Below are 56,043 nucleotides of genomic sequence, written 5' to 3' on the forward strand. Positions count from 1 at the left end.
AAGTCGCCGGATCCCCGCCTGCGCGGGGATGGCGATGCGGCAAGCCCGGGCGCGCAGGCGCGCCCGGGCCGGTTCGTCACTTGATGATCTTGGCCACTACACCGGCGCCGACCGTGCGGCCGCCCTCGCGAATCGCGAAGCGCAGGCCCTCGTCCATCGCCACCGGGTTGATCAGGTCCACCACCATCTTCACGTTGTCGCCCGGCATCACCATCTCCACACCCTCCGGCAGCGTCACCGCGCCGGTGATGTCCGTGGTGCGGAAGTAGAACTGCGGACGGTAGCCCTTGAAGAACGGCGTGTGACGGCCACCCTCGTCCTTCGACAGCACATACACCTCGGCCTCGAACTCGGTGTGCGGCTTGATCGAACCCGGCTTGCACAGCACCTGGCCGCGCTCGACGTCGTCACGCTTGGTGCCGCGCAGCAGCAGGCCCGCGTTGTCGCCCGCCTGGCCCTGGTCCAGCAGCTTGCGGAACATCTCCACGCCGGTGACCGTGGTCTTCTGCGTCGGACGGATGCCCACGATCTCGATTTCGTCGCCCACCTTGATCACGCCGCGCTCGATACGCCCGGTCACCACGGTGCCGCGGCCCGAGATCGAGAACACGTCTTCCACCGGCATCAGGAACGGCTTGTCGATGTCGCGCTCCGGCTCCGGGATGTAGGTGTCCAGCGCGTCCACCAGCTTGATGATCGCCGGCACGCCGATGTCGCTCTGGTCGCCTTCCAGCGCCTTCAGCGCCGAACCGTGGATGATCGGGGTGTCGTCGCCCGGGAAGTCGTACTTGCTCAGCAGCTCGCGCACTTCCATCTCCACCAGCTCCAGCAGCTCGGCGTCGTCCACCATGTCGGCCTTGTTCAGGAACACGACGATGTACGGCACGCCCACCTGGCGGGCCAGCAGGATGTGCTCGCGCGTCTGCGGCATCGGGCCGTCCGCCGCCGAACACACCAGGATCGCGCCGTCCATCTGCGCCGCACCCGTGATCATGTTCTTCACGTAGTCCGCGTGCCCCGGGCAATCCACGTGCGCGTAGTGGCGCGTCGGGGATTCATATTCCACGTGCGCCGTCGAAATCGTGATGCCGCGCGCCTTCTCTTCCGGCGCCGCGTCGATCGCGTCGTACGCCTTGAACTCGCCACCAAAGCGCTCCGCGCCCACCTTCGTCAGCGCGGCCGTCAGCGTCGTCTTGCCGTGGTCCACGTGACCAATCGTGCCTACGTTCACGTGCGGCTTGGTGCGTTCGAACTTACCCTTGGACATAGTCTTCTACCTTGATTCCTGAAATTTCGTTGGGAAGTCCCGAGCCGAGGCTCAGGACTTCTTCATGACCGACTCGGCGATGTTGGCCGGAGCTTCGGCGTAGTGGTCGAACTCCATCGTGAAGGTGGCGCGGCCCTGCGACATCGAGCGCAGCTGGGTGGCGTAGCCGAACATCTCGCCCAGCGGGATCATCGCGTCGATGACCTTGCCCGAGGGGCTGTCGTCCTGGCCCTGCAGGATGCCGCGGCGACGGCTGACGTCGCCCATCACGTCGCCCAGGTAGTCCTCCGGGGTGACGATCTCGACCTTCATGATCGGCTCCAGCAGGACCGGGCTGGCCTTGTTGAAGCCTTCCTTGAAGCCCATCGAACCGGCGATCTTGAACGCCATTTCCGAGGAGTCGACGTCATGGTACGAACCGTCGATCAGGCGGATCTTGACGTCCACGACCGGATAGCCGGCGAGCACGCCGTTGGCCATCGCTTCCTGGATGCCCTTGTCCACCGCCGGGATGTATTCCTTCGGAATGACGCCACCGACGATCGCGTTCTCGAACTCGTAGCCCTTGCCCTGCTCCTGCGGGATGATCTCCAGCACGACATGGCCGTACTGGCCCTTGCCGCCGGACTGGCGCACGAACTTGCCGTCCTGCTTGACCTGCTTGCGGATGGTCTCGCGGTAGGCCACCTGCGGCTTGCCGACGTTGGCCTCGACGTTGAACTCGCGCTTCATGCGGTCCACGAGGATGTCCAGGTGAAGCTCGCCCATGCCGGCGATGATGGTCTGGCCGGATTCCTCGTCGGTACGCACGCGGAACGACGGGTCTTCCTGAGCCAGGCGACCCAGGGCGATGCCCATCTTCTCCTGGTCGGACTTGGTCTTCGGCTCGACCGCCATCGAGATCACCGGCTCCGGGAACGTCATCCGCTCCAGGGTGATCACGTGGTCCTGCGCGCACAGCGTGTCGCCGGTGGTGACGTCCTTCAGGCCCACCGCGGCGGCGATGTCGCCGGCGCGCACTTCCTTGATCTCGTCGCGGTTGTTGGAATGCATCTGCAGGATGCGGCCCACGCGCTCCTTCTTCAGCTTGACCGGGTTGTAGACCTGGTCGCCGGAGTTGAGCACGCCCGAGTACACGCGGAAGAAGGTCAGCGAGCCGACGAACGGATCGGTCATGATCTTGAACGCCAGCGCCGAGAACGGCTCGGTATCCAGCGCCTTGCGGCTGTCTTCCTTCTCGTCCTCGTCGATGCCCTGCACCGGCGGCCGGTCGGCCGGCGACGGCAGCAGCTGCACCACGCCGTCGAGCATGGCCTGCACGCCCTTGTTCTTGAACGCGCTGCCGCAGTACACGGGAACGATCTCGACGCGCAGGGTGCGCTCGCGCAGGCCGGAGATGATCTCCGCTTCGCTCAGCTCGCCCTCGTTGAGGTACTTGTCCATCAGCTCTTCGCTGGCCTCGGCGGCGGCCTCGACCATGAACGCGCGCGCCTCGGCGGCCTTGTCGGCCAGTTCGGCGGGAATGTCGCGATACTCGAAGATGGTGCCCTGCGAGGCGGCATCCCAGTGGATGGCCTTCATCTTCAGCAGGTCGACCACGCCCTCGAAGCCGTCCTCGGCGCCGATCGGCACCTGCATCGGCACCGCGTAGGCGCCCAGGCGCGACTTAAGCTGCTCGACGACCTTGTCGAAGTTGGCGCCGGTGCGGTCCATCTTGTTGACGAACGCCATGCGCGGCACGTGGTACTTGTTGGCCTGGCGCCACACCGTCTCGGACTGCGGCTGCACGCCGCCGACCGCGCACAGCACGAACACCGCGCCGTCGAGCACGCGCAGCGAACGCTCGACCTCGATGGTGAAGTCGACGTGCCCGGGGGTGTCGATGATGTTGAAGCGGTGCTGCGGCAGGGACTTGTCCATGCCCGTCCAGAACGCGGTGGTCGCGGCGGAGGTGATGGTGATGCCGCGCTCCTGCTCCTGCTCCATCCAGTCCATGACGGCGGCGCCGTCGTGGACTTCGCCGATCTTGTGGCTGACGCCGGTGTAGAACAGGATGCGCTCGGACGTGGTGGTCTTGCCGGCATCGATGTGGGCCATGATGCCGAAGTTGCGGTAACGCTCGATGGGAGTGGTGCGGGCCACGGGGCGCCTCTCAGTTTTGCGGATTTCGGATGGCCGAACGCCGCCTTTCGGCGGCCTTCGGATTTGGTGCGGCGCACAGCGCCACTGACAGCACCTAGATGGCGCCGACGGACCCCGTTTCCAAGGCCCGCATCATCACCAGCGGTAGTGTGCGAACGCCTTGTTCGCTTCCGCCATGCGGTGGGTTTCTTCACGCTTCTTGATGGCGCCGCCGCGGTTCTCGGAGGCGTCCAGCAGTTCGGCGGCCAGCTTGCGCGGCATCGTGTTCTCGCCACGCTTGCGGGCGGACTCGATCAGCCAGCGCATCGCCAGCGCCATGCGACGGGAAGAACGCACCTCGACCGGCACCTGGTAGGTGGCGCCGCCGACGCGACGGGACTTGACCTCGACCGCCGGAGCGACGTTGTCCAGCGCCTTCTGCACCAGCTCGATGGAGTTGGGATTCTTTTCGCCGATGACGTCCATTGCGCCATACACGATTTTCTCAGCAACCGACTTCTTGCCACTCTGCATCACCATGTTGATGAAGCGGGCAATGGTTTCGCTGCCATGCTTGGGGTCAGGCAGGACGGTGCGCTGCGGAGTAGAACCTTTACGAGACATTGATGTTATTCCTTAGCTCTTCGGACGCTTGGCGCCGTACTTGGAACGGCCCTGGCGACGCTTGGTGACGCCGGCGGCGTCCAGCGAGCCACGGACGGTGTGGTAACGCACACCCGGCAGATCCTTGACGCGGCCGCCGCGGATCAGGACCACGGAGTGCTCCTGCAGGTTGTGGCCTTCGCCGCCGATGTAGCTGATGACCTCTTCCTGGTTGGTCAGGCGCACCTTGGCGACCTTGCGCAGGGCCGAGTTCGGCTTCTTCGGGGTGGTGGTGTAGACGCGCGTGCAGACGCCACGGCGCTGCGGGCACTTGTCGAGCGCCGGCGAGGCGCTCTTGTAGGTGGTCGCCTGCCGCGGCTTGCGGACCAGCTGATTGATCGTCGCCATCAGTAGATTCTTCTGGATGAGGCCCGGAGGCCAGACGTGAAAACGAAGGCAGGCCAAAGGAATGGCCTGCCGAGACAGGAGAGTATAGCGAGCAGGCCGAATCCCCGTCAACTGCGCGGGTTTGCCAGCCTGCTGGCCCATCCGGGGCCGGAAAACGGGGCGCGTCCATTGCGCCCCCTTTCACTTGGACGGCGGTCCCGCGAGCGGGACCGCGCCGGGGTCACTCTTCGCCGGTCGTCTCCGAGTCGGCGGAGACTTCGGCCTCGGCCACTGCGGTGGAGGCGCCGGACAGCGTGTCGATCTCCGACTCGGTCAGCCCGGAGGCGTCGCGGCGGCGCTGGCTGTGGTAGGCCAGGCCGGTGCCGGCCGGGATCAGGCGGCCGACGATCACGTTCTCCTTCAGCCCGCGCAGGTTGTCGCGGGTGCCGCGCACGGCCGCCTCGGTCAGCACGCGGGTGGTCTCCTGGAAGGAGGCCGCGGAGATGAACGACTCGGTCGCCAGCGAGGCCTTGGTGATGCCCAGCAGCACCGGGTCGTACTGCGCCGGCAGCTCGTTGCGGGTGACCAGCCGGGCGTTCTCCTCGATCACGCGCTGCTTCTCGACCTGCTCGCCGGCCAGGAACTTGCTGCTGCCGGCGTCGGCGATCTCCACCTTGCGCAGCATCTGCCGGGTGATGACCTCGATGTGCTTGTCGTTGATCTTCACGCCCTGCAGGCGGTACACGTCCTGGATTTCCTTGACCAGGTAGGCCGCCAGCGGCTCCACGCCCAGCAGGCGCAGGATGTCCTGCGGGCTCGGCTCGCCGTCCACCACGGTCTCGCCCTTGGTCACGTGCTCGCCCTCGAACACGATGATCTGGCGGTACTTCGGGATCAGCTCCTCGTGCTCGTTGCCTTCCTGGTCCTTGATGATCAGGCGCTGCTTGCCCTTGGTGTCCTTGCCGAAGCTGACCACGCCCGAGCGCTCGGCCAGGATCGCCGGATCCTTGGGCTTGCGCGCCTCGAACAGGTCGGCCACGCGCGGCAGACCACCGGTGATGTCGCGGGTCTTGGAGGCTTCCTGCGGGATCTTGGCGACCACGTCGCCGACGCCCACGGCCGCGCCGTCCTGCAGGTTGACGATCGAGCGCGGCGGCAGCAGGTACTGCGCCGGCAGGTCGGTGCCCGGGATCGACAGGTCGTTGCCGTCCTTGTCGACGATGCGCACCAGCGGACGCAGGTCCTTGCCCTGCGAGCCGCGGCGCTTGGGATCGGAGATCTCGCGCGAGGCCAGGCCGGTCAGCTCGTCGGTCTTCTCGATGACGGTGACGCCGTCGATGAAGTCGACGAAGCGGATGAAGCCGGCCACTTCCGAGACGATCGGGTGGTTGTGCGGATCCCAGTGCGCCACGGTCTGGCCGGCCTTGACCGCATCGCCGTCCTTGACGGTGATGGTGGCGCCGTAGGCCAGCTTGTAGCGCTCGCGCTCGCGGCCGAAGGCGTCGAGCACGGACATCTCGCCCGAGCGCGAGACCGCGATCAGGCTGCCGTCGCTGTGCTCGACCGACTTCAGGTTGGTGAACTTCACCGAGCCGGTGGTCTTGACGGTGATGTTGTCCACCGCCGCCGCACGCGAGGCCGCGCCGCCGATGTGGAACGTACGCATGGTCAGCTGGGTGCCGGGCTCGCCGATCGACTGCGCGGCGATGACGCCCACCGACTCGCCGATGTTGACCAGGTGGCCACGGGCCAGGTCGCGGCCGTAGCACTGCGCGCACACGCCGAAGGAGGACTCGCAGGTGATGGTCGAACGGACCTTCACCGACTGCACGCCCAGCTCTTCCAGCTTGGCCGCCCACTGCTCGTCGATCAGCGTGTTGCGGGTGATCACCGGGTCCTCGTCGTTGCCGGGCAGGTACACGTCCTCGGCCACCACGCGGCCCAGCACGCGGTCCTTCAGCGGCTCGACCACGTCGCCGCCTTCCACGATCGGGGTCATGGTCAGGCCTTCCTGGGTGCCGCAGTCGGGCTCGGTGATCACCACGTCCTGGGCCACGTCGACCAGGCGGCGGGTCAGGTAGCCGGAGTTCGCCGTCTTCAGCGCGGTATCGGCCAGGCCCTTGCGGGCGCCGTGGGTGGAGTTGAAGTACTCCTGCACGTTCAGGCCTTCGCGGAAGTTGGCCTTGATCGGGGTCTCGATGATCGAGCCGTCAGGACGCGCCATCAGGCCGCGCATGCCGGCCAGCTGGCGGATCTGCGCCTGCGAACCACGGGCGCCGGAGTCGGCCATGATGTACAGCGAGTTCATCGACTTCTGGTTGATGGTCTCGCCCTTGGCGTTGACCACCTTCTCGGTGCCGATGGTCTCCATCATCGCCTTGGCGATGCGCTCGTTGGTGCGCGACCAGATGTCCACGACCTTGTTGTAGCGCTCGCCGGCGGTGACCAGGCCGGACTGGTACTGCTCCTGGATCTCCAGCACTTCCTGCTCGGCCTCGCCGAGGATGCCCTTCTTCTCGACCGGGATCAGCATGTCGTCGATGCCGATCGACACGCCGGCGCGGGTGGAATAGGCATAGCCGGTGTACATCAGCTTGTCGGCGAAGACCACGGTGTCCTTCAGGCCCAGGCGACGGTAGCTGGAGTTGATCAGCCGCGAGATGTTCTTCTTGGTCATCTCGGTGTTGGCCAGCTCGAACGGCAGGCCCTCGGGCAGGATCTCGCTCAGCAGCGCACGCCCGACCGTGGTGTCCACGATCGAGGTCTTCTTCTCGCGATTGCCCTCGGCATCGATCACGGTCTCGGTGATGCGCACCTTGACCTTGGCGTGCAGCTCGACCACGCGGTTGTCGTAGGCGCGCTTCACCTCGTTGGTGTTTGCGAACACCATGCCCTCGCCCTTCTTGTTCTCCAGGGCGCGGCTCATGTAGTACAGGCCCAGCACCACGTCCTGCGACGGCACGATGATCGGCTCGCCGTTGGCCGGCGACAGGATGTTGTTGGTGGACATCATCAGCGCACGCGCTTCCAGCTGGGCTTCCAGCGAGAGCGGCACGTGCACGGCCATCTGGTCACCGTCGAAGTCGGCGTTGAACGCGGTGCAGACCAGCGGGTGCAGCTGGATGGCCTTGCCCTCGATCAGCAGCGGCTCGAACGCCTGGATGCCCAGGCGGTGCAGGGTCGGGGCACGGTTCAGCAGCACCGGGTGCTCGCGGATCACCTCTTCGAGGATGTCCCACACCTCGGCCTCTTCGCGCTCGACCAGCTTCTTGGCCGCCTTGATCGTGGTGGCCAGGCCGCGACGCTGCAGCTTGGCGAACACGAACGGCTTGAACAGCTCCAGCGCCATCTTCTTCGGCAGGCCGCACTGGTGCAGCTTGAGGTACGGACCGACGGTGATGACCGAACGGCCGGAGTAGTCCACGCGCTTGCCGAGCAGGTTCTGGCGGAACCGGCCCTGCTTGCCCTTGATCATGTCGGCCAGCGACTTCAAGGGCCTCTTGTTCGTGCCGGTGATGGCACGGCCGCGGCGGCCGTTGTCCAGCAGCGCATCCACCGACTCCTGCAGCATGCGCTTCTCGTTGCGCACGATGATGTCCGGCGCGTTGAGCTCGAGCAGGCGGCGCAGGCGGTTGTTGCGGTTGATGACGCGGCGGTACAGGTCGTTCAGGTCGGAGGTCGCGAAGCGGCCGCCGTCCAGCGGCACCAGCGGGCGCAGGTCCGGCGGCAGCACCGGCAGCACGGTCATGACCATCCACTCCGGACGGTTGCCCGACTCCAGGAAGGCCTCGACCAGCTTGATGCGCTTGGTCAGGCGCTTGAGCTTGGTCTCCGACCCGGTGGCGGCGATCTCCTCGCGCAGGCGGGTCATCTCCGACTGCAGGTCGATGGTGCGCAGCAGCTCGTAGACCGCCTCGGCGCCCATGGCGGCGTCGAAGTCGTCGCCGTACTCCTGGCGCGCCTGCAGGTACTGCTCCTCGGTCAGCAGCTGGCGGCGCTCGAGCGGGGTCAGGCCCGGCTCGGTGACCACGAAGGCTTCGAAGTACAGCACGCGCTCGATGTCGCGCAGGGTCATGTCCAGCATCAGGCCGATGCGCGAGGGCAGCGACTTGAGGAACCAGATGTGCGCCACCGGCGAGGCCAGGTCGATGTGGCCCATGCGCTCGCGGCGCACCTTGGCCAGGGTCACCTCGGTGCCGCACTTCTCGCAGACCACGCCGCGGTGCTTCATGCGCTTGTACTTGCCGCACAGGCACTCGTAGTCCTTGACCGGTCCGAAGATGGCGGCGCAGAACAGGCCGTCACGCTCGGGCTTGAAGGTGCGGTAGTTGATGGTTTCCGGCTTCTTCACTTCGCCGAACGACCAGGAGCGGATCAGGTCCGGCGAGGCCAGCGCGATCTTGATCGCGTCGAAATCCAGCGTCTGGCGCTGCTGGTTGAAGAGGTTGAGCAGGTCTTTCATTTTGATCTCCGGGATTCGGAATTCGAGATTCGGGATTGGTCAATGCGGGGGACCGGGAGTTGCGGGATGGCGGCCTGTGCCTTTCCAATCCCGAATCCCGAGTCCCCAATCACCGCCTCTCTCAGTTGTCTTCCAGTTCCATGTTGATGCCCAGCGAGCGGATTTCCTTCACCAGCACGTTGAAGGACTCCGGCATGCCGGCGACCAGCTCGTGTTCGCCATCGACGATGTTCTTGTACATCTGGTTGCGGCCCTGCACGTCGTCGGACTTCACCGTCAGCATTTCCTGCAGGGTGTAGGCCGCGCCGTAGGCTTCCAGCGCCCAGACTTCCATCTCGCCGAAGCGCTGGCCGCCGAACTGCGCCTTGCCGCCCAGCGGCTGCTGGGTGACCAGCGAGTACGGGCCGGTCGAGCGGGCGTGCATCTTGTCGTCGACCAGGTGGTTCAGCTTCAGGTAGTGCATGTAGCCGACCGTGGTCTTGCGGTCGAACGCCTCGCCGGTGCGGCCGTCGTACAGCTGGGTCTGGCCGCTGGTGGGCAGGTCGGCCAGCTCGAGCATGCGCTTGATCTCGGCCTCGGTGGCGCCGTCGAACACCGGCGTGGCCATCGGCACGCCGTCGGTCAGGTTGCGCGCCAGGTTCAGCAGCTCCTCGTCGCTGAAGGCCGACAGGTCCACGCGCTCGCCGACCGCGGTGCGGTCGTGGTTGTAGATGTCCTCCAGGAACTTGCGCAGCTCGGACACCGCCGCCTGCGCCTCGAGCATCTTCTGGATCTTGCGGCCCAGGCCCTTGGCGGCCCAGCCCAGGTGAACTTCCAGGATCTGCCCGATGTTCATGCGCGAAGGCACGCCCAGCGGGTTGAGCACGATGTCCACCGACTCGCCCGAGGCCATGTACGGCATGTCCTCGACCGGCACGACGTTGGACACCACGCCCTTGTTGCCGTGGCGGCCGGCCATCTTGTCGCCCGGCTGGATGCGGCGCTTCACCGCCAGGAACACCTTGACCATCTTCAGCACGCCCGGGGCGAGGTCGTCGCCCTGGGTGATCTTGCCGCGCTTGTCGGCGAAGCGGCGCTCGAATTCCTTCTCGTGCGTCTGGATCTGCTTCTGCGCGCGCTCGATGGCCTCTGCGGCCTCGTCGTCCTTCATGCGCAGGGCGAACCAGTCGGCCTTCTTCAGCCCGTCCAGGTAGGCGTCGCTGAGGACGTCGCCCTTCTTCAGGCCCGGGCCGCCGTTGGCGACCTTGCCGACGATCTGCGAGCGCAGGCGCGCGTAGATCGCCGCTTCCAGGATGCGGAACTGGTCGTCGAAGTCCTTCTTGACGCGCTTGATCTCGGACTCCTCGATCTGGCGCGCGCGCTTGTCCTTCTCGATGCCGTCGCGGGTGAACACCTGCACGTCGATGACGGTGCCGTCCATGCCCGGCGGCACGCGCAGCGAGCTGTCCTTAACGTCGGAGGCCTTCTCGCCGAAGATCGCCCGCAGCAGCTTCTCTTCCGGGGTCAGCTGGCTCTCGCCCTTGGGCGTGACCTTGCCGACCATGATGTCGCCGGCACGCACCTCGGCGCCGATGTACACCACGCCCGACTCGTCGAGGCGGTTCAGTGCCTGCTCGGAGACGTTGGGGATGTCGGCCGAGATCTCCTCCGGCCCCAGCTTGGTGTCGCGGGCGACGCAGGTCAGCTCCTCGATGTGGATCGTGGTGTAGCGGTCCTGCTCCACCACCCGCTCGGACAGCAGGATGGAGTCCTCGAAGTTGTAGCCGTTCCACGGCATGAACGCGATCAGCATGTTCTGGCCCAGGGCCAGCTCGCCGATGTCGGTGGACGGACCGTCGGCCAGCACGTCGCCGCGCGCCACCACGTCGCCCACGTTCACCAGCGGACGCTGGTTGATGCAGGTGTTCTGGTTGGAGCGGGTGTACTTGATCAGCGGGTAGATATCCACGCCGGCATCGGTATCGCCGACGATCTCCTCCTCGTTGACCTTGACCACGATGCGGGCCGCGTCGATCTGCTCGATCACGCCGCCGCGGCGCGCGTTCACGGTCACGCCCGAGTCGCGCGCCACCGCGCGCTCGATGCCGGTGCCGACCAGCGGCTTCTGCGCACGCAGCGTCGGCACGGCCTGGCGCTGCATGTTGGCGCCCATCAGTGCGCGGTTGGCGTCGTCGTGCTCCAGGAACGGGATCAGCGCCGCGGCGACCGACACGGTCTGCATCGGCGAGACGTCCATGTAGTGCACTTCGGCCGGCGGCTTGAGCAGCGACTCGCCCTGGAAGCGGCACGGCACGTACTGCTCGGTGAGCTTGCCGTGGCCATCGGTCAGCGCGTTGGCCTGGGCGATGACGTACTCGTTCTCCTCGATCGCCGACAGGTACTCGACGTCGTCGGTGACCTTGCCGTCCACGACCTTGCGGTACGGCGTCTCCAGGAAGCCGTACTGGTTGGTGCGGGCGAACACCGCCAGCGAGTTGATCAGGCCGATGTTCGGGCCTTCAGGGGTTTCGATGGTGCAGACGCGGCCGTAGTGGGTCGGGTGCACGTCGCGCACCTCGAAGCCGGCGCGCTCGCGGGTCAGGCCGCCCGGGCCCAGCGCCGAGATGCGACGCTTGTGGGTGACCTCCGACAGCGGGTTGTTCTGGTCCATGAACTGCGACAGCTGCGAGGAGCCGAAGAACTCCTTGATCGCGGCGGCCACCGGCTTGGCGTTGATCAGTTCCTGCGGGGTCAGGCCCTCGGACTCGGCCATCGACAGGCGCTCCTTGACCGCGCGCTCGACGCGGACCAGGCCCACGCGGAACACGTTCTCGGCCATCTCGCCGACCGAACGCACGCGGCGGTTGCCCAGGTGGTCGATGTCGTCCACCGTGCCGCGGCCGTTGCGGATCTCGGTCAGCACCTTGATCACGTCGAGGATGTCGGAGGTCTCGCCCAGCTCGGCGACCAGACGCTTGGACTCCTCGTCGTTGCGCTCGCCGAAGTACTTGTGGTCGTACAGCACGGACTCGCCGGTGACTTCCTTGCGGCCGACGCGGCGGTTGAACTTCATCCGGCCGACCGTGGACAGGTCGTAGCGCTCGAAGGTGAAGAACAGGTTGTGGAACAGGTTCTGCGCGGCGTCCTTGGTCGGCGGCTCGCCCGGGCGCATCATGCGGTAGATCTCGACCAGGGCCTCGAGCTGGGTCTTGGTCGGGTCGATGCGCAGGGTGTTGGACAGGTACGGGCCGCGGTCGAGGTCGTTCACCCACAGGGTGCCGACCGCGTCCACGCCGGCCTTGCGGAACGCGGCCAGCTGGTCCTCGGTGATCTCGTCGTTGGCCACCGCCAGCAGCTCGCCGGTGGAGGCGTCGACCACGTCGTGCGACAGGATGCGGCCGACCAGGTACTCGTCGGGCACGGCCAGCGCGGCGATGCCGGACTGCTCCAGCTGCTTGACGTGGCGCGCGGTGATGCGCTTGCCGGCTTCCACGATCACGTGGTCGCCATCGGCCAGGTCGAAGTTCAGCGTCTCGCCGCGCAGGCGCTCGGACACCAGCTCCAGCTGCACGCCCTCGTCCGGGTTGATGTGGAAGGTGTTGATCTCGAAGAACTCGTTCAGCATCTCCTCGTTGGAGTAGCCGAGCGCGCGCAGCAGGATCGACACCGGCAGCTTGCGGCGACGGTCGATACGGGTGTACAGCGCGTCCTTCGGGTCGAACTCGAAGTCCAGCCAGGAGCCGCGGTAGGGGATGATGCGGGCGCTGTACAGCAGCTTGCCCGAGCTGTGGGTCTTGCCGCGGTCGTGGTCGAAGAACACGCCCGGCGAGCGGTGCAGCTGGGAGACGATGACGCGCTCGGTGCCGTTGACGATGAAGGTGCCGTTGTCGGTCATCAGCGGGATCTCGCCGAGGTAGACCTCCTGCTCCTTCACGTACTTGATGGCCTTGGTGGACGACTCGCGGTCGTAGATCACCAGGCGCACGGTCACGCGCAGCGGGGCGCCGTACGACAGGCCGCGGTTGCGGCACTCGCGCTCGTCGAATCCGGGCTCGCCCAGCTTGTAGCCGACGTATTCCAGCGCGGCGTTGCCGCTGTAGCTGGAGATCGGGAACACCGACTTCAGAGCCGCGTGCAGGCCATGATCCTTGCGCTTGGCCGGATCGATGTTTTCCTGCAGGAACTCGCGATAGGAATCCACCTGGATGGCGAGCAGGAACGGAACTTCGAGGATCGAGCTCTGCTTGCCGAAATCCTTGCGGATACGCTTTTTCTCGGTGAACGAGTATGACGTCATGAGGTCTTCACCCTTCGCTGTGCAGGCCGCGCGTCCGCGGCCGGAGGAGAACAAAAGCTGTCAGTTGGAAGTCGCTGGTATTGCCGGCACCAGCACGCCTTCTCCCGCTACTTCCAACTACCAGCTCGATGAGGCGGGGATTGGGGATGACGTGATTCGGGATGGGGTTCAACGACCACCGGATCCCAAACGCCGAATCTCCAATCCCGGCTTTTCTACAACGGCCAAAGGCCGGGGGCTTTCGCCCCCAGCCTCGGATGCATCGCCCTGAAAGGCCGGCGATGCAAGGTATCGCTTACTTGACTTCGACAGTCGCACCGGCGGCTTCGAGGTCCTTCTTGAACTTCTCGGAGTCTTCCTTGGACACGGCTTCCTTGACTTCCTTCGGCGCGCCTTCGACCAGGTCCTTGGCTTCCTTCAGGCCCAGGCCGGTGATGGCACGGACGGCCTTGATGACTTCGACCTTCTTCTCGCCGACAGCCTTCAGGATGACGGTGAACTCGGTCTGCTCCTCGGCCGGGGCGGCGGCGGCGGCCGGGCCGGCAGCGGCGACGACCGGGGCGGCGGCGGAGACGCCAAACTTCTCTTCGATCGCCTTGACCAGCTCCATCACTTCCAGGAGGGTCTTCTCGGCGATGGCGTCGACGATCTGTTCGTTGGACAGGGACATTGTGATTACCTTTGGATACTTTTCTGGGTTTAGGTTCTAGCGAACCACTCGGATTTCGAAATCAAGCCGTCTCGGCCGCAGCTTCGGCGGGGGCTTCTTCGCCACCACCCTGCTTGTCGGCGACCGCCTTGACCGCACGGGCGAACATCGCGGCCGGCTCGGCCAGCACGCGGGCCAGCATCGCCAGCGCCTGTTCGCGGGTCGGCAGCGAGGCCAGGACGTCGACGTGGCTGGCCGGATACAGCTGGCCACCCATGGCGACGACCTTGGGCTGCAGCTTGTCGTTACCCTTGGCGAATTCCTTGATCAGACGCCCGGCAGCGCCGGGTTCTTCCGTCGAGAACGCGTACAGCAGCGGACCGACCAGCGCGTCCTGGACGCACTCGTACTCGGTTCCCGCCACGGCGCGCGAGGCCAGCGTGTTCTTGACGACTCGCAAGTACACACCATTCTCGCGGGCCTTCTTGCGCATCGCGGTCAGCTGAGCGACCGTGGTGCCCGCGTACTCGGCAGCGACCAGGGAGTGGGCCTTGGCGGCGACGTCTGCCAGCTCGGCGACTACTTCTTGCTTCTGGGACAGATTGAGAGCCATTGCACTCCTCCGTTAAAGCCGGGATTGGGGATTCGGGACTGGGGATTCGTCAGAAGCGCATACGGCGGCCCGACGGAACTCCCGATCTCGAACATGCGATCCCTGCTTCAAACAATTCCGCTCGCGGCTCCTGCCGCTTGCGGTCCTGGGCGGCTTCCTTCCTGGATGCCGGGAACGCCTCGCGGCATTCCGTTGGTGGCCGACTGGACCTGGTGGAGCGCGCTGGCCGGGATGTCCCGGACCGGCAAAACCAGAAAGACTCCAGAAGGACGACACCATCTACGCAGGCTCCATCCGTTGCCGGATGGGATTAAGCGCCCTCGCTGCATCGGCGGCGATTCCCTGCCAGAACGCGAGCTTCCGTGCCCGTCGCCGATGTGCGCCGACCGCGCCTGCGGTCTTTGACGGCTCCGCCTCGGGTTGCCCCTCGGCGACGCCTTCAAATGTATTGCCTGGCGGCGTGTTGCCGGTGCCGCCAGTGGATGCTTCTACTTAACTACCGCAATGTTTCACTTTGTCGTCGCGACTCGAGCTTGCTGCCTGATGATCGTAGGCAAGAGCGCTCAGTCGCTGGATCCCCGCCTGCGCGGGGATGACGATTCGGCAAAGCCGGCGCCGCGAGGCGGCACCGGGCCAAATCGTCACTTCAACGAAAGCGAGGACTGGTCGATGGTCACGCCCGGGCCCATGGTCGAGCTCAGCGACACCTTCTGCAGGTAGGTACCCTTGGAGGTGGCCGGCTTGGCCTTGATCAGGTCGCCCAGCAGCGCCTGCAGATTGGTCTTCAGCGCCTCGTCCTCGAAGCTGGCCTTGCCGATCGTGCAGTGGATGATGCCGGCCTTGTCGGTCCGGTAGCGCACCTGGCCCGACTTGGCGTTCTTGACCGCCTCGCCCGGGTTCGGCGACACGGTGCCGACCTTGGGGTTCGGCATCAGGCCGCGCGGGCCCAGCACCGTACCCAGCTTGCCGACCACGCGCATCGCGTCCGGGGTGGCGATGACCACGTCGTAGTTCAGGTCGCCGCCCTGCATCTTCTCGGCCAGGTCGTCCATGCCGACGGCGTCGGCACCGGCGGCCAGTGCCTCATCGGCCTTGGCACCGGCCGGGGCGAACACGGCCACGCGCACGCTCTTGCCGGTACCGGCGGGCAGCACGGTCGAGCCGCGCACCTGCTGGTCGGACTTCTTGGCGTCCACGCCCAGGCGCACGGCCACGTCCACGGCCTCGACGAACTTGGCCTTGGCGGTGTTCTTGATGATCTGCAGCGCCTCGTCGATCGAGTACGCCTTGCCCGGCTGCACGGCAGCGAGGATCGCTTTCTGTCGCTTGGTCTGTGCCATTGCTTAACCCTCCACCGTCAGGCCCATGGAACGGGCCGAGCCCGCGATCGTGCGCACCGCCGCATCCAGGTCGGCCGCGGTCAGGTCGGGTTCCTTCGCCTTGGCGATCTCCTCGAGCTGCTTGCGGGTGACCTTGCCCACCTTCTCGGTGTTCGGGCGCTTGGAGCCGGACTGGATGCCGACTGCCTTCTTCAGCAGGATCGTCGCCGGCGGGGTCTTGGTGATGAAGGTGAAGGTACGGTCCGAGTAGGCCGTGATCACCACCGGGATCGGCAGACCCGGCTCGAGCTTCTGCGTGGCGGCATTGAACGCCTTGCAGAACTCCATGATGTTCAGGCCGCGCTGACCCAGCGCAGGACCGACCGGCGGCGAGGGGTTGGCCTGGCCGGCCTTCACCTGCAGCTTGATGTAGCCAATTACTTTCTTTGCCATTTGGATGCTCTCCGGGTACCAGCGCCTCGAGACTCGAAGCTCCCCATCGGACCGGGAATCACGCGTCCCGGCATCGCGTCGTACAACCTTTGCCGCTTTCGGGCGTTGCCGCCATCACGCGACAGGCCGCCCAGGGGCGGCCGTCGCTTCTGCCCGGCTACGCCGAAAGCGAGCCGCGCAGTATACCAGCAAATTTCACCGGCTGCCGACATGGGCAGCCGCGGTTCAGGCTCAGGCCTTCTCGACCTGGCCGAACTCCAGTTCCACCGGGGTGGAACGGCCGAAGATCAGCACCGCGACGCGCAGGCGGCTCTTCTCGTAGTTGACTTCCTCGACCACGCCGTTGAAGTCGTTGAACGGGCCATCGGTGACGCGAACCATCTGCCCGGCCTCGAACAGCACCTTGGGCTTGGGCTTCTCCACACCTTCCTGAACGCGGTCGAGGATGGCGGCCGCCTCCTCGTCGCGGATCGGCAGCGGGCGGTCGGCGGTGCCGCCGATGAACCCCATCACCTTCGGGGTTTCCTTCACCAGGTGCCAGCTCTCGCTGTCGATGCGGGGGATGCCCGACTCGTCGCGGGTCTCGATCTGCACCAGCACGTAGCCCGGGAAGAACTTGCGCTCGGAACGGCGCTTCTGCCCGGAGCGCATCTCCACCACCTCTTCGGTGGGGACCAGCACGTCGCCGAAGCGCTCCTGCATCTCGTCGCGCACGATCCGCTCGCGCAGGGCCTGGGCCACGGATTTCTCGAAACCCGAATAGGCATGAACCACGTACCAACGCTTCACTGTTGCAGCCTCCTCAACGACCCAGGAACCACTGGATGAGCTTCTGGATCACGAAATCGAACCCGCCCAGCAGCAGGCTCAAGATGATCACCACGACGATCACCACCCATGTGGTGCGGATGGCCTCCTGGCGAGTCGGCCAGACCACCTTGCGCAGTTCGAACCGCGATTCGGACAGGAACTCGCGCGTATCCCGGCCCTTGCCGCTGGTCAGGAAGATCGCGGCGCCGGCCACCAGGCCGACCACGACGGCCAGCCCGCGCAGCTGCGGCGTCCACGAACCCAGCTGGGCGGCACGCTCGGGAGCGGAGAACCAGAACCAGACGAACAACCCGGCCACCACCAGCAGCGCGGAGACGACGTACTTGACGATATCGCCACCGGATGCGGCGGAATCCTTGGAGTGCTCGATCTTGCTGTTCATGTATGCGAGTCCCTCGCAAGAGCCCGTACATCCATGTGCGGACTTCTCAATGCTCTGAATGGATTTTCAGCGATCGTCCAACGATCGCCTGACACTTGTATGGCACGCCAGGAGGGACTCGAACCCCCAACCTGCGGTTTTGGAGACCGCTGCTCTGCCAATTGAGCTACTGGCGTATGTCTTGTCTACCGCACGCCCTAGACAGCAAAGGCGGACCGAGGTTCCCGGCCCGCCTGGCTGCCGGCCTTGCCGCCGGCCGCTGGATCCTGCTTGCCCGGATGGCGAACCGGCAAAACCCCAGAGCCCAAGTCGCCGGATCCCCGCCTGCGCGGGGATGGCGATGCGGCAAGCCCGGGCGCGCAGGCGCGCCCGGGCCGGTTCGTCACTTGATGATCTTGGCCACTACACCGGCGCCGACCGTGCGGCCGCCCTCGCGAATCGCGAAGCGCAGGCCCTCGTCCATCGCCACCGGGTTGATCAGGTCCACCACCATCTTCACGTTGTCGCCCGGCATCACCATCTCCACACCCTCCGGCAGCGTCACCGCGCCGGTGATGTCCGTGGTGCGGAAGTAGAACTGCGGACGGTAGCCCTTGAAGAACGGCGTGTGACGGCCACCCTCGTCCTTCGACAGCACATACACCTCGGCCTCGAACTCGGTGTGCGGCTTGATCGAACCCGGCTTGCACAGCACCTGGCCGCGCTCGACGTCGTCACGCTTGGTGCCGCGCAGCAGCAGGCCCGCGTTGTCGCCCGCCTGGCCCTGGTCCAGCAGCTTGCGGAACATCTCCACGCCGGTGACCGTGGTCTTCTGCGTCGGACGGATGCCCACGATCTCGATTTCGTCGCCCACCTTGATCACGCCGCGCTCGATACGCCCGGTCACCACGGTGCCGCGGCCCGAGATCGAGAACACGTCTTCCACCGGCATCAGGAACGGCTTGTCGATGTCGCGCTCCGGCTCCGGGATGTAGGTGTCCAGCGCGTCCACCAGCTTGATGATCGCCGGCACGCCGATGTCGCTCTGGTCGCCTTCCAGCGCCTTCAGCGCCGAACCGTGGATGATCGGGGTGTCGTCGCCCGGGAAGTCGTACTTGCTCAGCAGCTCGCGCACTTCCATCTCCACCAGCTCCAGCAGCTCGGCGTCGTCCACCATGTCGGCCTTGTTCAGGAACACGACGATGTACGGCACGCCCACCTGGCGGGCCAGCAGGATGTGCTCGCGCGTCTGCGGCATCGGGCCGTCCGCCGCCGAACACACCAGGATCGCGCCGTCCATCTGCGCCGCACCCGTGATCATGTTCTTCACGTAGTCCGCGTGCCCCGGGCAATCCACGTGCGCGTAGTGGCGCGTCGGGGATTCATATTCCACGTGCGCCGTCGAAATCGTGATGCCGCGCGCCTTCTCTTCCGGCGCCGCGTCGATCGCGTCGTACGCCTTGAACTCGCCACCAAAGCGCTCCGCGCCCACCTTCGTCAGCGCGGCCGTCAGCGTCGTCTTGCCGTGGTCCACGTGACCAATCGTGCCTACGTTCACGTGCGGCTTGGTGCGTTCGAACTTACCCTTGGACATGGCTGCTTCTTCTCGGTGATCGTTGAATGTTCTGGCGACAGGACGCGCCGTTCAAAGTGGTGCTCACGAATGGAATCGAACCATCGACCTCCTCCTTACCAAGGAGGTGCTCTACCGACTGAGCTACGTGAGCGTGAGTTGTCTATTGTGACACGTAAAAGCGTCCAATGGAGCGGGAGACGGGAATCGAACCCGCACCATCAGCTTGGAAGGCTGAGGTTCTACCATTGAACTACTCCCGCGCCGGGGCACCACAATGTCACAACATGAAACTGGTGGAGGGAGGTGGATTCGAACCACCGAAGGCGTAAGCCAGCAGATTTACAGTCTGCCCCCGTTGGCCGCTTGGGTATCCCTCCGGAGTCCGTTCCAGTCGGGCCGCGAAGGCCTGAAAGGACCGGGGTGAAACAGCCCGCAATTTTGTTCTGCCGGGCCGATGCTGTCAACAGTTTTTTTGGCCCCGCGGCGATGCATCCAGCCCTGTCTGCCGCCCCGCAGGAGCGACTTCGGTCGCGATGGGGCCTTCCCGGTAAGCCCCTTCGCGACTGAAGTCGCTCCTGCGGGTTGCTCGTGCAGCCCCTGGGGCCGCTGCCAGGTCAGACGTTGAAGCGGAAGTGCAGGATGTCGCCTTCCTGCACCCGGTACTCCTTGCCTTCCAGGCGCAGCCGCCCGGCTTCCTTGGCACCGGCCTCGCCCTTGTACTTGATGAAGTCGTCGTAGGCGATGGTCTCGGCGCGGATGAAGCCCTTCTCGAAGTCGGTGTGGATCACCGCCGCCGCCTGCGGCGCGGTGGAGCCGGCCTTGACCGTCCAGGCGCGCACTTCCTTCACCCCGGCGGTGAAGTAGGTCTGCAGGCCGAGCAGCTTGTAGGCGGCGCGGATCACCCGGTTCAGCCCCGGCTCGTCCAGGCCCAGGTCGGCCAGGAAGGTATCGCGGTCGGCATCGTCCAGCTGCGACAGCTCCTCCTCGATCGCCGCCGAGACCGGCACGACTTCGGCGCCCTCCGTGGCCGCGCGCGCGCGCACCGCGTCGAGGTGGGCGTTGTTCTCGAATCCGTCCTCGAGCACGTTGGCCACGTACATCACCGGCTTGAGCGTGAGCAGGAACAGGTCGCGCACCAGCGCCTTCTCCTCCTCGTCCAGCCCGGCGGCGCGGCCGGCCTTGCCGTCGGCCAGCGCCTTCTGCAGCTTCTCCAGCACCGGCTTGCGCGCCTGCGCATCCTTGTCGCCGCCCTTGGCGGCGCGCTCGGCACGGTTGAGCGCCTTCTCGACGCTGTCCAGGTCGGCCAGCGCCAGCTCGGTGTCGATGGTGTCGATGTCCGAGAGCGGATCGACCCGGTTGTTGACGTGGATGACGTCGGGGTGCTCGAAGCAGCGCACCACGTGGGTGATCGCATCGACCTCGCGGATGTGGGCGAGGAACTTGTTGCCCAGCCCCTCGCCCTTGGCCGCGCCGGCGACCAGGCCGGCGATGTCGACGAACTCGACCGCGGTGGGGACCACCCGCTCGGGCTTGACGATCGTCGCCAGCTCGGCCAGCCGCGGGTCGGGCACCGGCACCACGCCGACGTTGGGCTCGATGGTGCAGAACGGGAAGTTGGCCGCGGCGATGCCCGCCTTGGTCAGCGCATTGAACAGGGTCGACTTGCCGACGTTGGGCAGGCCGACGATGCCGCATTTGATACCCATGTTGAGATCCGGAATTGGGGATTCGGGATTCGGGATTCGCAAGGCAAGAGCCGCCTCATCGAATCCCGAATCCCCAATCTCTAATCCTTGCTCGTGTGCAGGCGCTTCATCGCCTCGCTGAAATTGCCCTCCACCGCCAGCGGCAGTACCGCCATCGCGTCGTCGATCGCACGGCCGATGAGGATATCGTCATCGCGGCCCGGCCGGCCCAGTACCCACGGCGTCACCTTGTCCCGGTCGCCGGGATGGCCGATGCCCACGCGCAGGCGATGGAAGCGCCCATGCCCGAGCAACCGCATGATGTCGCGCAATCCGTTCTGCCCGCCATGGCCGCCGTCGAATTTCAGCCGCGCCACGCCCGGCGCCAGGTCCAGTTCGTCGTGCGCGACCAGCATCTGCTCCGGCTCGATCTTCCAGAACCGCAGCGCGGCGGTGACCGACTTGCCGCTGAGGTTCATGAACGTGGCCGGCCGCAGCAGCCACAGCGACCGCCCGGCGACGTCGGCACGGGCCGCCTCGCCGAACAGCTTGGACTCCACGCTCCAGCGCGCGCCGGCGTGGGCCGCCAGCTCGTCGACAAAACGAAACCCGGCGTTGTGCCGGGTGTTGGCGTATTCGGCACCGGGATTGCCCAGTCCGACGATAAGCTTCAGGCCAGTCATTGCCGCACTCCGCCGCGGACCTGCCCATCCGTGGATGGGCAGGTCCTGCACGGCGATTACTTGGACTCGTCCTTGGACGCGTCCTCGGCCGCCGGAGCCGCCTCGTCGGTCGCCGCCGGCGTTTCCGGCTCGACTTCGCGGGCGTGCTTGGCGATGGCCACGGCCACGTCGTGTTCCTTGCTCAGCTTGAGCTGCGGGATCTCGACGCCAGCCGGCAGCTTCAGCTCGGACAGGTGCACCACCTGGCCCAGCTCCAGCGCGCCCAGGTCGACCGAGATGAACTCCGGCAGGTCCTTCGGCAGGCAGGAGACGGTCACTTCGTTCAGCTCGTGGGTGACCACGACCTCGGCCGACTTGCCGGCCGGCGAGGTTTCCTCGTTGACGAAGTGCAGCGGCACCGAGGCGGTCAGCGACTCGTTGTCGCTCACGCGCTGGAAGTCCAGGTGCATGATCAGCTGCTTGTACGGGTGGCGCTGCAGGTCACGCAGCAGCACCTTCTGCACGTCGCCGTTGAGGCTCAGATCGAGGATGGACGAGTAGAACCACTCGTTCTGGCTGGCCAGCCAGATGGTCTCGTGCTCGATCTGGATGCTGACCGGCTTCAGTTCGCCGCCGTAGACGATGGCCGGGACCTTGCCCGCGTGACGCAGGCGGCGGCTCGCACCCTTACCCTCGTCCTCGCGGCGCTCGACCTTGATTTCATGATTCTTCGACATTGTGTTTTCACTACCTAGGTTGATGAGCCACCTCGCGGCGGCTTGGGCGACTCCCCCGCGACCAGGGGAGACGGTGGAACAGTGAGATTGGGGATTCGGGATTGGAGATTCGAAGAACTTTGCGCCCCTGCGCCGTTGCGAATCCCCAATCCCGAATCCCCGATCCCAACCTCAATCCACGTACAGCGAACTGACCGACTCGCCGAAGGCGATGCGTCGCATCGTCTCGGCCAGCATCTCGGCCACGCTGAGCTGGCGGATCTTGGTGCATACCCTCGCCGCATCCGAAAGCGGGATGGTGTCGGTGACCACCAGCTCGTCCAGCTGCGAGTTGTTGAGGTTGTTGACCGCCGGGCCGGACAGCACCGCGTGGGTGCAGTAGGCGGCGACCTTGGTGGCGCCGCGCTCCTTGAGCGCGGCCGCGGCGGCGCACAGGGTGCCGGCGGTGTCGACGATGTCGTCGACCATCACGCAGGTCTTGCCGGTCACGTCGCCGATGATGTTCATCACCGTGGAGACGTTGGCGCGCGGGCGGCGCTTGTCGATGATCGCCAGGTCGGCGTCGTCCAGGCGCTTGGCCACCGCGCGCGCGCGCACCACGCCGCCCACGTCCGGGGAGACCACGATCAGGTTCTCGGTGCCGTAGGCGCGCCAGATGTCGGCCAGCAGCAGCGGCGAGGCGTAGACGTTGTCGACCGGGATGTCGAAGAAGCCCTGGATCTGGTCGGCATGCAGGTCCACGGTGAGCACGCGGTCGGTATGCACGGCGCTGAACATCTTGGCCGCGACCTTGGCGGTGATCGGCACGCGCGAGGAGCGCATGCGGCGGTCCTGGCGCGAGTAGCCGAAGTACGGCACCACCGCGGTGACGGTGGTGGCCGAGGCGCGCTTGAGCGCGTCGATGATCACCAGCAGCTCCATCAGGTTCTCGGCCGAGGGCGCGCAGGTGGGCTGGACCACGAACACGTCCTGCTTGCGCACGGTCTCCTCGATCTCGACCTGGACCTCGCCGTCGGAGAACTTGGACACCAGCGCCTTGCCCGGCCTGACCCCCAGCTCCTTGCAGATGCTCTGGGCCAAGGGCTTGTTGGCGTTACCCGTGAAGATCAACAGGTTCCGTTCGTCTCGCATGTTCATTGGGGGGTCCGGGCGGCGGCGATGTGCGTGAAGCGGTTGCGGCGGCAATGTGGTGGGCGGCACTTCGACGACGGGCATCGAAGCAGCGCCCGATCGAAGCGGCGCCTTAATTTTAATCCCCGCACAAGGATGTGCGGGCTTTTGCAGAGGGACCTGCACATGGCAGGGGCGGCAGGATTCGAACCTGCGAATGCCGGGATCAAAACCCGGTGCCTTGGGCCACTTGGCGACGCCCCTGCATCAAACCTTCATCGCCGCCAGCGCATCGAGCAGCGGCGACCGCGAAGCGCCGCCCGCCACCCACGCGCGCAGGCCGTCCGGCAACTTCGTCAGCGCCCGCTCGGCGGCGGAACTGGAGGCGAACTCGACGAAACAGCCGCTACCCGAGCCGGTCAAGCGCGGCGTACCGATCCTGGACAACGCCTGGAACACGACCTCGACGGCGGGTTCGCGGCGACGCAGGACCGGCTCGAACGCGTTGTCGAGCAAGGATCCGGAAACGAAGTCGGCTATTTTCGCGGGCGCAGCATCGCGCGTCAAATCGGCGGACTGGAACAGCGGCCCGGTGGGCACGTGGACCCCGGGGTCGGCGAGCACGTACCAGGCCGGCGCCAGCTCCAGCGGCGTCAGCCGTTCACCCACCCCTTCGGCCCAGGCGTTGCGGCCACAGACGAACACCGGCACGTCCGCGCCCAGCTGCAGGCCCAGCCGGGCCAGCTCGGCCAGCTCCAGCCCCGCCCCCCACAGCGCATTGAGCGCCACCAGCACGGTGGCCGCGTCGGACGAGCCACCGCCGAAACCGCCGCCCGCCGGAATACGCTTTTCTATGCTTATGTCGGCACCTTTGGCGACATTGGCCGACGATTGCAGGATTCTCGCGGCACGCACCGCCAGGTCGTCGTCTTCGCCGACCCCGACCGCACTGGTGCCGAGCCGGTGGACCCGGCCGTCCTCGCGGACCCGCAAGGCGATGCGATCGCCCCAGTCGAGCAGGCGGAACACGGTCTGCAGCTCGTGGTAGCCATCGGCACGACGGCCGGTGATGCGCAGGAACAGGTTCAGCTTGGCCGGTGCCGGCCACAGCGACCAGCCTTCGCCCCCGGCATCGACCCCACCGCTCATGGCTGCCCGAACTGCCACTGGTCCAGCATCAGCCGTACCCGGGCATCGCCGCTGGCGGCCTCGATCCGGCGCGGCAGCGCGGGACGGCCGTCCTGCGCGGGCGCCCATTCCTGGTACTGGATGGTCCAGCCCTGCTGGGAAACCGTGCGCGGCCGGCCTTCGGCGTCGTAGCCGATGTCCGCCCGCCCCTCTTCCGCCAGGCCGCGCACCCAGTCGCCCAGCTGGTTGACCGGTATTTCCCAGCCGGTGGCCTCGCGCAGCAGCTGTTGCGCGTCGGCACCGGCGCGCGGGCCGCCCGACAGGCCTTCCAGGCGCCCGCCGCCGGCACCGTCGCTTTCCAGGCGCCAGTTCTGCCGCGTGACCGGCGCGCTCAGCTCGGTGGCATAACGCTGGCCGTGCTGCTGCCAGTCGATGCGGCCGCTGCCGCCGTCGCGCCCGCGCGTGACCGCCACCCGGCCCTGGAACGACCAGTCCGGATGTGCCTGCAGCCAATCCGTGCGCTCGGCCTCGGCCTGGCGCGCGGCGGCCGAGACCACCGCGACCGGCGCGGGCGCGTCGCCGGAAGGAATGGAGCGGCACCCGGCCAGCGCGAGCAGCAACAGCGGCAGCGCGATCCTGAAACAGCCGCGACGGCTCATGCGCCCACCTTCTCCATCGCCCGCTGCAGCGCGCGGTTGTCCGGGTCGAGCCTGCGCGCCTCGTCGAAGAAGCGGCGCGCCTCCTCCTGCTGCCCGCTGTGCCACAGCACCTCGCCCACGTGCGCGGCGATCTCCGGGTCCTTGACCAGCGACCAGGCGCGGCGCAGCTGCACCAGCGCTTCCTGGTTGCGGCCGAGGCGATACAGCACCCAGCCGTAGCTGTCGATGATGGCGGGGTTGTCGGGCTCGGCGGTGCGGGCGCGGTCGATCAGCTCCAGCGCCTCCTTGTAGCGGGTGGTGCGGTCGGCCAGGGTGTAGCCCAGCGCGTTGAGCGCGGCCACGTTCTCCGGCTCGGTGACCAGCACCTTGCGCAGGTCGGCCTCGGCGCGATCGATGCGGTCGCGGCGCTCCCAGGCCAGGGCGCGGGCGTACAGCAGCGCGTTGTCGTCGGGATAGGCGGCCAGGCCGCGCGCGAACACGTCCAGCTCGCCGCTGTCGTCGCCGTCGCGCTGGTGCAGTTCGGCCTCGAGCACGTAGGCGTCGCGGCGGGCGTCGTCGTCCGCGCTGGCGTCGGCCTGCAGGGCATGGACCTCGGCCAGCGCATCGTCCTTGCGCCCCAGTTCGTACAGCGCGTTGGCCGCGCGCAGCCGCGCCTCGTTGCGCAGCGGCCCGCCGGGCACCCCGCGGTACCAGTCCACCGCCTCGGCGTAGTGTTTGAGGTACTCGGCGATCTTGCCCAGCAGCAGCCGGCGCTCGGGATCGGGCGTGGCCGAGTCGCGCTTGAGTTCGTCGTAGAGCGCGTTCAGCGACGCGTCGTCGTTGTCCTTGGCCAGCATCGAGGCGCGCAGGCCGTAGGTCTGGGTGTCCTGCGGGCCGATCGCGAGCACGCGCCCGGCCGAGGCCGAGTCGCCCATCGCGTCGTAGGCGAAGGCCAGCGCACCGCGCAGGTCCGAATCGGCCGTGGCCTTGGGCTCGACCTCCTTCAGCAGCACCAGCGCCTGGTCGCGATGCCCGCTCTGGAACAGCTGGGTGGCGTGCAACAGCGCCACCCGCGGCTCGTCGGGGAAGCGCTCGACCACCTGGTCGACGATGCGCTTGGCCAGCGCCGGCTGGTCCATGCGCAGCGCCAGGCGGCCGAATTCCTGCCAGACCTCGAGCTGGTCTGGGATGGCGCCGGCATCGACCAGCGCGCCCAGCGCCCGCGCCGAGGCCTGCGGATCGCGGCCGCCGCTGGCCAGCGCCACCAGCGCGAAGCGCCAGCCGCGCGGGTCGGGATCGCGCAGCAATGCCACCAGCTGCCGGCGCGCGCTGCGCACATCGTTGCGGCGCAGCGCCAGCGAAGCCTCGGAGCTGCGCATGGCCAGCGACTCGGGCGCACGCTGGTGCCACAGTTTCAAGGCCTGAGCGGCACGCTCGTCGTCGTTGGCGAGCATGGCGATGCGGGTGGCGCGCTCGGCCAGGCCGGCATCGCCGGTTTCGTCCTGCGCAGCCTGCAGGTACCAGCTCGCGGCATCGTCGAGGCGGCCGGCCTGCAGGGCGAACTCGCCGGCCAGCGCCGGCTCGAGCGAGGACTGGCCGGCACCTGTCGCAGGAGCCGGTGATACGCGCGACTTGGACAGCGCCGGGAGCGGCATCGCCAGGGCAATGGCCAGATAGAACGTAAAGATGCGAATCAATGCGGGCATCGGGGGCGGCGGGGCCGTAAAATAGGGGGTTCAATGGCCAGCAGCTTATCGCAAGCAACTGAACAGATGACGTTGTGGGTGCTCGGACTGAACCACCAGACCGCGCCGGTGGCGCTGCGCGAGCGCGCAGCGTTCGCGGGCGAGCGCCTGCCCGCGGCGCTGACGTCGCTGCGCGCGCTGCCGCAGGTGGCCGAGGCCGCGCTGCTGTCCACCTGCAACCGCACCGAGCTGTACGCGGTGGCGGAGAATCCCGCGCCGCTGGCCGACTGGCTGGACGCCCATGCGCTGGGCCTGCGCGACTACCTGTACCAGCACCACGAGGCCGAGGCGGTGCGCCACCTGTTCCGCGTGGCCACCGGGCTGGACTCGATGGTGCTGGGCGAGCCGCAGATCCTGGGCCAGGTGAAGGACGCCTGGGCGCTGGCGCGCGAGCACGGTGCGCTCGGCCAGCGCCTGGACCGGCTGTTCCAGCAGAGCTTCTCGGTGGCCAAGCGCGCGCGCACCGACACCCACGTCGGCAACAACCCGGTCTCGGTGGCCTCCACCGCGGTGCGGCTGGCGCAGGACCTGTTCACCCGGCTGAGCGAATCGACGGTGCTGCTGGTCGGCGCCGGCGAGACGATCGAACTGGCCGCCAGGCACCTGAGCGACGGCCGCGCCAAGCGCATGCTGATCGCCAACCGCACCCTCGCCCATGCGCAGACGCTGGCCAGCCAGCACGGCGGCTACGCGCTGCCGCTGGAGGAGCTGGACCGCCACCTGGCCGAGGCCGACGTGGTGTTCTCGGCCACCGCCAGCCGCGAGCCGGTGATCAGCCGCGGCCAGGTCGACGCTGCGCTGAAGCAGCGCAAGCACAAGCCGATGCTGCTGTTCGACCTGGCGGTCCCGCGCGACATCGAGCCGAGCGTGGCACTGCTGCCCGATGCCTACCTGTACACGGTGGACGACCTGGAGCGCGCGGTCGAGGACAATCGCCGCAGCCGGCGCGAGGCCGCCGACGCGGCCGAGGCCATCATCGACCTGCAGGTCCAGCGCTACGTCGAGACGCTGCATGCCCGCGCCCACCACGCCCCGCTCAAGCGCCTGCGCGCCTACGGCGAGGCCACCCGCGAGGAAATGCTGGCACGCGCGCGCCAGCAGCTGGCGCACGGCAAGCCGGCCGAGGAAGTGCTGGAGCTGCTGGCCCATACCCTGACCAACCGGCTGCTGCACCCGCCCACCGCCGCGCTGCGCGAGGCCACGCTCAACGGCGACCTGGAACTGGCGCGCGCGGCCGAGCGGCTGTTCCCGGACAAGCCCGGCTACCGTCACACTGTGCAGCCCCATACACCTATCACGAGAGCCGATGACGCCGACCCTGCGCCGTAAGCTGGAAGCGCTGGCCGAGCGCCGCGAAGAACTCGAACGCCTGCTGTCCGACCCCGACGTCGTCGCCGACAACGCGCGCTTCCGCAATTTCTCGCGCGAGTTCGCCCAGCTCGAACCGGTCGCCACCGCGCTGGCCGAGGAGGCCCGCGCCAAGGCCGACCTGGCCGCGGCCGAGGCCATGCGCGGCGATCCCGAGCTGGGCGAGCTGGCCGAGGAGGAGATCGCCGCCGCCCAGGCGCGGCTGGCCGAACTGGAGGACCAGCTGGCGCTGCTGCTGGTGCCGCGCGACCCGCGCGACGACGGCAACCTGTTCCTGGAAGTGCGCGCCGGCACCGGCGGCGACGAGGCGGCGATCTTCGCCGGCGACCTGTTCCGCATGTACGCCCGCTACGCCGAACGCCAGGGCTGGAAGGTGGAGATCGAGTCCGACAGCCCTGGCGAGCACGGCGGCTACAAGGAGATCGTGGCGCGCATCGTCGGCCGCGGCGCCTACTCCAGGCTGAAGTTCGAGTCCGGCACCCACCGCGTGCAGCGGGTGCCGGCCACCGAGTCGCAGGGCCGCATCCACACCTCGGCGGCGACCGTGGCGATCATCCCCGAGGCCGACGACGTCGAGGACATCGAGCTCAACCCGGCCGACCTGAAGATCGACACCTTCCGCTCCTCCGGCGCCGGCGGCCAGCACGTCAACAAGACCGAATCGGCGATCCGCATCACCCACGTCCCCAGCGGGCTGGTGGTGGAGAACCAGACCGAGCGCAGCCAGCACGCCAACCGCGACAAGGCGATGAAGCGGCTCAAGGCGCAGCTGCTCGACGCCGAGCGCAGCCGGCAGGCCGCCGCCGAGGCGCAGACGCGCAAGCTGCAGGTGGGCAGCGGCGACCGCAGCCAGCGCATCCGCACCTACAACTTCCCGCAGGGCCGGATCACCGACCACCGCGTCGAGGGCCTGACCCTGTACGACCTGCCCAACGTCATCGAGGGCGACCTCGACGCGCTGATCGGCCGGCTGCAGCACGAGCACCAGGCCGACGAACTGGCGCGGCTGGCCGAGGGAACGTAGCCGTCCCTGCGCGGAGAGCGCGGCGGACTCCGGTCCGCCCCATGCCCCCACGGGCGGAGCTCGGTCCCCGCGGGGCCGTCGCCGATCGCGGCACGGCTTGACCTGGCCCGCCGCACGCGGAACCCTGCCTGGCGAACCGTCCCGCCTCCACGACACCAGCCTGCCGATGACCGAACTCGAACGCCTGCGCGGACAGGTGCAACGCCAGCCGCAGGATTTCGTCGCCTGGCTGATGCTGGCCGACGCGCAGATGGAAGCCGGCGACATCGCCGGCGCCGAGGCGGCGCTGCGGCGCGGCGGCGCGCTGCGCCCCGGCCATCCCGAGGCGCTGGCGCGGCAGGGCCGGCTGCGCTGGATGCAGGGCCGCCACGCCGAGGCGGCGCAGGCGCTGCAGCAGGCGGCGGCGTTGGCACCGCAGCATCCGGGCATCGCGCTGTGGCTGGGCCATGCGCTGGAGGACGCCGGCCAGGCCGAGGCGGCGGCGCAGGCCTACGAGCGCGCGCACGCGCTGCTGCCGCAGGAGCCCTACATCGCCGCGCAGCTGCTGAACTGGCGGCGCCGGCTGTGCGACTGGCGCGGCCTGGAAGCGCTGGCGCGGCAGGTGCGCGCGGCGGTGGCGCACGGGCAGTCGGCGGTGGAACCGTTCGCCTTCCTCGGCGAGGACGCCGGCGCGGACGAGCAGCTGGCCTGCGCGCGGCTGCGCGCGCGGGCGCTCGCGCAGGCGGTGCGGCCGCTGCCACCGGCAGCGCCGCGGACCGGCGGACCGCCGCGGCTCGGCTTCCTGTCCAACGGCTTCGGCGCGCACCCGACCGGGCTGCTGACGGTGGCGCTGTTCGAGGCGCTGCATCGACGCGGCGGCGCGGCGCTGCACCTGTTCGCGCTCAACCGCGACGACGGCAGCGACATCCGCCACCGGCTGGCCGCCGCGGCCACGCTTCATGACGTGTCCTCCCTGCCGCACCAGGCCGTCGCCACGCGCATCCGCGAGGCCGGCATCGACGTGCTGTTCGACCTGCGCGGCTGGGGCGGCGGCGGCGCGCCCGAGGTGCTGGCGATGCGCCCGGCGCCGGTGCAGGTGAACTGGCTGGCCTACCCGGGCACCTCCGGGGCGCCGTGGATCGACCACGTGCTGGGCGATGCGTTCGCGCTGCCGCCCGAGCTGGAGCCGCACTACAGCGAGCACGTGCTGCGGCTGCCGCGGGCGTTCCAGCCATCGGACTGCAGCCGCGAGGTCGGCCAGCCGCCGCCGCGCGCGGCCTGCGGCCTGCCCGAGCGCGGCGACGACGGCCGCGGCGTCGTGTTCTGCTGCTTCAACAACAGCTACAAGCTCAACCCGCGCAGCACCGCGCGCATGTTCGCGGTGCTGCGGCGGGTGCCGGGCAGCGTGCTGTGGCTGCTGTCCGGACCCGGCCGCGCCGACGAGCGGCTGCGCGCGGCGGCCGCGGCGCAGCAGGTGGCGCCGCAGCGGCTGCTGTTCATGGACAAGCTGCCGCATGCGCACTACCTGGCCCGCTACCGCCACGCCGACCTGTTCCTGGACACCAGCCCGTACAACGCCCACACCACCGCCTCGGACGCGCTGTGGGCCGGCTGCCCGGTGCTGACCGTGCCCGGCCGCACCTTCGCCTCGCGCGTGGCCGGCAGCCTCAACCACCACCTCGGCCTGGCGCGGATGAACGCCGCCGACGATGCCGCCTTCGTCGAGCAGGCGGTGCAGCTGGCCCGCGATCCGGCGGCGCTGCAGGCACTGCGCCAGGAGCTGGCCCGCCGCCGCGACGACAGCGGCCTGTTCGACATGGAAGGCTTCGCCGGCGACTTCCTCGAGCTGTGCGGGCGGCTCGTGGCCGCCCGCGGCTGAGCTCGCGGCCCGGCGCCGGCATCACGTCCTGCATCCTGCCGGGCCACTACGCTGGCGTGCAGGCATCTGCACAAGGACGCAAGACATTGAGCAAGATCGACCGCGACAGCTACCGCCAGCAGCTGCAGGCCATGCAGCTGGAACTTGCCGGCATGGCGCGCTGGCTGCAGCGCAGGAACCAGCGCGTGCTGGTGCTGTTCGAAGGCCGCGACACCGCCGGCAAGGGCGGCGCCATCCAGGCCATCGCCGAGCATCTCAACCCGCGCCAGTGCCGCAACGTGGCGCTGCCCAAACCCAACGACCGCGAGAGCACGCAGTGGTATTTCCAGCGCTACGTCGCCCACCTTCCCGCCGCCGGCGAGATCGTGCTGATGGACCGCAGCTGGTACAACCGCGCCGGCGTGGAGAAGGTGATGGGCTACTGCAGCGACGCCGAGTACCGCGCCTTCCTGCAGCAGGCGCCGTTGTTCGAGCAACTGCTGGTGAACGACGGCATCGTGCTGTTCAAGTACTGGTTGTGCGTGGACCAGGACAAGCAGGAAAAGCGCTTCGCCGAGCGCCGCGAAAACCCGCTCAAGGGCTGGAAGCTGTCGCCGGTGGACCTGCAGTCGCGCGAGAAGTACGAGGCCTACACCCAGGCCCGCGAGGCGATGCTGGAAGCCACCCATACGGCGCAGGCGCCGTGGACCCTGGTGGACTTCAACGACCAGAAGCTGGGACGGCTGACGCTGATCCGCGACCTGCTCGACCGCCTGCCCGACACCGACGACCCGCGCGCCGACCTGCTCGACCTGCCGCCACTCGAGGGCCGACTCCACAAGGAGAAATACGGCGTGCTCAAGCCGATCGCGCCCTACCGGGCGGATTGAACGAAACCGTAGTCCGGGCAGGCGAAGCGCACCTGCGGATCGCGGTGTCCCGGATGCGCTTCGCCTGCCCGGGCCACGCCGCTCCCAGCTGCCCCCGACGATCCCGGGCGCATGGACCCCGCCCGCCACTCAGCCGACGACGAACCCCGGCTCCGCCGCGCCGTCCCAGCCATGGCGCTCGACGCCGGCCACGCGCGCGGCCGGCGGCCCTTCGTGCAGCCAGGCCTCGAGCCGGTCGATCGCCTCCCCCGCGCCGGCCACGACCACCTCGACGCGGCCGTCGTCCAGGTTCAGTGCATGCCCGTGCAGTCCCAGCGCCTGCGCGCGCTCGCGGGTGTGGACGCGATAGAACACGCCCTGCACCTTGCCGCTGACCAGGAAGCGGGCGGCGGCCATCTCAGGCGACCTTGCCGCCGGCGGCCACGATCGCCTGCTCGATCTCGCTGGCGCTGACCGGGCCCAGGAACTGCTTGGCGACCTTGCCGTCGGGCGCGATCAGGTAGCTCATCGGCAGCCCGCGCGGGGTGGCGAAGTCCTTCGGCGGGGCGAAGGTGTCGAGGATGGCGATCGGATAGGCCACCGGGCGCTGCTGCAGGAACGCCTGCATGTCGGCCGGCTCGATGTCCTCGTAGGCCAGCCCGACCACCTCGACGTTCTCGCGCATGGCGTGCAGCGCCGACAGCTCGGGCATCTCCTTGAGGCACGGGGCGCACCAGGTCGCCCAGAAGTTGACCACCACCCACTTGCCGCGGTGCGCGGCCAGGTCGTAGCGGCCGCCGTCGACGGTGGGCAGGTCCAGCTGCGGGACCTCGGCGGTCTGCTGCACCACCGCCGGCTGCTGCGGCGGTTCGCCGGCATCGCGCTCCGCGGCCGGCGCGGCAGGCGGCGCCGGCGCCGCGGGCTCGGACGGGGGGCGGTTGCAACCGCTCGACACGATGGCCAGCAGCACGCCGGCGAGCAACGGCAGGGACGGTTTCATGAGGCGATTTCTCCGGGAAGTTCCTGGTAGATGGTACCCACCCGCTGTTCGAGCAGCTCGCGCAGCGGCAGGCGCAGGCGATCCAGCGCCGCGTTCACGGCCTGCCCGAGCGGATCGTCGTGGCAGGGCAGGCGCTGCCCGGAGACCGGGATGCGCAACTGGCAGCTCTCGTACAGTTCCAGCAGGCTCACGTCGGCCAGGTCGCGCGCCAGCAGCCACTCGCCGCGGTCGTCGCGCCGCGCCAGGCCGATGCGCTGCAGCTCGCACAGCAGCTGCTGGACCAGCGAATCGGTCAGCAGCGGCTCCAGCCGCTGGATGCGGTCCTCGTCCAGGCCCTGGCCGTGCGCGCGGGCCTGCTGGAAACGCCCGAGCAGCCGCAGCAGGCCGTAGATCTCGTAACCGGCCGGCAGCCGCATCGACGTGGGCTGGTAGCGGAAGGCGGCGATCGCCGACGACAGCGAGGCGCCGAACAGCACCGCCACCCAGCTCAGGTAGATCCACAGCAGCAGGATGGGCAGGATCGACAGGGTGCCGTAGATGCGCTGGTAGGACTGGAAATTGCCCAGGTACACGCCCAGCCCCCACTTCACCAGCTCCAGCAGCACCACCGCCAGCAGGCCGCCGGGAACGGCGTGGCGCCATTTCACCGTGTGGTGCGGCACCACCCGGTAGATCATCACGATGCAGACGAACTCGATCAGGATCGGCGCCAGCGTCAGCGACACGTTGGCCAGCGCCTGGCCTTCGGCGGTGCGGAACAGCGGCAGCGCGAAGATCCGCGCCGACACCGCCAGCGAGGCGGCGGCCACCATCGCCCCCAGCGTGAGCACGGTCCAGTACACCAGGAAGCGGGTCAACCGCGGCCGCGCCGAGGCCACCCGCCAGATGTGGTTGAAGGTCTGCTCGACGCTGTTGAGGGTGATCAGCAGCGACACCACCAGGGCGATCACGCCGGCGGCGGTGAGCTGCCCGGCGCCGGCCAGGAAGCGGTTGAGGTACTGCTGCGCCGCGCGCGCCGCGCCGGGCACGAAGTTGGAGAACACGTAGTCCGAGAGCTGGCTGCTCCAGCTGCCGAACATGGGGAACGCGCCGAGCACGCCGAACACCACGATCGCCAGCGGCACCAGCGCGAACACCGTGGTGTAGGCCAGCGAGCCGGCAGCCTGGAACAGGCGGTCGTCGAGGAACCGCTCCCACACGAAACGGCCGAAGCTGGCGGCGCGATGGCGGTCGCGCAGGCGGTGCAGCAGGTTTTGCGACCAGTCCGGCAGCTTCATCGGGCAAGCGTACCCGATGCGCGGTCATGCCCGCATCGCCGATACTGCCCGCTTCCAACATCCAACGGACCGGACACGATGGCGGACATCCTGGTGCTGTACTACAGCCGCGGCGGCTCGGTGGCGCGACTGGCGCGGCAGATCGCGCGCGGCGTCGGCGAGGTCGAGGGCATGCAGGCGCGGCTGCGCACGGTGCCGCCGGTGGCGCCGGTCACCCAGACCGCGATGCCGCCGGTGCCCGAGGACGGCGCCCCGTTCGTGCAGGCGCAGGACCTGGCCGAATGCGCCGGGCTGCTGCTGGGCAGCCCCACCCGCTTCGGCAACATGGCCGCGCCGCTGAAGTACTTCGTCGACACCCTGGGCGCGGACTGGGCCAGCGGCACCCTGGCCGGCAAGCCGGCGGCGGTGTTCACCTCCACCGCCTCGCTGCATGGCGGGCAGGAATCCACGCTGCTGTCGATGCAGCTGCCGCTGCTGCACCACGGCTGCCTGCTGGTGGGCATCCCGTTCACCGAGCCCGCGCTCAGCCACACCCGCAGCGGCGGCACGCCCTACGGCGCCAGCCATGTCGCCGGTGCCGGCGACGATCCCCAGCCCAGCGACGAGGAAGCGCTGCTGGCACGGGCGCTGGGGCGCCGCGTGGCCGACATCGCGCGGCGGCTGGCGGGCTGATGCCCGGGCGGGCCGCACATGCCGTGCTGGCCGTCGCGCTGGCGGCGCTGTGCGCGCTCTACGTGGCCTGGTTCCACGACGACCGCCACCGCGTCGCCGCGCTGCTGGTGTTCGCGCTGCCGCCGCTGCTGATGCTGGCGGCGGTGCTGGCCCGGCGCCCGAGCGCGCGGTTCTGGTCGGGCGTGCTGGCGCTGCTGTGGTTCAGCCACGGGGTGATGAGCGCCTGGAGCCAGCCGCAATCGGCGCGCAATGCCTGGGCCGCGATCGTGCTGGCGCTGCTGGTGGTCGCCGCGGCCAGTGCGCCGGGGCTGCAGGCGCGCTTCGGCCGCCGCCGGGAGCGGCGCTGATCCCGGGTCAGGAACGTTGAAGAAGCGCCCCGTAGGAGCGACTTCAGTCGCGATGGGGCTCTACTAGGAAGGCCTCATCGCGACTGAAGTCGCTCCTACGGGTCGCTCCTACGGGGCCGCAGCCTCGCCTCGCAGCCACTGCCGCCAGGATGCACCACTTATCATGTGCGCCTCGCGCGCGGCAGCCCGCCCGCGCGCCCTGCAACCAGGACCGAGGCAATGGAAGAACTCCTGATCGTCACCACCGGCGGCACGATCGACAAGATCTACTTCGACGACAAGTCCGACTACCAGATCGGCGATCCGCAGATCGGCACGATCCTGCGCGAGCTCGGGGTGACGCTGCGCTTCAACGTGATCCCGATCCTGCGCAAGGATTCGCTGCACATCACCGATGCCGACCGCGAACTGATCCGCGCCACCATCGCCGCGCAGCCGACCGCGCACGTGCTGGTCACCCACGGCACCGACAGCATGGTGAAGACCGCGGCGGTGCTCGGCTCGATCCCCGGCAAGACCATCGTGCTGACCGGCGCGCTGAGCCCGGCGCGGTTCCGCGGCTCGGATGCCGAGTTCAACATCGGCTGCGCGATCGGCGCGGCGCAATCGCTGCCGCCGGGCGTGTACATCGCCATGAACGGCCGCATCTGGGACCCGGCCAGGGTGCGCAAGAACGTGGCCGCCAACCGCTTCGAACCGGTGGAGTGAGGCCATGTCCAAGGCAACCCCCGCCACCCGCGCGCTGGCACAGGCCGGGATCGATTTCGAGCTGGTGGACTACGACTACGCCGGAGACGCCGACCACAAGGGCCTGCAGGCGGCGCAGGCGCTGGGCGAGCCGCCCGGGCAGGTGCTCAAGACGCTGCTGGCCTACGTCGACGGCAAGCCGGTCTGCGTGGTGGTGCCGTCCGACCACGAGATCGCGATGAAGAAGCTGGCCGCCGCCTTCCACGGCAAGTCGGCACAGATGATGCCGCCGGCCGAGGCCGAGCGCTCCAGCGGCTACCACGTCGGCGGCATCAGTCCGCTGGGCCAGCGCAAGCGCCTGCCCACGGTGGTCGAGGCCGCCGCCGCGGCGCATCCCTACGTACTGGTCAACGCCGGCCAGCGCGGGCTGCTGGCGAAGCTGGCACCGCAGGCGCTGCTCGACGCCACCGCGGCGACGCTGGCGCCGATCGTGGCCTGAGCGGCTACGCCGGCATGATGGCCGCCGGGCTCCGGCGGCGGCCGGGATCGGCGGACCCCGGCAAGCACCGGGCGCCAGCGATTCAAACCTCCTTCCCTGCGCAGCGAGAAGGCATGGGCGGATGCCGCCCTCCTCGGGCGACGTCCTCCAGGTATGGGAAGGCAGGCCGTGCCGCGCGCCGTCAGGTGCGACGCCAGCCCCTCAGCCCGAGGTCTCCTCCAGCAGCGCCTGCAGCGTGGCCCGGGTGCCGTCGCGCTCCAGCGCGCGGCGGTAGCGGTCGAACGCCGCCGCGAAGGCCGCGTCCCCGGCGACGCCGCTGGCGCGCAGCGGGGCGATGCGCAGCGCCTCGGACGCCGCGGCATGGGCCAGCTGCTGGCGGCTGCTGGCGCGCAGGTGCGGCTCGGACACCTTGAATGCCTCGCCGTTGTCGTCGCTGCCCTGCAGCACGCGGCTCCAGGCCGCCAGGAGGAACGCCGGGATGCGGCGGTCGGCGCCGCCGGCCAGCATCTGCTTGAAGGTGGCGACGAGGTATACCGGCACCTTTGACGCACTGTCGGAGGCGATGCGCGTCAGCTGGTCGTGCGTCGCCTCGTTGCGGAAGCGCTCGAGCACGGTGTCCTTGTAGTCCTGCAGGTCCACGCCGCGCGGCGCCTGCAGCAGCGGCAGCACGTCCCGGCCCAGGAAGCGCTCCAGCAGCACCGGCACGTGCTCGTCGCGCATCGCCTCGGCCACCTCGCGCAGGCCCAGCAGCAGCGACGGATAGGCCAGGGTCAGGTGGCCGGCGTTGAGCACGCGCACCTTCACCTGCTCCCACAGCTTGACCTCGTCGCTGATCTGCACGCCCACCTGCTCCAGCGCCGGACGGCCGTCGCTGAAGCGATCCTCGATCACCCACTGGGTGAACTCCTCGGCCACCAGCGGGACGCGGTCGTGCAGGCCGCTGGCCGCGTTCAGGCGCCTGGCGTCGGCGGCGGTCACCGCAGGCGTGATGCGGTCCACCAGCGAGTTGGGGAAAGCCACGTTGGCCTCGACCCAGTCGCCGAGCCCGGCATCGCGGGCGCGGGCGAACCCGACGAAGGCGGCGCGCGCCACCTCGCCGTTGTGGCGCAGGTTGTCGCACGAGACCACGGTGAACGGCTTGAGGCCGGCCGCGCGACGCCGCGCCAGCGCCTCGGCGACGAAGCCGAACACGGTGCGCGGCGCGCCCTCGCCGGCCAGGTCGTGGGCCACGTCGGGATGATCGGTGCGGAAGGCGCGCGTATGCGGGTCGACGTGGTAGCCGCCCTCGGTGATGGTCAGCGTCACGATGCGCAGTTCCGGGCTGGCCAGCAGCGCCAGCACCTGCTCGGGCTGCTCGGGGGCGAGCAGGTAGTCGAGCTGGGCGCCGATCACGCGCACGCGGCTTTCCCCATGCGGCGGCGCGATGGTGAGCGAGTACAGGCAGTCCTGGGCGCGGAACTGAGCGGCCTTGTGCCGCCCGCGCTCGCCGGCGGACAGGCCGATGCCGACGATGCCCCAGTCCTGCTGGCCGGGCAGGGCCAGGCAGCGGTCGATGTAGTAGGCCTGGTGGGCGCGATGGAAGTTGCCCACGCCGAAATGCGCGATGCCGCGCTTGAGCCGGCCGCGGTCGTAGGTCGGCGCCGCCAGTTGCGGCGGCAGCTGCGACAGCGTGCTGGCGTTGAGTTCGGTCACGGTGTCTCCTCGATGAAAGCGAACCGCCAAGGATAAACCGGACCGCGGAATGCGCCGTCACGTCCCCATGCGCGAGCACCGCATGCCCCACGCCCGGCAATGGCCGAATGAAGGCGATGACGCAGCATCCGCGCGTCGGCCTTCGGCCGCCTGCGGCCGTGCATCGCATGCCGTGTGGGGAAAAAGCCGAGCGGCGCGATGCCGCTCGACGTGGTGGCTGACGGAACACGCCATGCCATGTGCATGGCGCGATGGAGCACGGCGCGTGCCCCGCCGCGCCCGCTGCCTGCGGACGCGGCGGAGGCGCCGAATCGTCAGTAGGTCGCCACCAGGCTGACGCCGGAGAAGGTGCTGTAGGCCTTGACCCGCACGTACCAGGTCCCGGCCGCGGGCGCGTTGATGGTGCAGGTCTCGGCGTTGCCGCTCACGTACGGCCGGCAGGCGTAACTGCTGTCGGTCGGCGCGCTGCCCTGGCGCACGTACAGATCGGCATCGCCGCTGCCGCCGCTTATGCGCACCGTCAGCGAGCTCCTTCCCGCGGGCACGGCGATGGTGTAGTTCAGCGACGCACCGGTACTGGCCGCCAGGCCGGTCTTGGGCACGCCCGAGGTGAGCGTGGTACCGGTGTCGCCGCCACCGCCGCCGCCGCCACCGCCGATCGCGGCGGCCACCGCCGCCCCGGCATTGACGATGCCCGCGCCGCAGCCACCGCTGCAGCTGCCCGGCAGCGCACTGGCGGTGTTCTTCAGCAGGGTCTCGAGCGCGGCCGGCGTCAGCGGCGTGGCCGCCGCCGACTGCACCAGCGCGGCCACGCCGGCCACGTGCGGCGCCGCCATCGAGGTGCCGTTGTAGGAGGCGTAGCTGGCGCTGGCCGGCACCGTGGTACCGGTGTTGAGCGTGGACAGGATGCCCTGGCCCGGCGCGGAGACGTCGATGCCGGTGCCGTAGTTGGAGAAGCTGGCCTTGGCCCCCGCCGAGGTGGTCGCGGCCACCGCGATCACGTTTGCGCAATTGGCCGGCACCGCACTGGAGACGTTGGTGGCGCTGTTGCCGGCCGCCACCACCACGGTGGTCCCGCGCGACACCGCGCCGTTGATCGCGTTCTGGTAGGTGGCCGAGCAGCTGCCGCTGCCGCCCAGGGACATGTTGATCACCTCGGCCGGGTTGGGATTGGCCGGCACGCCGCTGACCGTGCCGCCGGAGGCCCAGACGATGGCGTCGGCGATGTCGGAGGTGTAGCCGCCGCACTTGCCGAGCACGCGCACCGGGACGATCTTGGCGTTGTAGGCGGTGCCGGCCACGCCGGTGGAATTGTTGGTGACCGCGGCGACCGTGCCGGCGACGTGGGTCCCGTGCCAGCTGGAGTCGGAGGCCGGGTAGCCGGCGCCGCACTCGTTGGCGGCATACCAGTCGCCCTCGTCGGCCGGGTTGCTGTCGCGGCCGTTGCCGTCGCGGGCCATCGCCGCATCGCTGATGAAGTCGTAGCCCGGCAGGACATTGGCGTTCAGGTCCGGGTGCGAGGTGATGCCGGTGTCGATGATCGCGACCACCACGCCGTTGCCGGTGGCCTGGTCCCACGCCGGGCGTACGTTGATGCCGGCGCTGGTGGTGCCGAAGCCCCACTGCTCGGACAGGCGCGGATCGTTCGGGGTCAGCGTCGCCCGCATCAGCTGGTCCACTTCCACGCTCGCCACCGCCGGATCGGCCGCCAGCTGGCGCATCAGGACCTCGGCTTCGGCACGGTCCAGCGGACGGTCGGCCTGCACCAGCTCGGGCCCCAGCGCCAGCCGGCGCAGCTTGTTCAGGCCCAGCGCCTTGCCGTTCCTGGCCGGCAACGCCCGCGCGGCGGACTTGAGCGAGGAGTCCAGCGCGGCGGAACTGGTGACCTGGGTACTGCCGTCGCGGTAGGTCACGATGAAGCGCTGGTGGGTGGGCGCGGAATCCAGCCCGTCCAGGAACACCTCGCCGGCGAAGGCCGGGACCGTCAGGAGCAGGGACGTCAGTGCGGAAGCGCCAATTACCATCCATGCATGCGGACGCATGCTGAGTCGATCGTCGGACATCGGATTTCCTTTTCTCTCGTTGATGGAATAGCCGTTGGGCGGCAATGACTCCGGCACGAGCTGCATCCATGCAAGGGAAGCACGCCGCGTCCGGAGCGTGTGGACGGGCCCCTGTTACCCGTCCGTTCGCCGAAGCCAGCCAGACCAATGGCACCTGACAACGGGCCGCAGGAGATTTCGGTCGCCTGCTGCCCGATCTGTGACGACAGCCGGCATTCATCGACGGCGGTCGTCCTTGTCACATAACGCAGCACGACCGAAGCCCCCTACCCCCACCTGATGCCGGCGCTCGCCCCACGGCATCGCCACGGCCAGGAACGCAAAAGGCCCCGCGCTCGCGCGCGGGGCCTTGCCGGATCGACCAATGCTGGCCAGGCCTCCTCAGCCCAGGCGCACCAGCCAGCCGTGGCGGTCGGGCAGGCGCCCGTACTGGATGTCGGTCAGTTCCTTGCGCAGGGCCATCGTCACCTCGCCGGCCGGCGCGGTGGCGTCGCCGACCGAGAAACCCTCGCCCTTGAGCTCGGCGATCGGGGTGATCACCGCGGCAGTGCCGCAGGCGAAGACCTCGGCGATCTCGCCCGAGGCCACGCCCTGCTTCCACTCGTCGATGGACACCTTGCGCTCGACCACGCTCATGCCGCGGTCGCGCGCCAGCTGCAGGATGCTGGAACGGGTGATGCCCTCCAGGATGCTGCCCGACAGCTCCGGCGTGACCAGGGTGCCGTCCTTGTGGACCAGGAATACGTTCATGCCGCCCAGTTCCTCCAGGTACCTGCCCTCGACCGGGTCCAGGAACAGCACCTGCGAGCAGCCCTGCGCGTAGGCGTCCTGCTGCGGCAGCAGCGAGGCGGCATAGTTGCCGCCGCACTTGGCCGCGCCGGTGCCGCCCTTGGCCGCGCGCGCGTAGTCGGTGGACAGCCAGATCGACACCGGCGCCACGCCCTTGGCGAAGTACGGGCCGGCGGGGCTGCCGATGACGTAGTAGCCGGCCTTCTGCGCCGCGCGCACGCCGAGGAAGGCCTCGGTGGCGATCATGAACGGACGGAAGTACAGGCTGGTCTCCGGCGCCGCCGGCACCCAGTCCGCGTCCACCGCGATCAGCTGGCGCAGCGACTCGGTGAACTCGGCCACCGGCAGCTGCGGCAGCGCCAGGCGCGCGGCCGAGCGCTGCAGGCGCGCGCCGTTGGCGTCGGGGCGGAAGGTCCAGATCGAGCCGTCGGCATGGCGGTAGGCCTTGATGCCCTCGAAGATCTCCTGGCCGTAGTGCAGCACCGAGGCTGCCGGATCGAGCGCCAGCGGCCCGTAGGGCTGTACCCGGGCGTCGTGCCAGCCGGCCTCGCGGTCCCAGTCGATGGCCACCATGTGGTCGGTGAAATGCAGGCCGAAGCCCGGCGCGGAAAGCACCAGCTCGCGCTCGGCGGCGGTCTTGGCGTGATCGGACCGGATCACCCGGTAATTCAGTGGAGCGGCAGCGACAGCGTTCATCGAACTCCTTCCAGAAGAGGTGCAGCGGATCTAGGGATCGTCGGCGGGCCGGTACGCCGGCCGGTTCACATCATTCCGGTCTCGAGCTTGGCCGATTCGGACATCATGTGCCGGCCCCAGGGCGGGTCGAACACCAGTTCGACGTCGGCCTCGGTCACGGTGGGGATCATTTCCAGCTTGGCGCGCACGTCGTCGACCAGGATCTCGCCCATGCCGCAGCCGGGCGCGGTCAGCGTCATGCGCACCGACACCTTGCGCAGGCCGTCGTCGCCATGCTCGACGTTGGCGTCGTAGATGAGCCCGAGATCGACGATGTTGAACGGGATTTCCGGGTCGAAGCAGGTGCGAAGCTGCTGCCACACCAGTCTTTCGACCTCCTCGTCGCCGGCGCCGTCCGGCAGTTCCAGCCCGGGCGGCGGCTCCTTGCCGATGGCATCGCCGTCCTTTCCGGCGATGCGGAACAGGTTGCCTTCCACGAAGACGGTATAGCTGCCGCCCAGCGCCTGGGTGATGTAGCCGTAGCTGCCGGCGGGCAGGGTCACGGTGTCGCCCTGCGGCACCATCACGGCCTCGCAATCGCGTTCGAATTGGATGGGTTCGCTGCTGCGTGAGTACATGGAGACGATATCGGGGGCGATCGGGGCGAGGGCAAGGCGGGCATTTTATCCCTCCTGCACGAAATAGACCTTATCCTGTACGTGTTCTCCAGGAATCCCCGATGTCCGCCTCCCCCGCTTCGGCCAGATCGCACCACTGGCTCTGGCCCCTGCTGCTGTTGCTGGGCGCCGTCACCATCACCGTTGCCTGGATCATGCTCGCCCTGGCCAGCGGCCGCCAGTCCGGCTGGATGGCCCTCGTGGCCGCGCTTGAATCGGCCTGGATGCTGCGCCTGGGCGGGCTGCGCCGGCGCGGCGCACGCATCGCGGTCGCCATGGCGGCCACCGCCGCGGTGGTCGTGGCGGCCAACTGGGGCATCGCCTCGGCCTACATCGGCGGCGCCATGGGCCTGGACCTGTGGAGCTCGCTGCTGAAGATGGGCCCGTACTACGCCTGGACGCTCTCGGCCCTGGCCAATACCCCGCTGGACCTGCTGTGGGTGCCGGTGGCGCTGGTCGTGGCCGCCTTCGCCGCACGCTGAACCCGGGCCCGGAATCCGCTTGCGCCGCCGCGTCAACCGCGGCGGCGGTCATGCGTTGACCATGGCATGACCGACCGGGAAGCTATGCTGTGCTGGTGAGCCCACCCACCCTGGAATCCGAGGAAACCGCCGCGACCGCCACCGCCGTGTCGCTGGAGGCGTTCCTGGCCGGCATCGGCCCGCGCGCCTTCCGCTTTGCCGAGGCTGGCCTGCGCCAGCGCGAGGACGCGCTGGACGCGGTGCAGGATGCGATGGTCAAGCTGCTGGCCTACCGCGACCGCCCGGCCGCGGAATGGACGCCGCTGTTCTGGAGCATCCTGCGCAGCCGCATCATCGACGTGCAGCGCCGGCGCGGTTTCCGCCTGCGCTTCTGGGCGCCGGCCAACGATGCCGACGACAACCCGGTGGACTGGGCCGATGGCGGCGCCGGCCCGGCCCAGCGCCACGAGCAGCAGCAGACGTATGCGCGCCTGGTGCAGGCGCTGCGCACCCTGCCCGCCCGGCAGCGCGAGGCCTTCACCCTGCGCGTGCTGGAGGAACTGGACGTGGCCACCACCGCCAAGGCGATGGGCTGCTCGGAAGGCTCGGTCAAGACCCATCTTTCGCGCGCCCGCGATGCGCTGAAGCAACAACTGGAGGAATTCCGGTGAACCGCGAACACGACGACCACGACTTCGACAACCGCCTGCGCGCCCTGCATGCCACCGCGCTGGGCGCGACATCGCCGCAGACCCTGGCGCGCCTGCGTCTGGCCCGGCAGCACGCCAGCGCGGCGGCACCGGCGCGCCACGGCCCGCGCTGGCTGCTGGCGGCCCTGCCCGCCGTGCTGGCGGTCGCCTTCGGCCTGCACCTGTCGCTGCGCCCGGCCGTCGTGCCGCCGGCGCCCGGCAACCTGCAGGCCGCGGTGGCGGCCGATGCGTTCGAAGACCCCGATGCGCTGCCGCTGGAAGAAAACCCCGATCTCTATGTCTGGCTGGGTTCCACCTCGCTGGCGATGGAATGATGCCCATGAAACCGTCCACCCTCCTGCTCTCCCTGCTGCTGGCCGCGGCCGCCGCGCCGGTGTTGGCCGCGCCGCCGGCGGCGACCGCCGCAGCCAAACGCGGATCGGCGGCGCCGGCGACGCTGCCAGAATGGGAGCAGCTCACCCCGCAACAGCGCGAGGTACTGATCGGCGCCGTGCGCGAACGCTGGGATTCCTCGCCCGAGCAGCGCGCGCGCCTGTACGAGCACGCCCGGCGCTGGCAGCAGATGACGCCCGAGCAGCGCGCGCGCGCGCGCGCCGGCATCAGCCGCTACGAGCACATGTCGCCGGAGCAGCGCAAGCGCACCCGCATCATCTTCACCAAGACCCGCGACCTGCCGCCGGAGCAGCGCAAGCAATGGTTCGAGCGCTGGCAGCAGATGACGCCCGAGCAACGCCAGCAATGGCTGCGCGAGAACGGCGGCAAGGACACCGACCGGGATTGAGCCGGCGGCGCGGGGGCGGCAGAGCACACGGCACGACCGGGCCTGTGCCGGACCGGAGCCTGTACCGGGGACCTGTAGGAGCGACTTCGGTCGCGATGGGGCCTTGCCGGTAGGGCCCCATCGCGACTGAAGTCGCTCCTACGGGACGCAACCGGGAAGCATCGCGGGGACCGGTGGCTTCAGTGCAGGGTCGTGTTGCGCGGGTCCAGGCGGTCGAGCACGCCCTGCATGGCGCTGTCGAAGGCGCCGTCGCTGGCGTGCGGGCGCAGCCGTCCCAGCCGCACCATCACCGCCAGTTCCTCGGGCGAGGCCACGCAGAAGCGCACGCCGCGGCGGTTGACGAACAGCAGGCGCGAGGAGATCGGGCTCACCCAGGACAGCTTGCCGGCCTGTACCTTGCCGTCCTTCTCGATGAAGTCCAGCCACGTGCCGACGCGCATCCTGCGGAAGCGCTCGGCGTCGCCGCTGTCGAACTCCTGGCCTTCGCCGGGGGCGGCGGCGACCTGGATCGCCGGGTTCTCCTGCGGCGGCGGCGGCAGGCCGACCTGCGGCAGTTCCGGCAGCGGCTTCTCGGCCTCCGGCCGGCGCTCGGATACCGCCTGCAGGGTGTCGTGCAGCGCATCCACCGCGGCGGACACCGCATCGCCATGCAGGCCCACGCTGGCGAAGACCTTGTGCAGGCCGGGCTGCCAGGCCTGCAGCCAGGGCTTGCCGACCACGTGGCGGCGGGCCTGGCCCAGTTCTTCCAGCACGCCGTCGGCCAGCGCCAGCGCCTCCTGCACGCCGGCGCCGTCGTCGCCTTCGCGCAGGATCGCCATGGTCAGGTGGTGCAGCCACGGCTGCCGCAGGAAGTCCTCCAGCGCCTGCGGCAGCACGGTCGTACCGACGCGGCCGTCGAGTTCGGCGGCGGCGCGGGCGCGGGCCAGTTCCAGCTTCTCCTGGCCGCGCTGGGTCTCGGCGGCGCGGCGCTCGGCGATCTCGATGCGGCGGCGGTGCTTGGCCAGGAACTCGCGGAACTCCTCCTCCAAGGTGAGGAAGATGGCCAGGTTCTCGTTGAACTCGGCCACCAGCCGGTCCACGACCTCCTCGACCTTGCCCATCAGCACGCGCTCGGCCGGGCTTTCGCCGGTGTTGCCCTCGCAGGCCTCGGCCAGCGAGTTGAGCAGGCGCCGCGCCGGATGGGTCTTCTGCACGAACATCCTGCGATCGAGCATGGCCACCTTGACGAACGGCACCACCAGCCGGCCGATCAGCTCGCGCGAGCGCCCTTCCAGGTCGCGCTCGTCGAGCATGACGTCGAACAGCATGCCGACCAGGTCGATGGCGTCCTCGTCCATCGGGTCCAGGCGCGCATTGGCCGGATCCACGCCGAGCTGGGTGGCGTTGGACAGCACCTCGCTCTTGAGCCGCTGTCCCAGCGATTCGCCCTCGTTGCCGAGCGCCGCGTTCAGCGTGGCGCTGGGGGTGGCCTGCAACAGCGACAGCACCGACAGCATCTCGCGCTGGGTCAGCGGCCGCTGCTGGTCCACCGCCACCGTCGCCGCGGCGGACGCGCTTTCGCGGGCGCTGCGGGTCTGCTGCAGCAGTTCGTGCAGGGCTTCCAGCAGCAGCCCCTGGCTGCCGCCGACGGCATCGCCGGCGGTGGCGGCGCCGGCATGGGCACCTCGCGCAGCGCCCGGCGCTTCGCCGGCGCCCTGCATCCCGCCGCGGCTTTCCGCCCAGCGGCTGACGAAGCGCTCGGCCCAGGCCGGCGCGGACTGCTCGTCCTGGCCGGCCTCGGCGGCATCCGCCGCCGGGCCGGTCGGGTCCGCTGCCTGCGACGGCGCCGGCCTTGGCGGCGGTCGCCGCGGCTGCGAGATGGCGGGCATCACCCCGGCCTGCGCCAGTCGTTCGTCCAACTGCTGGTAGAGCTTGCCGACGATGCCGAGCAGGTCGCGCTCGCACAGCTTGATCAGCACCAGCCGCACTTCCGGGGCCAGGTCGCTGGTGGCGAAGGCTTCGTGCACGGCCACGCCGATGTGCTCGGGACCGATGGGATTGTTGTCCGCGTCCAGCTCCAGGCCGCCGGCGATCCAGCCCAGGCGCCGGTCCAGCCGCGCCAGCACCTGCTTGCATTCGCGCGCCAGCACCGAGGCCAGGTTGCGCACGGCCAGCCGCGATTCCAGCTCGTGTTCGGGCACCAGCGCCAGGCCCTCGGCGGCGGTGCCGGACAGCGCCGCCTCGGCGGACGACGGGGCCCCAGCCTCCAGCGCCTTCCAGGCCGCGTCCAGGTGGGCGCGGAAGCGGCGGCCGATCTCCTCGCGCCGGCGCCGCAGCTCGCGCATGCCGTCCAGGAACAGCAGCTGCGACGCCCCGGCGGTCTCGGCACGGTCGAACAGCACGTCGTCGAAATGCGCCACCGCCCCGGCGAACCCCTGCGCAAGCACGGGCACGACGGTCTCGTACGCCTGCGCGAGCAGGCGCGGGTCGCGGCCGGACGGCCCGGGCGTGGTGGACGTGGCGGTCATGCGCAAAGGCTCCCCACCCTTGCAGGCGAAAAAGAACGAACCGAGGAAAAACAGAATACAACGGCGTGCATGCCCCCAGCGGGCATCGGCCGATGATAGGTCGCCGGCGCGGCGGACCGGTGTGACGGCATGCGCAGTCCACCGGGCGGGCGATCCGGTGCTGCCGGCGACACGGGGTCGCAGTGCGGGCATCGGCGCTTCGATCCGGTGAAGGCGACAGGTAACGCGTTGGTCATGTCATCCCAATGGAGAGATAGGCGGGCTTTCCTGGACTTCCGCATGCCGCTCCCTGGCTCGGGTGTCTGTCGCACGCGCCTATAATCCGGGGCCGTACACCAATATAGCGTGACCATGCCCAATTTCTGTTCGCTGCAGGCGCTGGACGAGCGGCGCTCGGTTCCCTCCCGTCAGCTCGGCGAGCCGGGCCCGGACGAGGCCACGCTGCTGAGGATGCTGCGCACGGCGGTGCGCGTGCCCGACCACGGCAAGCGGGTGCCGTTCCGCTTCCTGCGCATCGCCGGCGACGCCCGCCACGCCCTCGGGGCCTTGCTGGCCGAGCGCAGCCGCGCACGCGACCCGCAGGCGGCGGAGGCGGCGATCGAGAAGGACCGCCGGCGCTTCTCGCACGCCCCGCTGGTCATCGTCGTGGTCGCCCGGCTGGAACCGAGCCCCAAGGTGCCCGAACTGGAGCAGTGGCTGACCGCCGGCTGCGTCTGCTTCGGCCTGTTGCAGGCGGCGCAGGCGTGCGGCTTCGGCGCGCAGTGGCTGACCGGCTGGGCCGCCTTCGACGCGGAAGTGGCCGGGCACCTGGGACTGGCCGAGAACGAGCGCGTGGCCGGCTTCGTCCATATCGGCACCGCCTCGCTGCAGGCGCCCGAGCGCGAGCGCCCGGACGTGCGTGCGCTGCTGCGGGACTGGACGCCATGAGGCCGCCGCGCCGATGAGTCCTCCCGTCACGGCCCGGCCGACGCTGCACCTGGTCGATGCCAGCCTGTACGTATTCCGCGCCTGGCATTCGATACCCGACGAGTTCCACGACGCCCAGGGCTGGCCGACCAACGCCGTGCACGGCTTCGCCCGCTTCCTGCTGGAACTGCTCGAACGCGAACGCCCCGCGCACGTGCTGATCGCCTTCGACGAGGCGCTGGACAGCTGTTTCCGCCACGCCCTGTACCCGGCCTACAAGGGCAACCGCGAACCGGCCCCGGACGAGCTGCGGCGCCAGTTCGCGCACTGCAAGGCGTTGTGCGCGGCGCTGGGGCTGGGCGTGCTGGCGCACCACCACTACGAGGCCGACGACCTGATCGGCAGCGCGCTGCACGCGGCGCGTGCGCAAGGACTGCGCGGGGTGATCGTCTCGGCCGACAAGGACCTGTCGCAGCTGCTGGGCGAGCACGACGAGCAATGGGACTTCGCCCGCGGCCAGCGCTGGGGCGCGGCCGGGGTCAAGGCGCGCCACGGCGTGCACGCGCACCAGATCGCCGACTACCTGGCGCTGTGCGGCGACGCGATCGACAACATCCCCGGGGTGACCGGCATCGGCGCCAAGTCGGCGGCGGTGCTGCTGGCGCACTTCGGCAGCCTGGATGCGCTGCTGGCGCGCGTGGACGAGGTGCCGTTCCTGCGCCTGCGCGGCGCCGCGCAGATGGCGGTGCGGCTGCGCGAGCAGCGCGAGCACGCCCTGCTGTGGCGCCAGCTCACCACCATCGCCCTGGACGCGCCGCTGGACCTGCCGGCGCACGGCTTCGCCCGCGGCCCGGCCGATGCCGACATGCTCGCCGCACTGTGCGAGGCGCTGCGCTTCGGCCCGCTGACCCGGCGCAGGTTGCTGGAAATCTGTGATCCGGGATCCGGGATCCGGGATTCGCAGGAGCGAAGCCCCGGTCCCGCCCCGGATCCCCAGTCCCGAATCCCCAATCCCGGCTCCTACCCATGAACGACAACGACGCACAACCCCGGATCGTCTACCAAGGCAAGTTCCAGCGCATGGTGGTGCGCGGGACCTGGGAATACTCCGAGCGCACCAATCCCGGCGGGCTGGCCGCGATCATCATCGCGGTGACGCCGGAGGACAGGGTGCTGTTCGTCGAGCAGTTCCGCGTGCCGCTGCAGGCGCGCACCATCGAGATGCCGGCCGGGCTGGTGGGCGACATCCATGCCGGCGAGTCGATCGAGCAATCGGCGATCCGCGAGCTGGAGGAGGAGACCGGCTGGACCGCCGAACGCGCCGAGGTGCTGGTGGTCGGCCCGACCTCGTCGGGCGCCAGCAGCGAACGGGTGGCCATGGTCCGCGCCAGCGGCCTGCGCAAGGTCGGCCCCGGCGGCGGCGACGACAGCGAGGACATCACCGTGCACGAGATCCCGCGCACCGAGGCCGCCGCCTGGCTGGTACAGATGATCGCCAAGGGCTACCAGATGGATCCCAAGCTGTGGGCCGGGCTGTGGATGATCGAGCACGACCTGGACGGCAGCGTCCGTGGCTGATTCGCCCCCCTCCGGCACCCTGCTGGGCCCGCACGAACCGCCGGCATTCGAGGTGCTCAACGCACGCGGCCGCTCGCCGTGGCTGCTGATCGCCGACCATGCCGGGCAGCGGGTGCCGCGCTCGCTGGCGCAGCTGGGGCTGCCGCAGGCCGAGCTGGACCGGCACATCGGCTGGGACATCGGCATCGCCGGCGTCACCGCGGAGCTTGCGCGCCTGCTCGACGCCTGGGCCATCACCCAGACCTACTCGCGGCTGGTGATCGACTGCAACCGCCCGCTCGACGCCCCCAGTTCGATCCCGCCGCTCAGCGACGGCACCGAGATCGCCGGCAACCTAGGCCTGGCGCCGGCCGCGCGCCAGGCGCGGATCGACGAGATCTTCCTGCCCTACCACCGCCGCATCGCCGCCGAACTCGAACGCCGCCGCGCCGCCGGCCAGCCGACGTTGCTGGTGGCGATGCACAGCTTCACCCCGCGCATGGACGGCCGCGACCGCCCCTGGCACGCCGGCGTGCTGTACCAGCGCGACCCGCGGCTGGCGCATGCCGTGCGCGACGGCCTGCGCGCCGACCCGGCGCTGGTGGTCGGCGACAACCAGCCGTACTCGGTCAGCGACGCCACCGACTACGCCATCCCGGTGTACGGCGAGCGGCTCGGCCTGGCCCACGTGGAGCTGGAGATCCGCCAGGACCTGATCGCCGATGGCGCCGGCCAACGCGCCTGGGCGCAGCGCCTGCACGCGCTGTTCGAGCGCCTCGCCCCGCAGTTCGCCGGCTGAGCCCCCTTCATCTTTCAAGGTCGTCGAGCTGCCTGGAGGCTGCCGGCCGCAGCGCGTTGAGAGCCGCAGTACAGCGCTGTGCCTGGCAAGCCCGAGCGACGGGGACATGTCCAGACCCGACGGGCGCCGCCCATGGATGGGCGGCCTGCCGTGATCGAGCATGTTCCGACCCAGTCAGGGAGGGCGAGTCGGAAAATGCCGATAGCCCTTCAGGCGCAGGATCCTGACCTTGCAGGAAAGACGTTTTCCCTTGGTTCCGTTTCTTTTGGCGCTTTCCGAGAGGGTGACCCCGGCCGCGTCAGCGGGCGGAAGCTTCGGCTTCTTGCTTCCGGCTCGCCCGCGATGACGCAGCCGCCTCCGGCAAGGTCTCCGTATCAGGACTGCAGCGCTGGGGCCGCCAGGAAAGCCGAACGACAGATGCGTCCCTCCATGACCGGACGTCCAAGAGCAGGATCCGGGCTTCGGAACGTGCCGACGCCCTGCGCGTTATCCGCGCACGCGCAGCGTCGAGGCCAGCGCCAGCGCCGCCATGGCCGCGCCCACCCACGGCGCCGCGGCCATGCTGCGGGTGTGCTCGATCGCCACGCCTGCCAGCGCCGAGCCGGACAGCAGCCCGGCCGAGATCACCGCGGTGTGCACCGCGGCCACCAGCGGCGAGCCGTCGATCGCCATCACCCGCGCCACCATCGCCGGGTTCAGCGCCACCCCGGTCAGGCCGATCGCCACCAGGGCCGACAGCGCCAGTGCCGGCACCGTGGCGGCCAGCGCGAACGCCGCCAGCGCCAGCACCAGCACGACGAGCCCTGCGCGCTGCACCGGCAGCGCGCCCATGCGGTCGCTCAGGCGGCCGCAGGCGAAGTTGCCCACCACCGTGGCCAGCCCGTACAGCGCCAGCAGCGGCGGGATCCACGCGGCGGGCACGCCGGTAAGCAAGCGCAGCAGCGGCACGAAGTAGGTGAAGGCGGCGAAGGTGCCGCCGATCAGCAGGAAGCTGGTGGCGAATGCCGCCCACAGCCATGGGCTGCGCAGCGCCGCCGTGGCCGCGGCGCCGTCGTGGCGGGCATCGTCGCCGGGCACCCCGCGCCAGACCGCCAGCGCGGCGAGCGCGGCCACCAGCGCCAGCCCGGCGAAGGTACCGCGCCAGCCGACCTGGGTGCCGGCCCAGGTGGCCAGCGGCAGCCCGAGCACGGTGCCGATCATCAGTCCGCCCATGATCCGCGCCGCGGCCTGGCCCTGCCGGCCCGGACCGGCGATGCGGCCGCCGATCGACAGCGCCAGGCCGAACGCCGCCGCGCCGGCGAAGCCCTGCACGAAGCGGCTGGCGGCCAACAGCGGATAGCCCGGGGCGAGCGCGGCGACCAGCTGCGCCAGCGCGAACGCCGCCAGTACCAGCGCCAGCGCGGTGCGCTCGCGCAGCCGCGCCAGCACCAGCACCACCACCGGTCCGCCGAGCATCATCCCGGCGGCGTAGATCGACACCAGGTAGCCGATCGCGGTCACCTGGACGCCGAGGTCGCGCGCCAGCCCGTCGATCAGCCCGGCCACCGCGAACTCGGCGGTGGTCACCGCGAAGATCGCCATTCCCAGCAGGGCGACCGCGACAGGCAGGCCGGTGCGCGCCGGGGCCCGGCAGGAGGAATCGGGAATCGAGTTCAAGGCGTCATGTCCGCATGGATGAGGATGCGCAAGCTTTACTCATGCGAAGTTTCATTTGAATATGGATCCGGGCAAATCAGTAATGCATCCATGCATGAGTCGATCCTGGATCTGAACGCGGTGCGCATGCTGGTGCGGATCGCCGAGGCGCGCAGCTTCACCGCGGCGGCGGCGTTGCTGGGCATGAGCCAGTCCGGGCTGTCGCGCGCCATGGGCCGGCTGGAGGACGCGCTGGGGGTGCGCCTGCTCCATCGCAACACCCGCAGCGTCGCCCTGACCGCCGACGGGCGCGCCTTCGTCGAGCGCTGCGCGCCGCTGCTGGCCGGGCTGGAGGACGCCGGCCGGCAACTGGCCGAAGTGCCGGCGGTGCCGTCCGGGCACCTGCGCCTCACCGCGCCGTCGATGTTCGGCCGGGTCGTGCTGCTGCCGCTGCTGGGCGAACTGATGCGGCGCCATCCGGCGCTGTCGTTCGACACCGTGCTCAGCGATCGCGTCGCCGACCTGGTCGAGGAAGGCTACGACGCGGCGTTGCGGATCGGCCCGGTCGACGACCTGCGCATGATCGCGCGGCCGCTGCCGCCGCTGCGCTGGGTCACGGTCGCCGCACCGGCCTACCTGGCGCGCCGCGGCACGCCGGCCACGCCGGACGCGCTGGCCGGGCACGACTGCCTTGCGGTGCGCAACCTGCGCAGCGGGCGGCTGGTGGCCTGGCAGTTCGTCGTCGACGGCCGGCTCGAGGAGCGCACGCCGGCGGCACGGCTGGCCTTCGACAGCGGCGACCCGATGGTCGACGGCGCCCTCGCCGGCCTCGGCATCGCCCAGGTGATGGAGTTCGCGGTGGCCGGTGCCCTGGCCGACGGCCGCCTGCAGCGGCTGCTGGCGCCCTACGAGGGCCGCAGCCGGCCGCTGTCGCTGCTCTATCCGCCCTCGCGGCAGTGCTCGCCGAAGCTGCGCGCGCTGGTCGATGCGCTGGCCGCCGCGCGCTGGTGAGCATGCGCGCGGGCCGGCGGCCATGTTCAGAAAAATGAATGGGGAATGTACGCGTCTTCACGCAGAACTGAATCCGCGCGCGACATTGTCGTCGTTGGACCGGACACGCTGCGTGCGCCGGCGTCGCCCCGGACTCCCGACATGCTCATCCGTCTCGGCTACGAGATCAGCTACCGCTTCACCCAGCCCACCGCGGTGATGGCGATGCTGGACATCCATCCGTCGCGGCAGCAGGACATCGTCGTCGCCGAGCCGCTGCAGAGCGAGCCGATGGTGCCGCTGCACCACTACACCGATACCTTCGGCAACACCTGCCGGCGCCTGCTGGCACCGTCCGGGCTGTTCACCCTGCGCGCCGACGCGGTGGTGCGCGACAGCGGCCAGCCCGACGAGGTCGCCGCGCAGGCCTGGCAGACCCCGGTCGAGCAACTGCCCGACGATACCCTGCTGTTCCTGCTGGGCAGCCGCTACTGCGAGACCGACCTGCTCAGCGACCAGGCCTGGAGCCTGTTCGGCGGCATCGAGGGCGGCTGGCAGCGGGTGCAGGCGATCTGCGACCACGTCCACCAGCGCATCCGCTTCGGCTACCCGTTCGCCCGCAACACCCGCACCGCGGCGCAGGCGCTGCAGGAAGGCCAGGGCGTGTGCCGCGACTTCGCCCATTCGGCGGTGGCGCTGTGCCGCTGCATGAACATCCCGGCGCGCTACTGCACCGGTTTCCTCGGCGACATCGGCATCGACCCGGTCGATGCGCCGATGGATTTCTCGGCCTGGTTCGAGGCCTACGTCGGCGGACGCTGGTACACCTTCGACGCGCGCCACAACGTCCCGCGCATCGGCCGCGTGCTGATCGCCCGCGGCCGCGACGCCGCCGACATCGCCATCACCAACACCTTCGGCTACAACACGCTCGAATCGTTCCAGGTGTGGACCGACCAGACCGAAACGGCGGAACTGACCCCGCGCGGCGGCTGACCCGCCCGCCGGACATCCGCGGCGCGGCGGGCCGGATCGGCGGTCGCCACGATGGCCGCAGCCGCCACGGCATTAGCTCCATGCCGACGCCCATGTGTCGGCGCCGGCATCGGCCGGCACGATCGCCGCCTTAGCATCGGCCCGGCCCCCCTTCCGGAACGCCCGATGACCCGCCTGCGCTGGACCCTGCCCGTGTTGCTCTGCCTGTTCACAGCCCACGCCCCGCTGGCGGCGCAGGACATCGCCGGCGACCCGCCGGTGCGCTGGCAGGCCGATGCCAGGCAGAACAAGCGGCTGGCCAAGCAGGCCGAGAAGGCCGCGCGCAAGGCCATGCCGGCGCCGGCGCACGGGGAACGTGGCGGCGATGGCGACAGGGAAGCGCCGCCGCAAGGAGGCAAGCCGCCCGAAGGCGGCATGGGCGACATGGGCGGTGGCCCGGGCGGCGGCCCCGGAGGACCGGGAGGCCACGGCGGGCCGGGCGGCCCCGGCGGCGGCGGAGGCTCGCATGCGGCGAGCCCGGCGGCGATGCTGCGCCCGGAGATGGAGTTCGCCGCGCCGCTGAGCGACTCGCTGGTGCTCTATCGCACCCGCGAGGCGATCGTGTTCGGCCGCAGCGACAGCGCCGACGTGGTCATCCTGCCGCTTTCCGGCGACGGCACCCGCATCGCTCCCGGGGTGCAGGCCTTCGTCCGCCAGGCCGGCGGCGACCTGCGGGTGGAGATCGTCACCAGCAACGACATCCACGTCGACTACCGCTACCGGCCCGACCCGGCCGACCCGTCCTCGCTGAAGGTGGCCATCGAGGCCCACGGGCCGGGCGGGCGCTACCAGGTCGAACGCGTCTACCGCCGCGTCACTGCCAAGTAGCCGCACCCGCATTGAGCCGGGTGACGGGATCCGGTGTCATCTCCGCGGGAAGCGCATCCTCCGCTCCAAATTTCCGGAGCTTGCTTCTCCCGCTTGCGGGGCTGGGCGCCCTCGGGGTGGAAGTGCCCGAAGGGCGGATGGGGGTTGTCTGGAGCATCGAGAAGCCACAGCAAAAGCTCCCCCATCCGGGGCTGCGCGCCACCGTCCACCCCGAGGGCGCCCAGCCCCGCAAGCGGGAGAAGGAAGTCGGCTTTCCTCCTTCTCCGCCCTTGGCCGGCTTCTCCGCCCTCAGCCGGCGAAGGCGTCGGTGGCGCGCACCAGCGCATCGACGTGCTCGGCCTCGAACGCCGAATGCCCGGAACCCGGCGAGATGTGCAGTTGCGCCTTCGGCCAGGCCTTGTGCAGATCCCAGGCGTTCTGCAGCGGGCACACCACGTCGTAGCGGCCGTGCACGATCACGCCGGGGATGTCGGCGATGCGGTGGGCGTCGCGCAGCAGCTGGTCCTCGACCTCGAAGAAGCCGCCGTTGACGAAGTAGTGGTTCTCGATGCGGGCGAAGGCCAGCGCGAACTGCGCATCCTCGTGGCCGCTGATGAAGTCCTGGTCCACGTGCAGGAAGCTGGTGGCGCCTTCCCATACGCTCCAGGCACGCGCGGCGGCCAGGCGGGTGGCCTCGTCGTCGCTGGTGAGGCGGCGGCCGAAGGCGGAGATCAGGTCGGCACGCTCCACCGGCGGGATCGCGCCGATGTAGTGCTCCCAGGCATCCGGGAACAGGCGGTTGGCGCCTTCCTGGTAGAACCACTCCAGCTCCCAGCGGCGCAGCAGGAAGATGCCGCGCAGCACCAGTTCGGTGACCTTGTCCGGATGCGTCTCGGCATAGGCCAGCGCCAGCGTCGAGCCCCAACTGCCGCCGAACACCTGCCAGCGCGCGATGCCCAGCTTCTCGCGCAGCTTCTCGATGTCGGCCACCAGGTCCCAGGTGGTGTTGTCGACCAGGTCGGCATGCGGCGTGGAGCGCCCGGAACCGCGCTGGTCGAACAGCACGATGCGGTACCTGGCCGGGTCGTGGAAACGCCGCATCTTGGCGCTGCAGCCGCCGCCCGGGCCGCCGTGCAGCAGCACCACCGGCTTGCCGTCCGGGTTGCCGCATTCCTCGAAATACAGCGTATGGCGATCGTCGACCTTCAGCGTGCCGGTGTTGTAGGGCTCGATCTCGGGATAGAGGGTGCGCATGCGGCGGTCCTGCAGGGGAAAACCCGCATTGTATCGGCAGCGGTGCGGGCCGTTCCCGCCGTACCCCCGGCACGACCGTAGGAGCGACTTCAGTCGCGATGGGGCTTTGCCGGTAACGCCTCATCGCGACTGAAGTCGCTCCTACGGGTCATCCGGATGGTCCCGGCGGGGCGTCAGGGCAACCAGCGGCCGGCGCTGACGCGATCGCGTTGCTCCAGGTCGCGATGGGTGGCCACTTCGGCGAATCCGCGCGCGCGCAGCAGCCCGGCCACCGCCTCGCCCTGCTCCCAGCCGTGCTCCAGCAGCAGCCAGCCGCCGGGCAGCAGGTGCGCCGGCGCGCCGGCGACGATCTCGCGGATCGCATCCAGGCCGTCGGCGCCGGAGGCCAGGGCGCTGGGCGGTTCGTGGCGCAGGTCGCCCTGGCCCAGGTGCGGGTCGTCCTCGGCGATGTACGGCGGGTTGCTGGCGAGCAGGTCGAAGCGCTCGCCGGCCAGCGGCCGCA

50 protein-coding genes and 5 tRNA genes (1 of these 55 only partly in view) are annotated in these 56,043 nt (G+C 69.5%); 19 read left to right on the forward strand and 36 right to left on the reverse strand.

The genetic code is table 11. The features are described 5' to 3' along the window. Positions 1–76 precede the first annotated feature (76 nt). The 25 genes from tuf (LRX76_RS06735) to LRX76_RS06855 form a co-directional block, all read right to left on the reverse strand. Positions 77–1,267, reverse strand: coding sequence for an elongation factor Tu (gene tuf / locus LRX76_RS06735; RefSeq protein WP_231803392.1), 1,191 nt, complete (start codon positions 1,265–1,267; stop codon positions 77–79). Between the two features lie 51 nt (positions 1,268–1,318). Beyond that, positions 1,319–3,409, reverse strand: coding sequence for an elongation factor G (gene fusA, locus LRX76_RS06740; RefSeq protein WP_231803394.1), 2,091 nt, complete (start codon positions 3,407–3,409; stop codon positions 1,319–1,321). A 135-nt stretch (positions 3,410–3,544) separates the two neighbouring features. Continuing rightward, complete coding sequence (gene rpsG, locus LRX76_RS06745) at positions 3,545–4,012, reverse strand: 30S ribosomal protein S7 (RefSeq protein WP_231803396.1); 468 nt, start codon at positions 4,010–4,012, stop codon at positions 3,545–3,547. 12 nt (positions 4,013–4,024) lie between these two features. Continuing rightward, a complete protein-coding gene (gene rpsL, locus LRX76_RS06750; RefSeq protein ID WP_231803398.1) occupies positions 4,025–4,399 on the reverse strand; it encodes a 30S ribosomal protein S12 in 375 nt (124 codons plus the stop codon). A 220-nt stretch (positions 4,400–4,619) separates the two neighbouring features. Further along, positions 4,620–8,840 (reverse strand): DNA-directed RNA polymerase subunit beta', encoded by a 4,221-nt coding sequence (gene rpoC / locus LRX76_RS06755; RefSeq protein WP_231803399.1) that lies wholly within the window; start codon positions 8,838–8,840, stop codon positions 4,620–4,622. Positions 8,841–8,961: 121 nt separating this feature from the next. Next, positions 8,962–13,116 (reverse strand): DNA-directed RNA polymerase subunit beta, encoded by a 4,155-nt coding sequence (rpoB, locus tag LRX76_RS06760; RefSeq protein WP_231803401.1) that lies wholly within the window; start codon positions 13,114–13,116, stop codon positions 8,962–8,964. Positions 13,117–13,411: 295 nt separating this feature from the next. Next, on the reverse strand, positions 13,412–13,786 hold the full coding sequence (gene rplL / locus LRX76_RS06765; RefSeq protein WP_231803403.1) for a 50S ribosomal protein L7/L12: 375 nt from the start codon (positions 13,784–13,786) through the stop codon (positions 13,412–13,414). 61 nt (positions 13,787–13,847) lie between these two features. Beyond that, entirely contained in the window at positions 13,848–14,378 is a 531-nt protein-coding gene (rplJ, locus tag LRX76_RS06770) for a 50S ribosomal protein L10 (RefSeq protein WP_231803405.1), read from the reverse strand. 641 nt (positions 14,379–15,019) lie between these two features. Continuing rightward, entirely contained in the window at positions 15,020–15,718 is a 699-nt protein-coding gene (gene rplA / locus LRX76_RS06775; RefSeq protein ID WP_231803407.1) for a 50S ribosomal protein L1, read from the reverse strand. 3 nt (positions 15,719–15,721) lie between these two features. Further along, positions 15,722–16,150, reverse strand: a complete 429-nt coding sequence (rplK, locus tag LRX76_RS06780; RefSeq protein ID WP_231803409.1) for a 50S ribosomal protein L11 — start codon at positions 16,148–16,150, stop codon at positions 15,722–15,724. 231 nt (positions 16,151–16,381) lie between these two features. After that, positions 16,382–16,939 carry a transcription termination/antitermination protein NusG gene (nusG, locus tag LRX76_RS06785; protein ID WP_231803411.1) on the reverse strand — a complete coding sequence of 186 codons (558 nt, stop codon included), beginning with the start codon at positions 16,937–16,939 and terminating at the stop codon, positions 16,382–16,384. A 13-nt stretch (positions 16,940–16,952) separates the two neighbouring features. Next, positions 16,953–17,363, reverse strand: coding sequence for a preprotein translocase subunit SecE (gene secE / locus LRX76_RS06790; RefSeq protein ID WP_231803413.1), 411 nt, complete (start codon positions 17,361–17,363; stop codon positions 16,953–16,955). A gap of 100 nt (positions 17,364–17,463) precedes the next feature. Continuing rightward, positions 17,464–17,539, reverse strand: a tRNA-Trp gene (locus LRX76_RS06795). Positions 17,540–17,745: 206 nt separating this feature from the next. Then, positions 17,746–18,936, reverse strand: a complete 1,191-nt coding sequence (tuf, locus tag LRX76_RS06800; RefSeq protein WP_231803392.1) for an elongation factor Tu — start codon at positions 18,934–18,936, stop codon at positions 17,746–17,748. A gap of 57 nt (positions 18,937–18,993) precedes the next feature. Then, positions 18,994–19,069 (reverse strand) — tRNA-Thr (locus LRX76_RS06805). Between the two features lie 35 nt (positions 19,070–19,104). Beyond that, positions 19,105–19,178, reverse strand: a tRNA-Gly gene (locus LRX76_RS06810). A gap of 31 nt (positions 19,179–19,209) precedes the next feature. Then, positions 19,210–19,295, reverse strand: a tRNA-Tyr gene (locus LRX76_RS06815). 237 nt (positions 19,296–19,532) lie between these two features. Then, on the reverse strand, positions 19,533–20,624 hold the full coding sequence (gene ychF / locus LRX76_RS06820) for a redox-regulated ATPase YchF (RefSeq protein ID WP_231803415.1): 1,092 nt from the start codon (positions 20,622–20,624) through the stop codon (positions 19,533–19,535). Positions 20,625–20,704: 80 nt separating this feature from the next. Next, entirely contained in the window at positions 20,705–21,286 is a 582-nt protein-coding gene (gene pth, locus LRX76_RS06825) for an aminoacyl-tRNA hydrolase (protein ID WP_231803417.1), read from the reverse strand. 56 nt (positions 21,287–21,342) lie between these two features. After that, a complete protein-coding gene (locus LRX76_RS06830; RefSeq protein WP_231803419.1) occupies positions 21,343–22,002 on the reverse strand; it encodes a 50S ribosomal protein L25/general stress protein Ctc in 660 nt (219 codons plus the stop codon). 171 nt (positions 22,003–22,173) lie between these two features. Continuing rightward, a complete protein-coding gene (locus LRX76_RS06835) occupies positions 22,174–23,133 on the reverse strand; it encodes a ribose-phosphate diphosphokinase (RefSeq protein WP_231803421.1) in 960 nt (319 codons plus the stop codon). 166 nt (positions 23,134–23,299) lie between these two features. Next, positions 23,300–23,376 (reverse strand) — tRNA-Gln (locus LRX76_RS06840). 3 nt (positions 23,377–23,379) lie between these two features. Then, positions 23,380–24,261 carry a 4-(cytidine 5'-diphospho)-2-C-methyl-D-erythritol kinase gene (gene ispE / locus LRX76_RS06845; protein ID WP_231803423.1) on the reverse strand — a complete coding sequence of 294 codons (882 nt, stop codon included), beginning with the start codon at positions 24,259–24,261 and terminating at the stop codon, positions 23,380–23,382. Beyond that, positions 24,258–24,899: a lipoprotein insertase outer membrane protein LolB gene (gene lolB, locus LRX76_RS06850; RefSeq protein WP_231803425.1), complete on the reverse strand. Its 642-nt coding sequence runs from the start codon at positions 24,897–24,899 to the stop codon at positions 24,258–24,260. Before lolB ends, ispE begins: the two co-directional genes overlap by 4 nt. Then, the gene (locus tag LRX76_RS06855; protein ID WP_231803427.1) at positions 24,896–26,584 is read right to left on the reverse strand and encodes a tetratricopeptide repeat protein; all 1,689 of its coding nucleotides are present in this window, start codon (positions 26,582–26,584) and stop codon (positions 24,896–24,898) included. Before LRX76_RS06855 ends, lolB begins: the two co-directional genes overlap by 4 nt. Positions 26,585–26,650: 66 nt before the next feature. Between LRX76_RS06855 and hemA the strand changes: the two genes are divergently transcribed. The 4 genes from hemA to ppk2 all read left to right on the forward strand — a co-directional run bounded on the left by hemA (position 26,651) and on the right by ppk2 (position 31,742). Then, on the forward strand, positions 26,651–27,952 hold the full coding sequence (hemA, locus tag LRX76_RS06860) for a glutamyl-tRNA reductase (protein WP_231803429.1): 1,302 nt from the start codon (positions 26,651–26,653) through the stop codon (positions 27,950–27,952). Beyond that, entirely contained in the window at positions 27,930–29,015 is a 1,086-nt protein-coding gene (prfA, locus tag LRX76_RS06865) for a peptide chain release factor 1 (protein ID WP_231803431.1), read from the forward strand. Before hemA ends, prfA begins: the two co-directional genes overlap by 23 nt. 166 nt (positions 29,016–29,181) lie before the next feature. Beyond that, positions 29,182–30,873: a tetratricopeptide repeat protein gene (locus LRX76_RS06870; protein WP_231803434.1), complete on the forward strand. Its 1,692-nt coding sequence runs from the start codon at positions 29,182–29,184 to the stop codon at positions 30,871–30,873. A gap of 86 nt (positions 30,874–30,959) precedes the next feature. Beyond that, a complete protein-coding gene (ppk2, locus tag LRX76_RS06875; RefSeq protein WP_231803436.1) occupies positions 30,960–31,742 on the forward strand; it encodes a polyphosphate kinase 2 in 783 nt (260 codons plus the stop codon). 129 nt (positions 31,743–31,871) lie between these two features. Here the strand turns inward: ppk2 and LRX76_RS06880 are convergent, their stop codons facing one another. The 3 genes from LRX76_RS06880 to LRX76_RS06890 are packed head-to-tail and all read right to left on the reverse strand — an operon-like array spanning position 31,872 to position 33,998. Next, the gene (locus LRX76_RS06880) at positions 31,872–32,138 is read right to left on the reverse strand and encodes an acylphosphatase (protein WP_231803438.1); all 267 of its coding nucleotides are present in this window, start codon (positions 32,136–32,138) and stop codon (positions 31,872–31,874) included. Between the two features lies 1 nt (position 32,139). After that, the gene (locus tag LRX76_RS06885; RefSeq protein ID WP_231803440.1) at positions 32,140–32,721 is read right to left on the reverse strand and encodes a TlpA disulfide reductase family protein; all 582 of its coding nucleotides are present in this window, start codon (positions 32,719–32,721) and stop codon (positions 32,140–32,142) included. Continuing rightward, entirely contained in the window at positions 32,718–33,998 is a 1,281-nt protein-coding gene (locus LRX76_RS06890) for a YihY family inner membrane protein (protein WP_231803442.1), read from the reverse strand. The genes LRX76_RS06885 and LRX76_RS06890 overlap by 4 nt, the downstream gene beginning before the upstream one ends. Positions 33,999–34,076: 78 nt before the next feature. On the opposite strand from LRX76_RS06890, the gene wrbA reads away from it, so the two are divergent. The 4 genes from wrbA to ybaK all read left to right on the forward strand — a co-directional run bounded on the left by wrbA (position 34,077) and on the right by ybaK (position 36,203). After that, positions 34,077–34,670, forward strand: coding sequence for an NAD(P)H:quinone oxidoreductase (gene wrbA / locus LRX76_RS06895; protein WP_231803444.1), 594 nt, complete (start codon positions 34,077–34,079; stop codon positions 34,668–34,670). Beyond that, positions 34,670–35,017: a DUF2069 domain-containing protein gene (locus LRX76_RS06900; protein ID WP_231803446.1), complete on the forward strand. Its 348-nt coding sequence runs from the start codon at positions 34,670–34,672 to the stop codon at positions 35,015–35,017. Before wrbA ends, LRX76_RS06900 begins: the two co-directional genes overlap by 1 nt. A gap of 219 nt (positions 35,018–35,236) precedes the next feature. Then, positions 35,237–35,725, forward strand: coding sequence for an asparaginase domain-containing protein (locus LRX76_RS06905; RefSeq protein ID WP_231803448.1), 489 nt, complete (start codon positions 35,237–35,239; stop codon positions 35,723–35,725). A 4-nt stretch (positions 35,726–35,729) separates the two neighbouring features. Beyond that, positions 35,730–36,203 (forward strand): Cys-tRNA(Pro) deacylase, encoded by a 474-nt coding sequence (gene ybaK / locus LRX76_RS06910; RefSeq protein ID WP_231803450.1) that lies wholly within the window; start codon positions 35,730–35,732, stop codon positions 36,201–36,203. 201 nt (positions 36,204–36,404) lie between these two features. On the opposite strand, the gene LRX76_RS06915 is transcribed toward ybaK, so the two are convergent. The 4 genes from LRX76_RS06915 to sufT form a co-directional block, all read right to left on the reverse strand. Next, a complete protein-coding gene (locus tag LRX76_RS06915; RefSeq protein ID WP_231803452.1) occupies positions 36,405–37,895 on the reverse strand; it encodes a mannitol dehydrogenase family protein in 1,491 nt (496 codons plus the stop codon). A 314-nt stretch (positions 37,896–38,209) separates the two neighbouring features. Continuing rightward, the gene (locus tag LRX76_RS06920) at positions 38,210–39,958 is read right to left on the reverse strand and encodes a S8 family peptidase (protein ID WP_231803454.1); all 1,749 of its coding nucleotides are present in this window, start codon (positions 39,956–39,958) and stop codon (positions 38,210–38,212) included. A gap of 381 nt (positions 39,959–40,339) precedes the next feature. Further along, positions 40,340–41,443: a branched-chain amino acid aminotransferase gene (locus LRX76_RS06925; RefSeq protein WP_231803456.1), complete on the reverse strand. Its 1,104-nt coding sequence runs from the start codon at positions 41,441–41,443 to the stop codon at positions 40,340–40,342. A gap of 65 nt (positions 41,444–41,508) precedes the next feature. Further along, positions 41,509–42,060 (reverse strand): putative Fe-S cluster assembly protein SufT, encoded by a 552-nt coding sequence (gene sufT / locus LRX76_RS06930; RefSeq protein ID WP_231803458.1) that lies wholly within the window; start codon positions 42,058–42,060, stop codon positions 41,509–41,511. 101 nt (positions 42,061–42,161) lie between these two features. Between sufT and LRX76_RS06935 the strand changes: the two genes are divergently transcribed. The 4 genes from LRX76_RS06935 to LRX76_RS06950 all read left to right on the forward strand — a co-directional run bounded on the left by LRX76_RS06935 (position 42,162) and on the right by LRX76_RS06950 (position 44,051). Continuing rightward, positions 42,162–42,581, forward strand: coding sequence for a hypothetical protein (locus LRX76_RS06935; protein ID WP_231803460.1), 420 nt, complete (start codon positions 42,162–42,164; stop codon positions 42,579–42,581). A gap of 92 nt (positions 42,582–42,673) precedes the next feature. Beyond that, complete coding sequence (locus tag LRX76_RS06940; protein WP_231803915.1) at positions 42,674–43,231, forward strand: RNA polymerase sigma factor; 558 nt, start codon at positions 42,674–42,676, stop codon at positions 43,229–43,231. Then, positions 43,228–43,584, forward strand: a complete 357-nt coding sequence (locus tag LRX76_RS06945; protein ID WP_231803462.1) for a hypothetical protein — start codon at positions 43,228–43,230, stop codon at positions 43,582–43,584. Before LRX76_RS06940 ends, LRX76_RS06945 begins: the two co-directional genes overlap by 4 nt. A 5-nt stretch (positions 43,585–43,589) precedes the next feature. Beyond that, positions 43,590–44,051, forward strand: coding sequence for a DUF3106 domain-containing protein (locus tag LRX76_RS06950; RefSeq protein ID WP_231803464.1), 462 nt, complete (start codon positions 43,590–43,592; stop codon positions 44,049–44,051). Positions 44,052–44,230: 179 nt separating this feature from the next. Here the strand turns inward: LRX76_RS06950 and LRX76_RS06955 are convergent, their stop codons facing one another. Beyond that, entirely contained in the window at positions 44,231–46,558 is a 2,328-nt protein-coding gene (locus LRX76_RS06955) for a DUF1631 domain-containing protein (protein ID WP_231803466.1), read from the reverse strand. Between the two features lie 351 nt (positions 46,559–46,909). On the opposite strand from LRX76_RS06955, the gene LRX76_RS06960 reads away from it, so the two are divergent. From LRX76_RS06960 to LRX76_RS06975, 4 genes are read left to right on the forward strand one after another with little or no spacing between them, the layout of a single operon-like run. Next, entirely contained in the window at positions 46,910–47,485 is a 576-nt protein-coding gene (locus tag LRX76_RS06960; RefSeq protein ID WP_231803917.1) for a nitroreductase, read from the forward strand. A gap of 13 nt (positions 47,486–47,498) precedes the next feature. After that, complete coding sequence (locus LRX76_RS06965) at positions 47,499–48,494, forward strand: 5'-3' exonuclease H3TH domain-containing protein (RefSeq protein ID WP_231803468.1); 996 nt, start codon at positions 47,499–47,501, stop codon at positions 48,492–48,494. Then, the gene (locus LRX76_RS06970; protein WP_231803470.1) at positions 48,491–49,042 is read left to right on the forward strand and encodes an NUDIX hydrolase; all 552 of its coding nucleotides are present in this window, start codon (positions 48,491–48,493) and stop codon (positions 49,040–49,042) included. The genes LRX76_RS06965 and LRX76_RS06970 overlap by 4 nt, the downstream gene beginning before the upstream one ends. Further along, on the forward strand, positions 49,035–49,820 hold the full coding sequence (locus tag LRX76_RS06975) for an N-formylglutamate amidohydrolase (protein ID WP_231803472.1): 786 nt from the start codon (positions 49,035–49,037) through the stop codon (positions 49,818–49,820). The genes LRX76_RS06970 and LRX76_RS06975 overlap by 8 nt, the downstream gene beginning before the upstream one ends. Positions 49,821–50,306: 486 nt before the next feature. Here the strand turns inward: LRX76_RS06975 and LRX76_RS06980 are convergent, their stop codons facing one another. Next, the gene (locus LRX76_RS06980) at positions 50,307–51,476 is read right to left on the reverse strand and encodes an MFS transporter (protein WP_231803474.1); all 1,170 of its coding nucleotides are present in this window, start codon (positions 51,474–51,476) and stop codon (positions 50,307–50,309) included. Positions 51,477–51,566: 90 nt separating this feature from the next. Between LRX76_RS06980 and LRX76_RS06985 the strand changes: the two genes are divergently transcribed. The 3 genes from LRX76_RS06985 (at position 51,567) to LRX76_RS06995 (ending at position 54,308) form a co-directional block, all read left to right on the forward strand. Then, positions 51,567–52,466 (forward strand): LysR family transcriptional regulator, encoded by a 900-nt coding sequence (locus LRX76_RS06985; RefSeq protein WP_231803476.1) that lies wholly within the window; start codon positions 51,567–51,569, stop codon positions 52,464–52,466. Between the two features lie 141 nt (positions 52,467–52,607). Next, the gene (locus LRX76_RS06990) at positions 52,608–53,441 is read left to right on the forward strand and encodes a transglutaminase family protein (RefSeq protein WP_231803478.1); all 834 of its coding nucleotides are present in this window, start codon (positions 52,608–52,610) and stop codon (positions 53,439–53,441) included. A gap of 165 nt (positions 53,442–53,606) precedes the next feature. Then, positions 53,607–54,308 carry a hypothetical protein gene (locus LRX76_RS06995; RefSeq protein ID WP_231803480.1) on the forward strand — a complete coding sequence of 234 codons (702 nt, stop codon included), beginning with the start codon at positions 53,607–53,609 and terminating at the stop codon, positions 54,306–54,308. Positions 54,309–54,596: 288 nt separating this feature from the next. Here the strand turns inward: LRX76_RS06995 and pip are convergent, their stop codons facing one another. After that, positions 54,597–55,541, reverse strand: coding sequence for a prolyl aminopeptidase (gene pip / locus LRX76_RS07000; protein ID WP_231803482.1), 945 nt, complete (start codon positions 55,539–55,541; stop codon positions 54,597–54,599). A gap of 173 nt (positions 55,542–55,714) precedes the next feature. Then, positions 55,715–56,043 carry the 3' end of a peptide chain release factor N(5)-glutamine methyltransferase gene (gene prmC / locus LRX76_RS07005; protein ID WP_269450774.1) on the reverse strand. The gene runs 511 nt beyond the window's last position, so 329 of the gene's 840 nt are visible here — the last part of the coding sequence; its start codon lies beyond the right edge, outside the window; it ends in the stop codon at positions 55,715–55,717.

It is taken from the genome of Stenotrophomonas sp. MMGLT7 (assembly GCF_021168555.1).
Taxonomy (GTDB): domain Bacteria; phylum Pseudomonadota; class Gammaproteobacteria; order Xanthomonadales; family Xanthomonadaceae; genus MMGLT7.

What these genes read in the sequence shown, in the direction of transcription:
- tuf (WP_231803392.1), bottom strand. Translation starts at nt 1,267, where the DNA reads ATGTCCAAGGGTAAGTTCGAACGCACCAAGCCGCACGTGAACGTAGGC.
- rpsG (WP_231803396.1), bottom strand. Translation starts at nt 4,012, where the DNA reads ATGTCTCGTAAAGGTTCTACTCCGCAGCGCACCGTCCTGCCTGACCCC.
- rpsL (WP_231803398.1), bottom strand. Translation starts at nt 4,399, where the DNA reads ATGGCGACGATCAATCAGCTGGTCCGCAAGCCGCGGCAGGCGACCACC.
- rpoC (WP_231803399.1), bottom strand. Translation starts at nt 8,840, where the DNA reads ATGAAAGACCTGCTCAACCTCTTCAACCAGCAGCGCCAGACGCTGGAT.
- rpoB (WP_231803401.1), bottom strand. Translation starts at nt 13,116, where the DNA reads ATGACGTCATACTCGTTCACCGAGAAAAAGCGTATCCGCAAGGATTTC.
- rplL (WP_231803403.1), bottom strand. Translation starts at nt 13,786, where the DNA reads ATGTCCCTGTCCAACGAACAGATCGTCGACGCCATCGCCGAGAAGACC.
- rplJ (WP_231803405.1), bottom strand. Translation starts at nt 14,378, where the DNA reads ATGGCTCTCAATCTGTCCCAGAAGCAAGAAGTAGTCGCCGAGCTGGCA.
- rplA (WP_231803407.1), bottom strand. Translation starts at nt 15,718, where the DNA reads ATGGCACAGACCAAGCGACAGAAAGCGATCCTCGCTGCCGTGCAGCCG.
- rplK (WP_231803409.1), bottom strand. Translation starts at nt 16,150, where the DNA reads ATGGCAAAGAAAGTAATTGGCTACATCAAGCTGCAGGTGAAGGCCGGC.
- secE (WP_231803413.1), bottom strand. Translation starts at nt 17,363, where the DNA reads ATGAACAGCAAGATCGAGCACTCCAAGGATTCCGCCGCATCCGGTGGC.
- tuf (WP_231803392.1), bottom strand. Translation starts at nt 18,936, where the DNA reads ATGTCCAAGGGTAAGTTCGAACGCACCAAGCCGCACGTGAACGTAGGC.
- ychF (WP_231803415.1), bottom strand. Translation starts at nt 20,624, where the DNA reads ATGGGTATCAAATGCGGCATCGTCGGCCTGCCCAACGTCGGCAAGTCG.
- pth (WP_231803417.1), bottom strand. Translation starts at nt 21,286, where the DNA reads ATGACTGGCCTGAAGCTTATCGTCGGACTGGGCAATCCCGGTGCCGAA.
- LRX76_RS06830 (WP_231803419.1), bottom strand. Translation starts at nt 22,002, where the DNA reads ATGTCGAAGAATCATGAAATCAAGGTCGAGCGCCGCGAGGACGAGGGT.
- LRX76_RS06835 (WP_231803421.1), bottom strand. Translation starts at nt 23,133, where the DNA reads ATGCGAGACGAACGGAACCTGTTGATCTTCACGGGTAACGCCAACAAG.
- ispE (WP_231803423.1), bottom strand. Translation starts at nt 24,261, where the DNA reads ATGAGCGGTGGGGTCGATGCCGGGGGCGAAGGCTGGTCGCTGTGGCCG.
- lolB (WP_231803425.1), bottom strand. Translation starts at nt 24,899, where the DNA reads ATGAGCCGTCGCGGCTGTTTCAGGATCGCGCTGCCGCTGTTGCTGCTC.
- LRX76_RS06855 (WP_231803427.1), bottom strand. Translation starts at nt 26,584, where the DNA reads ATGCCCGCATTGATTCGCATCTTTACGTTCTATCTGGCCATTGCCCTG.
- hemA (WP_231803429.1), top strand. Translation starts at nt 26,651, where the DNA reads ATGACGTTGTGGGTGCTCGGACTGAACCACCAGACCGCGCCGGTGGCG.
- prfA (WP_231803431.1), top strand. Translation starts at nt 27,930, where the DNA reads ATGACGCCGACCCTGCGCCGTAAGCTGGAAGCGCTGGCCGAGCGCCGC.
- LRX76_RS06870 (WP_231803434.1), top strand. Translation starts at nt 29,182, where the DNA reads ATGACCGAACTCGAACGCCTGCGCGGACAGGTGCAACGCCAGCCGCAG.
- LRX76_RS06880 (WP_231803438.1), bottom strand. Translation starts at nt 32,138, where the DNA reads ATGGCCGCCGCCCGCTTCCTGGTCAGCGGCAAGGTGCAGGGCGTGTTC.
- LRX76_RS06885 (WP_231803440.1), bottom strand. Translation starts at nt 32,721, where the DNA reads ATGAAACCGTCCCTGCCGTTGCTCGCCGGCGTGCTGCTGGCCATCGTG.
- LRX76_RS06890 (WP_231803442.1), bottom strand. Translation starts at nt 33,998, where the DNA reads ATGAAGCTGCCGGACTGGTCGCAAAACCTGCTGCACCGCCTGCGCGAC.
- wrbA (WP_231803444.1), top strand. Translation starts at nt 34,077, where the DNA reads ATGGCGGACATCCTGGTGCTGTACTACAGCCGCGGCGGCTCGGTGGCG.
- LRX76_RS06900 (WP_231803446.1), top strand. Translation starts at nt 34,670, where the DNA reads ATGCCCGGGCGGGCCGCACATGCCGTGCTGGCCGTCGCGCTGGCGGCG.
- LRX76_RS06905 (WP_231803448.1), top strand. Translation starts at nt 35,237, where the DNA reads ATGGAAGAACTCCTGATCGTCACCACCGGCGGCACGATCGACAAGATC.
- ybaK (WP_231803450.1), top strand. Translation starts at nt 35,730, where the DNA reads ATGTCCAAGGCAACCCCCGCCACCCGCGCGCTGGCACAGGCCGGGATC.
- LRX76_RS06920 (WP_231803454.1), bottom strand. Translation starts at nt 39,958, where the DNA reads ATGTCCGACGATCGACTCAGCATGCGTCCGCATGCATGGATGGTAATT.
- LRX76_RS06925 (WP_231803456.1), bottom strand. Translation starts at nt 41,443, where the DNA reads ATGAACGCTGTCGCTGCCGCTCCACTGAATTACCGGGTGATCCGGTCC.
- sufT (WP_231803458.1), bottom strand. Translation starts at nt 42,060, where the DNA reads ATGTACTCACGCAGCAGCGAACCCATCCAATTCGAACGCGATTGCGAG.
- LRX76_RS06935 (WP_231803460.1), top strand. Translation starts at nt 42,162, where the DNA reads ATGTCCGCCTCCCCCGCTTCGGCCAGATCGCACCACTGGCTCTGGCCC.
- LRX76_RS06950 (WP_231803464.1), top strand. Translation starts at nt 43,590, where the DNA reads ATGAAACCGTCCACCCTCCTGCTCTCCCTGCTGCTGGCCGCGGCCGCC.
- LRX76_RS06955 (WP_231803466.1), bottom strand. Translation starts at nt 46,558, where the DNA reads ATGACCGCCACGTCCACCACGCCCGGGCCGTCCGGCCGCGACCCGCGC.
- LRX76_RS06960 (WP_231803917.1), top strand. Translation starts at nt 46,910, where the DNA reads ATGCCCAATTTCTGTTCGCTGCAGGCGCTGGACGAGCGGCGCTCGGTT.
- LRX76_RS06965 (WP_231803468.1), top strand. Translation starts at nt 47,499, where the DNA reads ATGAGTCCTCCCGTCACGGCCCGGCCGACGCTGCACCTGGTCGATGCC.
- LRX76_RS06970 (WP_231803470.1), top strand. Translation starts at nt 48,491, where the DNA reads ATGAACGACAACGACGCACAACCCCGGATCGTCTACCAAGGCAAGTTC.
- LRX76_RS06985 (WP_231803476.1), top strand. Translation starts at nt 51,567, where the DNA reads ATGCATGAGTCGATCCTGGATCTGAACGCGGTGCGCATGCTGGTGCGG.
- LRX76_RS06990 (WP_231803478.1), top strand. Translation starts at nt 52,608, where the DNA reads ATGCTCATCCGTCTCGGCTACGAGATCAGCTACCGCTTCACCCAGCCC.
- LRX76_RS06995 (WP_231803480.1), top strand. Translation starts at nt 53,607, where the DNA reads ATGACCCGCCTGCGCTGGACCCTGCCCGTGTTGCTCTGCCTGTTCACA.
- pip (WP_231803482.1), bottom strand. Translation starts at nt 55,541, where the DNA reads ATGCGCACCCTCTATCCCGAGATCGAGCCCTACAACACCGGCACGCTG.